Annotated in this window: 60 protein-coding genes (2 of these 60 running past the window's edge); 25 read left to right on the forward strand and 35 right to left on the reverse strand. The window is 70.8% G+C overall.

Annotation, left to right across the window (positions count from 1 at the left end; genetic code table 11):
* Window positions 1-787: the 5' portion of a heat-inducible transcriptional repressor HrcA gene (gene hrcA / locus JOD31_RS14880; RefSeq protein ID WP_204951202.1), read on the reverse strand. Its footprint begins 305 nt before the window's first position; only the first 787 of its 1092 coding nucleotides appear in the window; the start codon lies at window positions 785-787; its stop codon lies off the left edge, out of view.
* 131 nt (window positions 788-918) lie between these two features.
* Here hrcA and rph point away from each other — a divergent pair, with 131 nt between their 5' ends.
* The 3 genes from rph to hemW all read left to right on the forward strand — a co-directional run bounded on the left by rph (window position 919) and on the right by hemW (window position 3589).
* Window positions 919-1638 (forward strand): ribonuclease PH, encoded by a 720-nt coding sequence (gene rph / locus JOD31_RS14885; RefSeq protein ID WP_204951203.1) that lies wholly within the window; start codon window positions 919-921, stop codon window positions 1636-1638.
* Between the two features lie 152 nt (window positions 1639-1790).
* Window positions 1791-2444 (forward strand): non-canonical purine NTP pyrophosphatase, encoded by a 654-nt coding sequence (locus tag JOD31_RS14890; RefSeq protein ID WP_204951204.1) that lies wholly within the window; start codon window positions 1791-1793, stop codon window positions 2442-2444.
* Window positions 2441-3589: a radical SAM family heme chaperone HemW gene (gene hemW / locus JOD31_RS14895; protein WP_204951205.1), complete on the forward strand. Its 1149-nt coding sequence runs from the start codon at window positions 2441-2443 to the stop codon at window positions 3587-3589. The genes JOD31_RS14890 and hemW overlap by 4 nt, the downstream gene beginning before the upstream one ends.
* A gap of 156 nt (window positions 3590-3745) precedes the next feature.
* On the opposite strand, the gene JOD31_RS14900 is transcribed toward hemW, so the two are convergent.
* From JOD31_RS14900 to JOD31_RS14910, 3 genes are read right to left on the reverse strand one after another with little or no spacing between them, the layout of a single operon-like run.
* Window positions 3746-4150, reverse strand: a complete 405-nt coding sequence (locus JOD31_RS14900; RefSeq protein ID WP_204951206.1) for a type II toxin-antitoxin system VapC family toxin — start codon at window positions 4148-4150, stop codon at window positions 3746-3748.
* A complete protein-coding gene (locus JOD31_RS14905) occupies window positions 4147-4380 on the reverse strand; it encodes an antitoxin (RefSeq protein ID WP_204951207.1) in 234 nt (77 codons plus the stop codon). The genes JOD31_RS14900 and JOD31_RS14905 overlap by 4 nt, the downstream gene beginning before the upstream one ends.
* 55 nt (window positions 4381-4435) lie before the next feature.
* Entirely contained in the window at window positions 4436-5665 is a 1230-nt protein-coding gene (locus tag JOD31_RS14910; RefSeq protein WP_204951208.1) for a penicillin-binding protein activator, read from the reverse strand.
* Between the two features lie 151 nt (window positions 5666-5816).
* Here JOD31_RS14910 and rsmI point away from each other — a divergent pair, with 151 nt between their 5' ends.
* From rsmI to JOD31_RS14935, 5 genes are all read left to right on the forward strand, one after another.
* On the forward strand, window positions 5817-6752 hold the full coding sequence (gene rsmI / locus JOD31_RS14915; protein ID WP_204951209.1) for a 16S rRNA (cytidine(1402)-2'-O)-methyltransferase: 936 nt from the start codon (window positions 5817-5819) through the stop codon (window positions 6750-6752).
* A complete protein-coding gene (locus JOD31_RS14920) occupies window positions 6749-7123 on the forward strand; it encodes a YraN family protein (protein ID WP_204951429.1) in 375 nt (124 codons plus the stop codon). Before rsmI ends, JOD31_RS14920 begins: the two co-directional genes overlap by 4 nt.
* A gap of 22 nt (window positions 7124-7145) precedes the next feature.
* Window positions 7146-8102: a glutathione synthase gene (gene gshB / locus JOD31_RS14925; protein WP_204951210.1), complete on the forward strand. Its 957-nt coding sequence runs from the start codon at window positions 7146-7148 to the stop codon at window positions 8100-8102.
* Window positions 8099-9016: a penicillin-insensitive murein endopeptidase gene (gene mepA / locus JOD31_RS14930; protein WP_204951211.1), complete on the forward strand. Its 918-nt coding sequence runs from the start codon at window positions 8099-8101 to the stop codon at window positions 9014-9016. The genes gshB and mepA overlap by 4 nt, the downstream gene beginning before the upstream one ends.
* A gap of 260 nt (window positions 9017-9276) precedes the next feature.
* Window positions 9277-10806, forward strand: coding sequence for a YifB family Mg chelatase-like AAA ATPase (locus tag JOD31_RS14935; RefSeq protein ID WP_204951212.1), 1530 nt, complete (start codon window positions 9277-9279; stop codon window positions 10804-10806).
* Window positions 10807-11127: 321 nt separating this feature from the next.
* On the opposite strand, the gene JOD31_RS14940 is transcribed toward JOD31_RS14935, so the two are convergent.
* From JOD31_RS14940 to JOD31_RS14955, 4 genes are read right to left on the reverse strand one after another with little or no spacing between them, the layout of a single operon-like run.
* Window positions 11128-12000, reverse strand: a complete 873-nt coding sequence (locus JOD31_RS14940; RefSeq protein ID WP_204951213.1) for an efflux RND transporter periplasmic adaptor subunit — start codon at window positions 11998-12000, stop codon at window positions 11128-11130.
* A gap of 13 nt (window positions 12001-12013) precedes the next feature.
* Window positions 12014-12211: a DUF1656 domain-containing protein gene (locus tag JOD31_RS14945; RefSeq protein ID WP_103120251.1), complete on the reverse strand. Its 198-nt coding sequence runs from the start codon at window positions 12209-12211 to the stop codon at window positions 12014-12016.
* Window positions 12208-14241: an FUSC family protein gene (locus tag JOD31_RS14950; RefSeq protein ID WP_204951214.1), complete on the reverse strand. Its 2034-nt coding sequence runs from the start codon at window positions 14239-14241 to the stop codon at window positions 12208-12210. The genes JOD31_RS14945 and JOD31_RS14950 overlap by 4 nt, the downstream gene beginning before the upstream one ends.
* Window positions 14238-14660 carry a MarR family winged helix-turn-helix transcriptional regulator gene (locus JOD31_RS14955; RefSeq protein ID WP_271206191.1) on the reverse strand — a complete coding sequence of 141 codons (423 nt, stop codon included), beginning with the start codon at window positions 14658-14660 and terminating at the stop codon, window positions 14238-14240. The genes JOD31_RS14950 and JOD31_RS14955 overlap by 4 nt, the downstream gene beginning before the upstream one ends.
* Window positions 14661-14874: 214 nt before the next feature.
* Here JOD31_RS14955 and JOD31_RS14960 point away from each other — a divergent pair, with 214 nt between their 5' ends.
* Window positions 14875-16029, forward strand: coding sequence for a mechanosensitive ion channel family protein (locus JOD31_RS14960; protein ID WP_204951216.1), 1155 nt, complete (start codon window positions 14875-14877; stop codon window positions 16027-16029).
* Between the two features lie 51 nt (window positions 16030-16080).
* On the opposite strand, the gene JOD31_RS14965 is transcribed toward JOD31_RS14960, so the two are convergent.
* Together JOD31_RS14965 and JOD31_RS14970 are read right to left on the reverse strand one after the other, a co-directional pair.
* On the reverse strand, window positions 16081-17355 hold the full coding sequence (locus tag JOD31_RS14965) for an alpha-hydroxy acid oxidase (protein WP_204951217.1): 1275 nt from the start codon (window positions 17353-17355) through the stop codon (window positions 16081-16083).
* Between the two features lie 312 nt (window positions 17356-17667).
* Entirely contained in the window at window positions 17668-18174 is a 507-nt protein-coding gene (locus JOD31_RS14970; RefSeq protein ID WP_204951218.1) for a DUF1523 family protein, read from the reverse strand.
* A 128-nt stretch (window positions 18175-18302) separates the two neighbouring features.
* Between JOD31_RS14970 and JOD31_RS14975 the strand changes: the two genes are divergently transcribed.
* Together JOD31_RS14975 and JOD31_RS14980 are read left to right on the forward strand one after the other, a co-directional pair.
* Window positions 18303-18500: a type II toxin-antitoxin system VapB family antitoxin gene (locus tag JOD31_RS14975; protein ID WP_204951219.1), complete on the forward strand. Its 198-nt coding sequence runs from the start codon at window positions 18303-18305 to the stop codon at window positions 18498-18500.
* Window positions 18497-18868: a type II toxin-antitoxin system VapC family toxin gene (locus tag JOD31_RS14980; protein ID WP_204951220.1), complete on the forward strand. Its 372-nt coding sequence runs from the start codon at window positions 18497-18499 to the stop codon at window positions 18866-18868. Before JOD31_RS14975 ends, JOD31_RS14980 begins: the two co-directional genes overlap by 4 nt.
* Window positions 18869-18871: 3 nt before the next feature.
* Here the strand turns inward: JOD31_RS14980 and JOD31_RS14985 are convergent, their stop codons facing one another.
* The 5 genes from JOD31_RS14985 to JOD31_RS15005 form a co-directional block, all read right to left on the reverse strand.
* The gene (locus JOD31_RS14985) at window positions 18872-20305 is read right to left on the reverse strand and encodes a homospermidine synthase (RefSeq protein WP_204951221.1); all 1434 of its coding nucleotides are present in this window, start codon (window positions 20303-20305) and stop codon (window positions 18872-18874) included.
* Window positions 20306-20429: 124 nt separating this feature from the next.
* The gene (locus JOD31_RS14990; protein ID WP_204951222.1) at window positions 20430-20909 is read right to left on the reverse strand and encodes a DoxX family protein; all 480 of its coding nucleotides are present in this window, start codon (window positions 20907-20909) and stop codon (window positions 20430-20432) included.
* Entirely contained in the window at window positions 20906-21688 is a 783-nt protein-coding gene (locus JOD31_RS14995; protein WP_204951223.1) for an HvfC/BufC N-terminal domain-containing protein, read from the reverse strand. The genes JOD31_RS14990 and JOD31_RS14995 overlap by 4 nt, the downstream gene beginning before the upstream one ends.
* The gene (gene bufB / locus JOD31_RS15000; protein WP_204951224.1) at window positions 21685-22575 is read right to left on the reverse strand and encodes an MNIO family bufferin maturase; all 891 of its coding nucleotides are present in this window, start codon (window positions 22573-22575) and stop codon (window positions 21685-21687) included. Before bufB ends, JOD31_RS14995 begins: the two co-directional genes overlap by 4 nt.
* A 76-nt stretch (window positions 22576-22651) precedes the next feature.
* The gene (locus tag JOD31_RS15005; RefSeq protein ID WP_204951225.1) at window positions 22652-22936 is read right to left on the reverse strand and encodes a BufA1 family periplasmic bufferin-type metallophore; all 285 of its coding nucleotides are present in this window, start codon (window positions 22934-22936) and stop codon (window positions 22652-22654) included.
* 175 nt (window positions 22937-23111) lie between these two features.
* Here JOD31_RS15005 and JOD31_RS15010 point away from each other — a divergent pair, with 175 nt between their 5' ends.
* From JOD31_RS15010 to JOD31_RS15020, 3 genes are all read left to right on the forward strand, one after another.
* Window positions 23112-23663 (forward strand): sigma-70 family RNA polymerase sigma factor, encoded by a 552-nt coding sequence (locus tag JOD31_RS15010; RefSeq protein WP_204951226.1) that lies wholly within the window; start codon window positions 23112-23114, stop codon window positions 23661-23663.
* Window positions 23660-24298: an NrsF family protein gene (locus tag JOD31_RS15015; protein WP_204951227.1), complete on the forward strand. Its 639-nt coding sequence runs from the start codon at window positions 23660-23662 to the stop codon at window positions 24296-24298. The genes JOD31_RS15010 and JOD31_RS15015 overlap by 4 nt, the downstream gene beginning before the upstream one ends.
* A gap of 135 nt (window positions 24299-24433) precedes the next feature.
* Entirely contained in the window at window positions 24434-24928 is a 495-nt protein-coding gene (locus tag JOD31_RS15020; protein ID WP_204951228.1) for a hypothetical protein, read from the forward strand.
* A 13-nt stretch (window positions 24929-24941) separates the two neighbouring features.
* Here JOD31_RS15020 and lysM read toward each other — a convergent pair whose 3' ends face one another.
* A complete protein-coding gene (lysM, locus tag JOD31_RS15025; RefSeq protein WP_204951229.1) occupies window positions 24942-25376 on the reverse strand; it encodes a peptidoglycan-binding protein LysM in 435 nt (144 codons plus the stop codon).
* Window positions 25377-25457: 81 nt separating this feature from the next.
* On the reverse strand, window positions 25458-26246 hold the full coding sequence (locus JOD31_RS15030; protein ID WP_204951230.1) for a class II glutamine amidotransferase: 789 nt from the start codon (window positions 26244-26246) through the stop codon (window positions 25458-25460).
* A gap of 170 nt (window positions 26247-26416) precedes the next feature.
* On the opposite strand from JOD31_RS15030, the gene JOD31_RS15035 reads away from it, so the two are divergent.
* On the forward strand, window positions 26417-27877 hold the full coding sequence (locus tag JOD31_RS15035) for a sodium:proton antiporter (RefSeq protein WP_204951231.1): 1461 nt from the start codon (window positions 26417-26419) through the stop codon (window positions 27875-27877).
* 86 nt (window positions 27878-27963) lie between these two features.
* Here the strand turns inward: JOD31_RS15035 and JOD31_RS15040 are convergent, their stop codons facing one another.
* Complete coding sequence (locus JOD31_RS15040) at window positions 27964-28266, reverse strand: EF-hand domain-containing protein (protein WP_204951232.1); 303 nt, start codon at window positions 28264-28266, stop codon at window positions 27964-27966.
* A gap of 275 nt (window positions 28267-28541) precedes the next feature.
* A complete protein-coding gene (locus tag JOD31_RS15045; RefSeq protein ID WP_204951233.1) occupies window positions 28542-29684 on the reverse strand; it encodes a calcium:cation antiporter in 1143 nt (380 codons plus the stop codon).
* Between the two features lie 168 nt (window positions 29685-29852).
* Between JOD31_RS15045 and metW the strand changes: the two genes are divergently transcribed.
* Window positions 29853-30518 (forward strand): methionine biosynthesis protein MetW, encoded by a 666-nt coding sequence (gene metW / locus JOD31_RS15050; protein ID WP_204951234.1) that lies wholly within the window; start codon window positions 29853-29855, stop codon window positions 30516-30518.
* 213 nt (window positions 30519-30731) lie between these two features.
* Here metW and JOD31_RS15055 read toward each other — a convergent pair whose 3' ends face one another.
* From JOD31_RS15055 to JOD31_RS15070, 4 genes are all read right to left on the reverse strand, one after another.
* Window positions 30732-31472 carry a methyltransferase domain-containing protein gene (locus JOD31_RS15055; protein WP_204951235.1) on the reverse strand — a complete coding sequence of 247 codons (741 nt, stop codon included), beginning with the start codon at window positions 31470-31472 and terminating at the stop codon, window positions 30732-30734.
* A 7-nt stretch (window positions 31473-31479) separates the two neighbouring features.
* Complete coding sequence (locus tag JOD31_RS15060; protein WP_271206192.1) at window positions 31480-33906, reverse strand: response regulator; 2427 nt, start codon at window positions 33904-33906, stop codon at window positions 31480-31482.
* 216 nt (window positions 33907-34122) lie between these two features.
* Entirely contained in the window at window positions 34123-36498 is a 2376-nt protein-coding gene (locus JOD31_RS15065) for a mechanosensitive ion channel domain-containing protein (RefSeq protein ID WP_204951237.1), read from the reverse strand.
* A 256-nt stretch (window positions 36499-36754) separates the two neighbouring features.
* Window positions 36755-36973 (reverse strand): hypervirulence associated TUDOR domain-containing protein, encoded by a 219-nt coding sequence (locus JOD31_RS15070; protein ID WP_204951238.1) that lies wholly within the window; start codon window positions 36971-36973, stop codon window positions 36755-36757.
* Window positions 36974-37126: 153 nt separating this feature from the next.
* On the opposite strand from JOD31_RS15070, the gene argE reads away from it, so the two are divergent.
* Window positions 37127-38284, forward strand: a complete 1158-nt coding sequence (gene argE, locus JOD31_RS15075; RefSeq protein ID WP_204951239.1) for an acetylornithine deacetylase — start codon at window positions 37127-37129, stop codon at window positions 38282-38284.
* Between the two features lie 177 nt (window positions 38285-38461).
* Here the strand turns inward: argE and JOD31_RS15080 are convergent, their stop codons facing one another.
* The gene (locus JOD31_RS15080; RefSeq protein ID WP_338100618.1) at window positions 38462-39541 is read right to left on the reverse strand and encodes a MaoC family dehydratase; all 1080 of its coding nucleotides are present in this window, start codon (window positions 39539-39541) and stop codon (window positions 38462-38464) included.
* A gap of 194 nt (window positions 39542-39735) precedes the next feature.
* Between JOD31_RS15080 and JOD31_RS15085 the strand changes: the two genes are divergently transcribed.
* Window positions 39736-40479, forward strand: a complete 744-nt coding sequence (locus JOD31_RS15085) for a hypothetical protein (protein ID WP_204951241.1) — start codon at window positions 39736-39738, stop codon at window positions 40477-40479.
* Here the strand turns inward: JOD31_RS15085 and JOD31_RS15090 are convergent.
* The 4 genes from JOD31_RS15090 to JOD31_RS15100 are packed head-to-tail and all read right to left on the reverse strand — an operon-like array spanning window position 40460 to window position 42128.
* Window positions 40460-40666, reverse strand: coding sequence for a DUF1737 domain-containing protein (locus tag JOD31_RS15090; RefSeq protein WP_204951242.1), 207 nt, complete (start codon window positions 40664-40666; stop codon window positions 40460-40462). The genes JOD31_RS15085 and JOD31_RS15090 overlap by 20 nt on opposite strands.
* A 28-nt stretch (window positions 40667-40694) precedes the next feature.
* Window positions 40695-40820, reverse strand: coding sequence for a hypothetical protein (locus JOD31_RS19660; protein ID WP_271206193.1), 126 nt, complete (start codon window positions 40818-40820; stop codon window positions 40695-40697).
* A gap of 4 nt (window positions 40821-40824) precedes the next feature.
* A complete protein-coding gene (locus JOD31_RS15095) occupies window positions 40825-41061 on the reverse strand; it encodes a hypothetical protein (protein WP_204951243.1) in 237 nt (78 codons plus the stop codon).
* A gap of 35 nt (window positions 41062-41096) precedes the next feature.
* Window positions 41097-42128: an aspartate-semialdehyde dehydrogenase gene (locus JOD31_RS15100; RefSeq protein WP_204951244.1), complete on the reverse strand. Its 1032-nt coding sequence runs from the start codon at window positions 42126-42128 to the stop codon at window positions 41097-41099.
* 194 nt (window positions 42129-42322) lie between these two features.
* On the opposite strand from JOD31_RS15100, the gene JOD31_RS15105 reads away from it, so the two are divergent.
* A complete protein-coding gene (locus JOD31_RS15105) occupies window positions 42323-42610 on the forward strand; it encodes a hypothetical protein (RefSeq protein ID WP_204951245.1) in 288 nt (95 codons plus the stop codon).
* Window positions 42611-42700: 90 nt separating this feature from the next.
* Here the strand turns inward: JOD31_RS15105 and leuB are convergent, their stop codons facing one another.
* The 4 genes from leuB to JOD31_RS15125 form a co-directional block, all read right to left on the reverse strand.
* Window positions 42701-43816, reverse strand: coding sequence for a 3-isopropylmalate dehydrogenase (gene leuB / locus JOD31_RS15110; RefSeq protein WP_204951246.1), 1116 nt, complete (start codon window positions 43814-43816; stop codon window positions 42701-42703).
* Between the two features lie 357 nt (window positions 43817-44173).
* Entirely contained in the window at window positions 44174-44569 is a 396-nt protein-coding gene (locus JOD31_RS15115; RefSeq protein ID WP_204951247.1) for a VOC family protein, read from the reverse strand.
* 136 nt (window positions 44570-44705) lie between these two features.
* Window positions 44706-45485, reverse strand: coding sequence for a Bax inhibitor-1/YccA family protein (locus JOD31_RS15120; RefSeq protein ID WP_204951248.1), 780 nt, complete (start codon window positions 45483-45485; stop codon window positions 44706-44708).
* Between the two features lie 130 nt (window positions 45486-45615).
* Entirely contained in the window at window positions 45616-46113 is a 498-nt protein-coding gene (locus JOD31_RS15125) for a L,D-transpeptidase family protein (protein WP_204951249.1), read from the reverse strand.
* Between the two features lie 179 nt (window positions 46114-46292).
* On the opposite strand from JOD31_RS15125, the gene JOD31_RS15130 reads away from it, so the two are divergent.
* Window positions 46293-46979: a response regulator transcription factor gene (locus JOD31_RS15130; RefSeq protein WP_204951250.1), complete on the forward strand. Its 687-nt coding sequence runs from the start codon at window positions 46293-46295 to the stop codon at window positions 46977-46979.
* A gap of 49 nt (window positions 46980-47028) precedes the next feature.
* Window positions 47029-47448: a cyclic nucleotide-binding domain-containing protein gene (locus tag JOD31_RS15135; protein WP_246482513.1), complete on the forward strand. Its 420-nt coding sequence runs from the start codon at window positions 47029-47031 to the stop codon at window positions 47446-47448.
* 9 nt (window positions 47449-47457) lie between these two features.
* On the opposite strand, the gene JOD31_RS15140 is transcribed toward JOD31_RS15135, so the two are convergent.
* The 3 genes from JOD31_RS15140 to JOD31_RS15150 all read right to left on the reverse strand — a co-directional run bounded on the left by JOD31_RS15140 (window position 47458) and on the right by JOD31_RS15150 (window position 50897).
* A complete protein-coding gene (locus JOD31_RS15140; protein ID WP_204951252.1) occupies window positions 47458-47895 on the reverse strand; it encodes a response regulator in 438 nt (145 codons plus the stop codon).
* Between the two features lie 5 nt (window positions 47896-47900).
* Window positions 47901-49058 (reverse strand): histidine kinase dimerization/phosphoacceptor domain -containing protein, encoded by a 1158-nt coding sequence (locus tag JOD31_RS15145; protein ID WP_204951253.1) that lies wholly within the window; start codon window positions 49056-49058, stop codon window positions 47901-47903.
* Window positions 49059-49178: 120 nt separating this feature from the next.
* The gene (locus tag JOD31_RS15150) at window positions 49179-50897 is read right to left on the reverse strand and encodes a bifunctional diguanylate cyclase/phosphodiesterase (RefSeq protein ID WP_204951254.1); all 1719 of its coding nucleotides are present in this window, start codon (window positions 50895-50897) and stop codon (window positions 49179-49181) included.
* Window positions 50898-51115: 218 nt separating this feature from the next.
* Here JOD31_RS15150 and JOD31_RS15155 point away from each other — a divergent pair, with 218 nt between their 5' ends.
* The 4 genes from JOD31_RS15155 to JOD31_RS15165 all read left to right on the forward strand — a co-directional run.
* Window positions 51116-51469, forward strand: a complete 354-nt coding sequence (locus tag JOD31_RS15155) for a hypothetical protein (protein WP_204951255.1) — start codon at window positions 51116-51118, stop codon at window positions 51467-51469.
* A 78-nt stretch (window positions 51470-51547) separates the two neighbouring features.
* Entirely contained in the window at window positions 51548-51676 is a 129-nt protein-coding gene (locus JOD31_RS19665; protein WP_020186671.1) for a hypothetical protein, read from the forward strand.
* 71 nt (window positions 51677-51747) lie between these two features.
* Window positions 51748-53157: a 3-isopropylmalate dehydratase large subunit gene (gene leuC, locus JOD31_RS15160; RefSeq protein WP_204951256.1), complete on the forward strand. Its 1410-nt coding sequence runs from the start codon at window positions 51748-51750 to the stop codon at window positions 53155-53157.
* Window positions 53158-53356: 199 nt separating this feature from the next.
* Window positions 53357-53512: the 5' portion of a GNAT family N-acetyltransferase gene (locus tag JOD31_RS15165; protein WP_204951257.1), read on the forward strand. It continues 303 nt past the right edge of the window; the window shows 156 of its 459 coding nt (coding positions 1-156); its start codon is at window positions 53357-53359; its stop codon lies beyond the right edge, outside the window.

Below are 53512 nucleotides of genomic sequence, written 5' to 3' on the forward strand. Positions count from 1 at the left end.
GGTCTTCCAGCAGGTTGGCCTGGCCGCGCACGATCAGCTGGCGCGGCTCGCCGGCGGACACGCCCGCCCAGTCCGCGAGCCCGGCGGCGACCACATCCGCGGTGATGGCGTCGAGTTCGCCCTTGGCGGCGCCGACCGCTTCCTCGACCGCCGCCCGGGCCTCGCCCAGCGTGCGTCCGCGCATCCGGGCGTTGAGGAAGTTGGAGGCCTCCACCAGCGCCGAGGGCGGCAGGCCCTTGGGCAGTTGCACGATGCGGTTCTCGACCCCGCCGTCCTCGCCGACGAGGACCACGAGCGCGCGGGTCGGCTCCAGCGGCACGAACTCGATGTGCTTGATCGCCGGATCCTGCTTGGTCGCCACCACGACGCCGGCGCCGCGCGACAGGCCCGACAGCAGGGCGGAGGCGTCGGTCAGCACGTCCTCGACCGAGCGCGAGGCGCTGAGCGCCCGCACCTGCCGCTCGATGGCGTGCCGGTCCTCGACGTTGAGGTCGCCGATCTCCAGCATCGCGTCGACGAAGAAGCGCAGGCCGAGTTCGGTCGGCAGGCGGCCGGCGCTGGTGTGCGGCGCATAGATCAGGCCGAGCGTCTCCAGGTCCGCCATGACGTTGCGGACGGAAGCCGGCGACAGCGAGACCGAGAGCAACCGGGAGATATTGCGGGAGCCGAGCGGCTCTCCCGTCGACAGATAGCTGTCGACGATCCGGCGGAAGATCTCGCGCGAACGGGCGTCGAGCTGCGCGAGCCCGGCGGCGGCTTCGGGGAGAATGGGACGGTCGATCGACATGGTCTTAAAACCTCGCGTCCCCAACATTCGCTTTCGCGAGCCGCCGATCAAGCGCGCCGGCTTGCGGGCGGACGCGCGCAGGGGCAGAAAGACGCCGATTTCTCAACTCCCCGTGCGAAAGCGAAGCCTCCATGTCCGTCCGTCCCTCCAAGCGCGCCCCCGACGCGATGCGCGCCGTCTCGATCGAGCGGGGCGTCGCGCGCTACGCGGAAGGCTCCTGCCTCGTGAAGTTCGGCGAGACCCATGTGCTGTGCTGCGCCTCGCTGGAGGAGAAGGCCCCCGGCTGGCTGCGCGGCCAGGGCAAGGGCTGGGTGACGGCCGAATACGCCATGCTGCCGCGCGCGACCCACGAGCGCACCCGCCGCGAGGTGACGAGCGGCAAACCCTCCGGCCGCACGCAGGAGATCCAGCGCCTGATCGGCCGGTCGCTTCGCGCCGTCGTCGACCTCAAGATGATCGGCGAGCGCCAGATCACGGTGGACTGCGACGTGCTGCAGGCCGACGGCGGCACCCGCACCGCCTCCATCACCGGCGCCTGGGTCGCGCTGCACGACTGCCTCGCCTGGATGAAGGCGCGCGACATGCTGAAGGGTCCGGCGCTGAAGGACCACGTCGCCGCGGTCTCCTGCGGGATCTACAAGGGCGCGCCGGTGCTCGACCTCGACTACGCCGAGGACAGCTCGGCGGAGACCGACGCCAACTTCGTGCTGACGGGCTCAGGCGGCATCGTCGAGATCCAGGGCACGGCCGAGGGGACGCCGTTTTCGGAAGAGGAGCTGCTGGAGCTGCTGCGCCTCGCCAAGGCCGGCTGCGCCTCGCTCGTCGACCTGCAGAAGCTGGCGGTGGCGTGACGCCCGAACCGGCCTTCACCTGCGTCGTAGCGCCCGCGTCATCCCGGCCGAAGCCAAAGGCGGCGAGCCGGGATCATGCGCCGAACAACGATGTCTGGAGGACGATCCCGGCTCTCGCTGCGCTCGGCCGGGATGACGTGTAAGGACTGACGATGACCGCCCTCCCCCCGCTCGGCCCAAAGCTGGTGATCGCCACCCACAACGTCGGCAAGCTCGCTGAATTCCGCGAGCTGCTGGCGCCGTTCCCGCTGGAGCTGACCTCGGCCGGCGAGCTCGGCCTGCCCGAGCCCGACGAGACCGGCACGACCTACGCCGAGAACGCCGCGATCAAGGCGGACGCGGCGGCGCAGGCCTCCGGCCTTCCCGCGCTCGCCGACGACAGCGGGCTGTCGGTCGCGGCGCTCTGGGGCGCGCCGGGGCTGTTCTCCGCGCGCTGGGCGGGACCCTCGAAGGACTTTTCCGCCGCCATGGCGCGGGTCGAGGCGGACCTTCAGGCCCGCGACGCCAAGGACCGCTCCGCCGCCTTCGTGGCGGCCCTCTGCCTGAGCTGGCCCACCGGCGAGCGGCTCGAGGTCGAGGGATCGGTTCCGGGCGAAATCGTCTGGCCCCCGCGGGGAAACCTCGGCTTCGGCTACGATCCGATCTTCCTGCCCGGTGGCCACGCCCGCACCTTCGGGGAGATGTCCTCGGACGACAAGCACGGCGTCGTGTGGGGCGCGGACGGACGCGCCACCGGCCTCTCCCACCGCGCCCGCGCCTTCGGCGCGCTGATGGCGTCGCTCTATCCCGCAGGTCCGCCGAAATGAGCGAGCCCGGCTTCGGCGTCTACGTGCACTGGCCGTTCTGCGCGGCGAAGTGCCCCTACTGCGACTTCAACAGCCACGTGCGCCACAAGGGCGTCGATCAGGGCCGCTACCTCGCCGCCTTCCGCCGCGAGATCGCGCACATGGCGGCGCTTGCGCCGGGACGGAAGGTGGCGTCCGTGTTCTTCGGCGGCGGGACGCCCTCGCTGATGACGCCGGAGACCGTCGGCGGCATTCTCGACGCCATCGGCGCGGCCTGGGAGGTCGAGCCGAACGCGGAGATCACGCTGGAGGCGAACCCGACCAGCGTCGAAGCCGAGCGCTTCCGCGGCTACCGCGCCGCGGGCGTGAACCGCGTTTCGCTCGGCGTGCAGGCGCTGAACGCCGCGGATCTCGCAAACCTCGGCCGGATGCACACGGTGGAGGAGGCGCTGGCCGCGGTCGAACTCGCCATGTCGATCTTCCCGCGCGCGTCGTTCGACCTGATCTACGCCCGCCCCGGCCAGTCGCCGGCCGCCTGGCGCAAGGAGCTCTCGCAGGCGATCGAGCGCGCGCCGGAGCACCTCTCGCTCTACCAGCTGACCATCGAGGAGGGCACGCCGTTCCACGCGCTCTACCGCGCCGGCAAGCTGAAGACGCCGGACGAGGAGACCTCGCGCGCGCTCTGGGACGTGACGCAGGAGACCACCGAGCGCGCCGGCATGCCGGCCTACGAGATCTCGAACCACGCCCGCCCCGGCGCGGAAAGCCGCCACAACCTGGTCTACTGGCGCTACGGCGAATATGCCGGCGTCGGGCCCGGCGCGCACGGCCGGCTGCTGGTCGACGACCTGCGCCGCGAGCTCTCGACCGAACGAAACCCCGAGCTCTGGGCCGCCGCGGTCGAGGCCGACGGCCATGGGCTCGTGATCGACGAGCCGCTGAGCGTCGAAGCCCAGGCCGACGAGTTCCTGCTGATGGGCCTCCGGCTCGCCGAGGGCATCGACCTCGCCCGCTTCCACCGCCTCTCCGGCCGCAGGCTCGACCCGCGCCGGATCGACGACCTCACCATGGATGGCATGGTCGAACGCGTCGGCCGCGACCGCCTCCGCGTCACCCGCGAGGGTTTTCCGGTGCTCGACGCGGTGGTGGCGGACCTGGCGGGGTAGTCCGCCGCGCGGCGGACTACCCGGACGCTCGTCGTCATTCCCCGGTTTATCCGGGGAATCCAGGCCGGCTCTTGGACCAGAGAGCCTCCGAAATGTCTGGATGCCCCGGATAAACCGGGGCATGACGCGCGAACTTTCAGACTTCGAAACAGGCTCTCAGCGCAGCCAGTTCTCCACGCGCAGATCCGGCACGCGCTCGAACTCCCGCACGTTGTCGGTCACCAGAACGCAGTCGAGAGCCAGCGCGTGGGCTGCGATGAAAAGGTCGTTGCCGCCGATCCGCCGACCGCGCCTCTCGAGGTCCGCCCGAATGGACGCGTAGACGCGGTCCGCTGGCGCCTCGAACGGCTCTACGGCGATCCTGTCAAGCAGGCCTTCGACGAGCGCGGCAAGCCTCACGCTTTGCGCCTTCGCGACCCCAAACCGGAGTTCTGCAGCCACGATGATGCTCGTGCAGACGAACTCCGCGCCGCCCCTCGCGTCGATCCTTTCCCTGACGCTTCCCTTGGGACGCCTCAGCAGGTCCGAGAGGATGTTCGTGTCGAGCAGATAGCGGGTCACAGAGCGAACGGCTCTGGCGGCGGGTCATCGATCTCGGGAAAGTCTTCGTCCAGCGGCTCTATGCCGTCGAGGAACTCGGACAGCCGGTTTCGATGCTTGGGCTCGATGACGACTGTGTTCCCGACCGACCGCAGAGTCACGACGTCGCCGAAGCGGTCCCAGTCCGCGGGGATGCGAACCGCGCGGCTGCGACCGTTCTTGAAAACCTTGGCGTCACGGACGTCCGACATCGGCGCACCTGTCATAGGCCAGCGGCCTATGACATAGGATCTCGCGCGGCGGCCGTCAATTCGCCTGGGCGGTCTGGCCGTCGAAGCTGCGGGGGGCGGGGCTGATGACCTTCGCGCCGCCGGGCTGCACCTGGTAGACGGCGAGCGCGCGGTCGTTGCCGCCGTCGGCGCGGAAGCGGAAGGTGCCGTCGACGCCGGCGAAGCCCGAGGGATTCGCGAAGGTCTGTTCGGTCAGCGCGTCGGCCCCTTGCGTCTTCACCAAAGCCGCCACCAGCGAGGTCGCGTCGTAGGCGAGCGAGGCGGTGCGGGTCGGCTCCGAACCGAACTTCGCCTTGTAGCGCTGGGCGAAGGAGCGGAAGCCGGAGCTGTCCGGCGCGGCGTACCAGGCCCCGGCGAGGCTCGCGTCGCGTCCCATCTGCGGGTCGTCCCACAGCCCGGTGCCGAGCAGCTGCACGCGCTTCAGGTTGACGCCGTTGGCCGCCAGCAGGCCCACCACCGTCGGCACGCTGTCGGCCGTGTCCGGAATGAACAGCGCGTCGGCCTGGCCGAGCGCGTTCGCGACGCGGGCGATCGGCTCCGCCATCCTGGCCTTGTCGGTGGGGTAGCGCTCGAGCGCGACGACCCGGCCGCCGGCCTTCGCCACCGCTTGCTGGAAGGCGCCCTCCACCACCGTGCCGTAGCCGTTTTCCGGCAGCAGCGCGGCGAAGGAGCGTTTGCCCTGGCTCACCGCGTAGCGAACGATGCGGTCGACGTCGGACTCGGGAAGGAAGCTCAGGAGATAGACGCCGCGCGAGGCGACGTTGGCGTCGGTCGAGAAGGCGACGACCGGCACGCCCTTCTGGCGCGCGGCCTGGCCTGCGCCCTGCACGGAATGGGCGAACAGCGGCCCGATCACCATGCGCGCGCCCTCGTCGGTCGCGCTGTTCACGGCCGCCTGCGCGCCCTGCGCCGTGCCGCCGTCGTCCTTCACCACCAGCTGGATGTCGGGGCTGTTGAACTCCGACAGCGCGAGCTCGGCGGCGTTCTTCATGGACTGCGCGGCCGCGCCGGCGTTTCCGCTGGCCGACAGCGGCAACACGAGCGCCACCTTGGTGGAGCCCTGCCCGATCGCCTGCCCCAGCGGCTGGGCCTCGACCTGCGGGGTCGGATTGCCGGGGAGCGGATTGAGCCGCTCGTCCGTCCCGCCGAGGTCGCTGCCGCCGCCGCAGGCGGCGAGCGCAAGCGTCGCGCTTCCGACGAGCAGCGCGCGCCACCCCTTCGCGAGGGACCTTCGATCGACCGTCATTGCGCCACCGTCTCTCGGCCGGACCCCCACGAACTCGTCCGACGCGCCGAATGCCCCGATGGTCCACGGCTCAAGGAGCGTCGCCCCACCGCTTCCCGCGGCCGCGCCCCACCGATAGACTTACCTTCTGAAGTAACCGACGAGCGTTCCCATGCCAAGGCCCGAGCCGACCGACCCCGACCTCACGGCCGGCCCCGACCACCCCACCCGCAGCTACCTCGTGGCCGGCGTGCGGCTGACCGCGCCGTCGCTGCCGCCGGGCCTTCACGTGGTCGCGACCCCAATCGGCACGCTCGCCGACATCACCCTGCGCGCGCTGGAGACGCTGGCCGCCGCCGACGCGGTGCTGTGCGAGGACACCCGCGTCACCGCCAAACTGATGAACCACTACGGCATCGCGACCCGGCTGACGCCCTACCACGACCACAACGCCGCCGAGATGCGCCCCAAGGTGCTGGCGCGGCTCGCCGAGGGCCAGAAGCTCGCGCTCGTCAGCGACGCCGGCACGCCGCTGGTCTCCGACCCCGGCTTCAAGCTGGTGCGCGACGCGGTCGCGGCCGGCGCGCACGTCACGCATCTGCCGGGCGCCTCCGCCGTGCTCACCGCGCTGGTGCTGGCGGGCCTGCCGACCGACCGCTTCTTCTTCGAAGGCTTCCTGCCGGCGAAGCAGCAGGGGCGGCGCGAGCGCATCGCCGAGATCGCCCGCGTGCCCGGCACCCTGGTGCTGTTCGAGACCGGTCCGAGGGTCGCCGAAGCGCTCGCGGACCTGGCCGACGGTCTTGGGGACCGGCCGGCGGCGCTTGCCCGCGAGCTCACCAAGCGCTTCGAGCAGGTGCGGCGCGGCACGCTTTCCGAACTCGCGGCCGCGCTGGGCGCGGAGGCGCCGCCGAAGGGCGAGATCGTGCTGGTGATCGGCCCGCCGGCCGAGGAGGCGCCGCCGAGTGAGGGCGACGTTGACGCGCTGCTCGGAGCGGCGCTCGCCCGCGCCTCGGTGAAGGACGCGGTCGCCGAGGTCGCGAGCGCGACCGGACTGAAGCGCCGCGAGGTCTACGCCCGGGCGCTCGAGCTGACCAAGGCCGGCGGCTGAGCCCGGCGCCCCCCGCCCCGAAGCGGCTCGCAGCGTTCCGGCTCGGGCTCGACGCCGAAACGCGCGCGGCCTGGCTGCTGCGGCTCACGGGCTGGCGCATCGTGAAACGACGTTACGCGCAAGGCGGCGGCGAGATCGACCTGATCGCCGTCCGCGGGCGCACGCTCGCCTTCGTCGAGGTGAAGGCCCGCGCGACGCTGGAGGCCGCGGCCGAGGCCGTGACGCCGCGCCAGCAGGCCCGCATCCGCCGCGGGGCTGAGGCCTTTCTTGCGCGCGAGCCGGCTTATGCGGGATATGTCATGACCTTCGACGTCGTCCTCGTCGCGCCCCGCCGCCTGCCGCGCCGTCTCCCGAACGCCTTCGGCCAGTAAAACACCCAAGCGGATCAGCCCCATGTCGCTTCGCGTCGCCGTGCAGATGGACCCCATCGAGCGCATCAACATCGCGGGCGATTCGACCTTCGCCCTGATGCTGGAAGCCCAGGCGCGCGGCCATTCCCTGCTCGTCTACGGCCCCGAGCGCCTGACCCAGACCGCGCAGGGCGTGTTCGCGGCCATGCGGCCGGCGGAGGTGCGCGACGTCGCGGGCGACCACGTCACGCTCGGCGAGGAGCGCCGCGTCTCGCTGGGCGAGGAGACCGACGTGGTGCTGCTCCGGCAGGACCCGCCGTTCGACATGGCCTACGTCACCACCACTCACATGCTGGAGCGGGTGCACCCGCGCACGCTTGTCGTGAATGACCCGGCGGAGGTGCGCAACGCGCCGGAGAAGATCTTCGTGCTCGATTTTCCCGAGCTGATGCCGCCCACCATCGTGACCCGCGACAAGGCCGAGATCGCGGCCTTCCGCGCCGAGCACGGCGACATCGTGGTGAAGCCGCTCTACGGCAACGGCGGCGCGGCGGTGTTCCGGGTGACCGCCGACGACCTGAACTACGGCTCGCTGATCGACATGTTCTCGACCACCTTCCGCGAGCCGTGGATGGTGCAGAAGTTCCTGCCGAAGGTCGCCGAGGGCGACAAGCGGATCCTGCTGGTGGACGGCGTGTTCGCGGGCGCGGTGAACCGCGTGCCGGCGGCGGGCGACCTGCGCGCCAACATGGTGCGCGGCGGCGCGGCGCAGACGACCGAGATCACCCCGCGCGAGCAGGAGATCTGCGCCCGCATCGGCCCGGAGCTGTCGCGGCGCGGGCTGCTGTTCGTCGGCATCGACGTGATCGACGGCAACCTCACCGAGATCAACGTGACCTCCCCCACCGGCATCCGCGCCATCAAGCGGCTGGGCGGCCCCGACGTGGCGGCGATCACCTGGGACGCCATCGAAGCCAAGCGGAGCCGCGCAGCCGCATGACGCTGAAGACCCTTCTCGCCGCAGCCGCGCTCGTCGCCTGCGCCGCCGGCGCGGCCCAGGCGCAGGACGTGACGCCGCCCGGCTTCCGCCTGCCGCCGATGCCGCCGATCACCGCGACGACGCCCGCGAAGGAGCTGTTCGGCCGGGTGACGCGCCCGAGCACGGGGCGCGAGCGGTCGATCGGCTTCTACTCCAAGGGCTGTCTCGCCAGCGCCTCCATGTTGCCGCTGAGCGGCCCGACCTGGCAGGTGATGCGCCCCTCGCGCGACCGGTTCTATGGCCGGCTGACGCTCGTGAGCTTCATCCAGCGGTTCTCGAAGCGGGTCGCCTCGAACACCTCCTGGCCGGGGGTGCTGGTCGGCGACATGTCGCAGCCGCGCGGCGGGCCCATGATCAAGGGGCACGCCTCGCATCAGATCGGCCTCGACGTGGACATCTGGCTGCGGCCGATGCCGAACCAGGAACTGACCATGGCGCAGCGCGAGACGCTGATGTCGACCAACGTCGTCGCCGAGAACCGGATCGACCTGAACCGCTTCTGGTCCGCCAACCACATGCAGGTGCTGAAGGACGCGGCGCTCGACCCGCAGGTGGAGCGCATTCTGGTCAACCCCGCGATCAAGCGCGCGGTGTGCCGGGACGCGCGGGGCGACCGCGGCTGGCTGCAGAAGGTGCGCCCGCAGTGGGGCCACGACTACCACTTTCACGTGCGGCTCGGCTGCCCCGCGGGCGAGGCCTCCTGCAAGCCGCAGGCGGACGTCGTGCCGGGCGACGGCTGCGGCAAGGCGCTGGACTGGTGGTTCACGCCCGGCCGGCTGTTCCCGAGGCCGCCGAAGATCCCGCCGAAGCCGCGGCCTCCGATGACGCTGAAGGACCTGCCGGCGGACTGCGCGGCCGTCATCCGCGAGCCGTGAAGGGCGGCCTAGGACTACGAAGCCAAGGGCGGAGTTCTTCGTCATTCCCCGGTTTATCCGGGGAATCCAGGCAAGACCGGCGGGCCGGGTGGGGCTGGCCTGGATGCCCCGGATAAACCGGGGCATGACGCGCGAAATCTGACGCTTGATCCGCCGTCTGGCGTCCTCCGGGGGAGCCGACCGGATAGATGTTCGCTTATTGTTCTTGACGGCGGTTTGCGCTCCGCTACCATCGCGTGCGTCAGGGCGGGGGCGGCGGCATGGTCGTGTGGGTCTCAACGGTGGCGTTCGAGGGCATCGAGGCGCGGGCCGTCGACGTGCAGGTGCAGGTCGCGCCGGGCCTGCCGGCCTTCAACGTGGTGGGGCTGCCGGACAAGGCGGTGACCGAGGCGCGCGAGCGGGTGCGCTCCGCGCTGATCGCCTCCGGCCTCGCGCTGCCGCCACGGCGCATCACGGTCAACCTCGCCCCCGCGGACCTCCCCAAGGAAGGCAGCCATTTCGACCTGCCGATCGCGCTCGGCCTGATGGCGGCGATCGGCGCCGTGCCGCAGGAGGCGCTCGCAGGCGTGACCGTGCTCGGCGAACTCGCGCTCGACGGCACGATCGCGAGCGTCGCGGGCTGTCTCCCGGCGGCGGTGGCCGCCGTCGCCCGCGGCCACGCGCTGATCTGCCCGGAGGCCTGCGGGCCCGAGGCCGCCTGGGCGAGCGCCGACCTCGCGATCGTCGCGCCGCGCTCGCTGCTCCAGATCGCGAACCACCTCAAGGGCGTGCAGGTTCTCGCCCGCCCCCGCCCCGGCCTGCCCGACGCCGTCGGCGCGCAGCCCGACCTCAGGGACGTGCGCGGCCAGGAGACGGCGAAACGGGCGCTCGAGATCGCCGCGGCCGGCGGGCACAACATCTTGCTCAACGGGCCGCCGGGCGCCGGCAAGTCGATGCTCGCGAGCCGCCTGCCCTCGCTGCTGCCGCCGCTGGGCGCCCGCGAGTTGCTCGAGGTCGCGATGATCCGCTCGATCGCGGGCGAGCTCGCCGGTGGGCGGCTGTCGAACCGCCGGCCGTTCCGCGCGCCGCACCACTCCGCCTCGATGGCCGCACTGGTCGGCGGCGGCGCGCGGCCCCGCCCAGGCGAGATCGCGCTCGCCCACAACGGCGTGCTGTTCCTCGACGAGCTTCCGGAGTTTTCGGCCCAGGCGCTCGACGCGCTGCGCCAGCCGCTCGAGACCGGTGAGGCGGTGATCGCCCGCGCCAACCACCGCATCGCCTATCCCGCCCGCTTCCAGTTGGTCGCCGCCATGAACCCCTGCCGCTGCGGCGGGGGCGAAGCCGGCCACGCCTGCCGCCGCGGCCCGCGCTGCGCCGCGGACTACCAGGCGCGCATCTCCGGCCCGCTGCTCGACCGCATCGACCTGCGCCTCGACGTGCCTGCGGTCAGCGCCGCGGACCTGATGGCGCCGCCCGCGCTCGAGGACAGCGCGACGGTCGCCGCCCGCGTCGCCGAGGCCCGCCGCCGGCAGGCGAGCCGCTTCGCGGCGCTTGGTCTGGAGGGCGTCGCCGTGAACGCCCATGCGCCGGTCGCGCTGCTGGAGGAGATCGCCCGTCCCGACGCCGCGGGCCTGAAGCTGCTGCGCGACGCCGCCGACGCGCTCAAGCTCTCCGCCCGCGGATATCACCGCGTGCTGAAGGTCGCCCGCACCATCGCCGACCTCGACGGCGCAGAGACCCTCGGCCGCATCCATCTCGCCGAAGCGCTGGCCTACCGCGCGGCGCCCGCCTCCGCCGCGCAGGCCGCGTGATCTTCCCGTTGCGATTCTCCATCCCCGCAGAACCGGACGCGGGCCACCCTCCTCGCGCCGAAGGCGTGGGGAGGGCGGCCTCGGCCGCAGGCCGAGGTCTGGTGGGGCCGTGGACGTCGAGCGCGACGCAGGGCGTGAATGGGAGCGCGGCGGGGACGTCAGAGCCTCATCCGGCGCCCGCCCCACCCGGCCGGGCTTCGCCCGTCCACCCTCCCCTCTATCGAGGGAGGGATCGCCCGCGCCTCATCCTCGAACCGAGGAGGGATCGAAGGCGCGGGATCCCTTCCGGCCTCGTCCTGAAACGTAAGCGAACCCTCGCGCTCACCGCGCCTTGGGATGCACCACCACCGTCGCGGTCATGCCGGCGGCGAGCGTCACGCCGGCCGGCAGCGGGTCGAGCCTGATGCGGACCGGGATGCGCTGGGCCAGCCGCACCCAGGTGAAGCTCGGGTTGACGTTCGCGATCAGGTCCGCGCTCGTGACGTTGTCGCGGTCGACGATCGCGCGCGCCACGCTCTCGACGTGGCCCGTGAGGTCGCCGTCGTGGCCCATCAGGCGCGCCGTCGCCGGGTCGCCCTCGCGGATGGCGCGGAGCTTCGTCTCCTCGAAGTAGCCGGCGACGTAGAACGAGTCGCTGTCGACCACGGCGACCGCCGCCTTGCCGGCCGTCGCGTAGTCGCCCTCGTTCAGCAGCAGGTTGGTGACGTAACCGTTGACGGGCGAGCGCACCACGGTGCGGTCGAAGTTGAGCTTCGCCACGTCGCGCTCGACGATCGCCTGCCGCCACGCGGCTTCGGCGGTGACGACCGCGGTGCGGGCCTGCTCGCGCGCTTCGTCGGCGACGGCGGCGGAGGTCAACTTGTCCCGGCGCTCCGCCTCCTTGCGCCGCTGCTGAAGTTCGCCGAAGCGCCCGTCGACGGTCGCCTCGGCCTGGTCGAGCGCGAGCTTGTAGCGCGCCTGGTCGATGACGAAGAGCACGTCGCCCTTCTTCACCGTCTGGTTGTCCTGCACGTTGAGATCGGTCGCCGCGCCGGAGACGTCGGGCGTCACCTGGATGACGTTGGCGCGCACGCGGCCGTCCCGCGTCCAGGGCGTGTCGGCGTAGGCGCGCCAGACGTACCAGCCGCCGGCGAGGGCGGCGGCGAAGACGACGAGGGTGAGGAGGACCCGAAAACTCCTCGCGGCGATCGACATGATTTGCAAAGCCTCACATCAGGACGGCGACGACCGCCGCCAGCGTCAGCACGTAGGCCGACACGTTGAACAGCGCGGGGTGCCAGACGAGCCGGTAGAAACCGGTCCGCTCCAGCAGGATGCGGAGCGGCTGCCAGATCAGGCCCGCCAGCGCCGCATAGAGCAGCAGCGGCGGCACGAACACGCCGAAGAGGTCGACCTCCTTGATCACGCCGCGGCCTCCCCGACGCCTCGCGCCGCGCCGAACAGCGCGGGATGCTGCGCGAGGCTCGACCGCAGCGCCGCGATCCAGACCGCGAGCTCCGCGGCTTCCGCCTCGTCGGCGGGGCCCTGCGCCAGCGCCGCGCCGAGCGCCGCGTCCAGCCGGTCGAGCGGCGGGGCGGAGGGCTCCTGGCGGGCGAGCCGGCGGAAATGGCGTGCGAGTTCGGCGAGAGCGCCGGCGAGCGGCGCGCCGACGGCCGGCGGCAGGCCCCGCACCACGCGGCGCAGCGCCAGGGTGTTGAGGCCGACGCGCAGCGCCGCCAGCGCGCCCTGCTCCAGCGCGAGCTGGCGCGGGTCGGCGAGGTCGAGGCGGGCCATGAGCCCGTTGATGCGGTCGAACATCCGGCTTTCGAATCCGATGCGCGTCGGCGCTTCGCGGCTCGCCGCCGCCTCCGCGAGGTCGCGCCGCAGCCCCGCGACCAGCCGCGCCACCGGCCAGGTCGTCCCGATCGGCCGCAACACCCGGAGCAGCGCGGTCGCCAGGCCGAGGCCGAACAGGCTCGCGACCGTCGTGTTGGCGTAAGCCGCGAAATCGTAGGTCATCACGTTGCTCAGCGACATGATGTTGATCGCCCCGAGGCCGAGCGCGAGCGCGCGGAGCGTGTAGGCGGGGATCGCCATGGCGTAGGCGGTGGCGAACACCAGCGGGGCGAGCGCGAGACCGAGCGCCTCGAAGCCTTCGAGCCGGGGAAGCACGCCGAACAGGTAGACCCCCGCCACCAGAGCCCCCACGGCCGTCATCACGGTGAAGCCGCCGGCCGCCGCGGCGGGGTCGTCCGCCTGGGCGAACAGGCTCGCCATGACAGCGACGAAGATCACCGCGCCCGCGCCGCTCGCCCAGCCGGACAGGATCCAGAACGCGAAGGTGCCGGCGAGCGCGACGAAGGCGGCGGCGGCCGCGGCGGCGGCAAGTTGGTAGTCGCGGTAGCGCTCCAGCGTCGCGGGGGCTTCGCCCGATCCGCGGTCCGCGTCCGGCGCATCGAGCGCCGAGAGCGTGTCGAGCTCGCCGCGCAGGGCGAGGAGATCGGCGACGCGCACAAGGATCGTGCGCTCCAGCACCGCGTCGCCGCTCGCCTGCATCGCGGCGAGATCGGGCGCGGCGGCGAGCACGGCCCTGGCCGCCGCGCCGCGTTCGTCCGAGGAGACGCCGCGGGCCATCGCGTTCGCGGCGCCGGCGAGCGCGGGCGCCAGCGCCTCGAAGCGGTCCGGGCGCTCGGCGCGCAGGATCTCCATGCGGTCATGGATCGCGACGACCAGCGCGAGGAACGAGATCAGCCGCCCGTGCAGCAGCCTGATGCGACGGTTGGAGAGCCGCACCGTGGCGCTGTCGAACGAGGCGTGGATCCGCAGACCGTCGAGCGTCGCGACGTTCGCGACCAGCGCGCGCCGGTCGCGCAGCACCCGCGCCGGGTCGGGTCGGCCGCGCAGCGTGTCGGCCGCCCAGCGCGACGCCGAGTCCAGCGCGGTGTCCGCGGAGCCCCGCAGAGCGCGCCCGGCGCTGCGCGGGAAGAACACCTGGCTCAGGATGGTCGCGGACGCGAGGCCGACGAAGATTTCGGCGACGCGGTCGAGCGCGGCCAGAAACACCGTGTCCGGCGCGTCCACCACCGGAAAGGCGATGATCGCGACGGTGTAGCCGGACAGAAGCGCGCCATAGGAGGCCGGCGCGTCGCGCAGATAGATCGACACGAAGACGCAGCCGGCGATCCAGAGCGAGACCGCCACCACGAACAGCTCGCGGGCGTCGTAGAGCGTCGCCGTCGCCGCGACGGCGACCACTCCGCCGATGCAGGTCCCGACGACCCGGTACAGCGCCTTGGACAGCACCATGCCGGTCAGCGGCTGGGAGACGATGAAGACCGTCATGATGGAGCTCGACGCCTGCGGCAGCTCGACCACGAAGGCGACGAAGGCCGCGAGGCCGGCCGCCAGCGTCGTGCGCGTCGCGAAGATCAGGCGGTCGCGGACGACGGGGCTCACGAGCGCGCGCTCCGGTCGAGCGCGAGCCGCGCGAGCAGCCGGGTCGCCGCGGCGATCTCCTCGATGGGGGCGCCCTCCAGCATCTCCGCGCAGACCTCCGCCACCACCTGCTTGAGCCGCGCCGTCTCGTCGCGGCCCCGCGCGGTGAAATGGAGCGTCTTGGCGCGGCGGTCAGTGGGGTCTTCACGGCGCTCGATCAGTTCGGCCTCGGCCAGCCGATCGAGCAGGCGGACGAGAGACGGCCCCTCGATCCCGAGCGAGTACGCGAGGTCGTGCTGGCGCGCGCCCTCCCCCAGCCGGTCGAGGTGCAGCAGCGGGCGCCAGCTCGCGTCGCTCAGGCCATAGCGTGCGAGAGCCTCATCGATCGCCCGGCGCCAGCGGCGCGCGGCGAGCGTCAGGCCGAAGCCAAAATCGGTCACGGAGGAGGGCGACGGGCGAGGCGACATCCGAACTAATTAGGAAACTATCTAATAGTCCGCTAGCGATATCGTGCATGGCTGGAGCGCGCGCGGCACGGCCCGCATCGACCCCGACCCTCTTGCTCGCACGTGCGAAGGCGTCATCCTGCGCTGCGGGAACCCTATGGCCGCGCTCGCGTTCCCTGTTCTTACGTCGCATTGATCAGGGGGTCGCATGAACGAAGCGGTGACGCTCGTGGAGGGGGCGGCCGAGCGGCTGTCCTGGCTTCCCGACTGGGGCGCCAGCCTCATCCTGCTCGCGCTCGGCGCGGCGGTCGCGATCGCGGCGCACCGCCTCGCGTTTCGCATGCTGACGACCTTCGTGGCCGAGCGCAGCCTGTTCTGGCGCTCGCTCGTGTCCCGCACGCGCGGCCCGACGCGGCTTGCGGTGCTGATCTTCGTGTTCTCGATCGTCGCCTCGGCGGCGCCGCTGACGACGGGCCAGGCCGACGGGATCCGGCACGGCCTGCTGGTCGCGTTCATGATCCTGATCGGCTGGGCGGCGACGACGGCGCTGCACATCTGGACGGTGATCTACCTCCGGAAGTTCAGGCTCGACTCCGAAGACAATCTACTCGCCCGCAAGCATCTGACGCAGATGAAGATCTTCGAGCGGGCCGGCGTCACTCTGCTGTTCGTGATCACCATCGGCGCCGCGCTGATGACCTTCGACGGCGTGCGGCAGTACGGCGTGTCGCTGCTCGCCTCGGCCGGCGCAGCGGGCCTCATCCTCGGCCTCGCGATGCAGCCGGTGCTCGCAAACCTCGTGGCCGGCATCCAGCTCGCCATCACCCAGCCGATCCGGCTCGACGACGCGATCGTGGTGGAGAACGAATGGGGCTGGGTCGAGGAGATCACTGCGACCTACGTCGTGGTCCGCCTCTGGGACTGGCGGCGCCTGGTGCTGCCGCTGAAATACTTCATCGAGAAGCCGTTTCAGAACTGGACCCGCGAGGGCGCGTCCATCATCGGAACGGTGATGCTCTATGTCGACCATACGGCGCCGGTGGCGCTGATGCGGGCGAAGCTGGACGAGCTCGTGAGGGCCTCGCCGCTCTGGGACGGGCAGGTCGTCAACCTGCAGGTGTCCGACGCCAAGGAGCACGTGATCGAGGTGAGGCTGCTGGTCTCGTCGAGCAGTTCGCCGCGCGCCTGGGACCTGCGCTGCGAGATGCGCGAGAAGATGATCGTGTGGCTGGCGGCCGAGCATCCCTACGCTCTGCCGCGGCTGCGGACCGACATGGGCCGTCAGCCAGCGCCGGATCCTCGTCGGCATCAGGAGCGCGAGGAGCGCCGCGCTCAGCCGGCGCTGAGGGCCGCCGGAGCGTAAGGGCGCGATCGGCGTCTCGCCCGGCCCGGGCCGGACGCCGATCGCGACGGGTCAGCCGACGCTGACCATGTCCGGGGTGATGTCCGCGATCCGAAGCGCGCCAACCTGCTTCATGATGGTGTCGAACTCGCGCTGCATGATCGCCAGCACGGCCGCCACGCCGGGCTCGCCGAAGGCGGCGAGGCCCCAGCAGTAGGGCCGGCCGATGCAGACGGCGGTCGCGCCCATCGCCAGCGCCTTGATGACGTCGGTGCCGCGGCGGAAGCCGCCGTCGACCAGCACCGGGATCTTGCCGTTCACGGCCTTCACGACCTCGGGCAGCGCCTCGATGGTCGGGTAGAGGCTCTCCTCGGCGCGGCCGCCGTGGTTCGACACGATGATCGCGTCCACGCCGTGCTTCAGCGCCTCTTCCGCGTCCTCATGGGTGACGATGCCCTTCAGCACCAGCTTGCCCTTCACGATCTTGCGCAGGCGATCGACGTAGTCCCAGGTCATGCCGGTGCCGTAGAGGTTCGTGACCTTCGACACGTCGAGGTCGTCGAACATCGGCTTGCGGCTGACTTCGTTCGCGAAGCCGCCGGCGTGGCAGTCCTTGCAGTTCCGGGTGTCGTCGCGGCGCAGGCGGAACAGCGTCTCGGTGTTGCGGCCGCCCTGGCGGTCGACGGTCAGCACGATCGCGGGCGCGCCGGCCGCCTCCGCGCGCTTCACCAGCGCCTCGGTGACCGTCCAGTCGTCGGTCGGGTAGAGCATGTACCAGACGGGCGCGCCGCGGGCCTCGGTGACGTCCTCGATCGAGGTGGAGCCCACCGTCGAGAGGATCATGCCGTTGCCCTTGACCTTGGCGGCCTTGGCGACCGCGGTCTCGGCCTCGGGGTGAAAGGCGCCCTGGCTGCTGACCGGCGCCAGCATGATCGGCGTGGCGTAGGTCTGGCCGAAGATCGTGACGCTGGTGTCGATCTTGCGCACGTCGATCAGGCGGCGCGTGCGGATGCGGATCTTGGAGAAAGCCTCGTGGTTGGCCCGCAGCGTCTCGTCGCCATCGACGCCGCTCGCGAGGTAGCCGTAATGGGCGGGCGGCAGCGCCTTCTTGGCCGCCGGCTCGAAGTCCATCACGTTGAGCGCCTGCTCCGGAGCCGCGATGACGTCGCCGACCGCCTGCGCCGGAGCGCGGAGGACATCGTAGCTCTGGGCGAGCGCGCTGGTGGAGCCGAGCGTGAGCGAACCGACGAGGGTCCGCACGGCGGTCGGCGTCATCACGGGACTTGCGGCGAGGAAGCGGATGAAATTGCGGCGGTCCGTCAGGCGGGCGTCGGAAGCGTCGGACATGTCGTCTCCTGATAAACGTCGGGGACCAAGACGCGGGCTCATGCTCGCAGGCGACGGCGAGAGCTGCGCTCCTACGCCGCACCCTTCAAGCTGCGCCCAAGTCGGGGGAGCGGAAAGGCGTTTTTTCATTGGACTAAAGTAGCACTAGCGCCGTAGCCCGCGCCCGCCGCCCTGTCCACCGAATAATGCCGCACCGCACAAAAAGCCGGGAGCCGCTCGCCCCGCTTCGCCCGAGCGCCGCCGTCCGGGCCGACGGCCCGCCGGCAGCCCGGACGGCTCACATAACCGGCGATGATGACGCCGGCGCTACGATCAGCGCGTCGCCCGGCGCCAGATCCAGACGGCGAACGCGCCGAAGGCGGCGAAGAAGATGATGTTGAACCACGGGATGATCGTCGGGTTCGGTTCGGACCGCCGGATGTTGACGGCGTTCGGGAACCACGACAGCAGGTTCAGCCGCCAGCCGTACTTGGTGACGACGGCGATCCCCTTCTCCGAGGCGATGGAGGCCGCCACCGCCTGCTCGTCCGCGCTGTCGAACTTCAGGTAGAACGGAAAGCCCCAGCCGGTGTCCTCGTTGCGGTAGACGTGCGGAGCCTTGGTCTCCACGTCCTCGGCGAAGATGTAGTAGACGTCGCGCCCCTGGGTCGGGCGGTCGCCGTTCTGCAGCGGCTTGCCCGTCATGTCGACGCGGCGGTTCTCGACGCCGATGATCCGCACGACATCGTGCCGCGGCAGGTAGAAGTGCAGGAACGCCGCCCCCGGCAGCACCGCGAGCAGGGCCACGACGGCGACGATCACACGGGTGCGGTTGAACATTCCTGAAATCTCCGGCGGCGGGCCTTTATCCGTAGGATGTGGGTCTCGGCGAGACCAGAGGCAATCAGCGCGCGGCATTGATTTTGGCATCGCTGGATGCCACTTTTCGTGCCTGAAGGAGACGATCCATGCGCACCACTGTCGCCATCGATGACGAGTTGATCGCGAAGGCCCAGGAGTACACAGGGGTCAAGGAAAAGGCGACGCTCGTCCGGATGGGCCTCGAGGCGCTCGTCCATCGTGAAGCCTCGCGCCGCGCCGCAAGGCTCGGAGGCATCGCTCCTGGGTTCAAGGCGCCGCCGCGCCGCAGGCTGCCGCCCGAGTGATACTGGTCGACACCTCGGTCTGGGCCGACCACCTCGGCAAGCCCGATAGTGCGCTCAGGCAGTTGCTCGACGACGGCCAGGTTCTGATGCACCCCTTCGTCCTGGGCGAAATCGCTCTTGGAAGCCTGCCAAAGCGCGCCAGCGTGCTTGCGACGCTCGGGGCCATCGACCAATGCGAGGTCGCATCAATCCCGGAGATCGAACATCTCATCGAGACTCTCGACCTTTGGGGGACGGGCGTCGGCTATGTCGATGTCCATCTGATCGCGTCGACGATCATGATGCTCGACGGCGCCCTCTGGACCCGGGACAAGCGCCTCAGAGCCGCCGCCGAACGCCTGGGCGTCGCGGCGGCGGGTCTCGCCTGACCCTCACCGCACCAGGAAATTCCGGAACTGCCAGGGGTCGCTCTCGTCGAGGTCCTCCGGGAACAGGCCCGGGCGGTTCTGCAGCGGCGTCCAGTCGGTGTAGTAGCCCTTCACCGGACCGAGGTAGGGCTTCTGGATCTCCAGGCAGCGCTTGAAGTCCATCTCGTCGGTCTCGACGATGCCCTCGTTCGGGTTCTCGATCGCCCAGACCATGCCGGCGAGGATCGCGGAGGTCACCTGCAGGCCGGTCGCGTTCTGGTAGGGCGCGAGTTCGCGGGTCTCCTCGAGCGAGAGCTGCGAGCCGTACCAGTAGGCGCCCTTGCCGTGCCCGTAGAGCAGCACGCCGAGTTCGTCGATCCCGTCGACCAGTTCGTCCTCGTCCAGCACGTGCAGCGTGTCCTGCACCTTGCCTTCCGCGCCGAACAGCTCGTGCCACGACAGCACGGCGTCGTCGGCGGGATGGTAGGCGTAGTGGCAGGTCGGACGGTAGACCGCCTTGCCGTCCTCCCGGACCGTGAAGTAGTCGGCGATCGAGATCGACTCGTTGTGGGTGACAAGGAAGCCGTACTGCGGACCCGGCGTCGGGCACCAGGTGCGCACCTTGGTCGCCGCGCCCGGCTGCATCAGGTAGATCGCCGCCGCCTTCGGGTCGTCGTGGGTGCGGGCGTTCTCCGGCATCCAGGTCTCGTGCGTGCCCCAGCCGAGCTCGGCCGGCTGCAGGCCTTCCGAGATGAAGCCCTCCACCGACCAGGTGTTGAGGAACACGTTCCGCGGCTTCGGGTCGGTGGTGCGCTGGGTGTCGCGCTCGGCGATGTGCACGCCCTTCACCCCGATCTGGCGCAGCAGCGCCGCCCACTCCTCGCGGGTCGACGGCTCCGGCGTGTTCAGGTTCATGTCGGCCGCGATGTTCAGCGCCGCCTGCTTCACGAAGAACGAGACCATGCCGGGGTTCGCGCCGCAGGTGGAGACGGCGGTCGGCAGGCCCTTCGGCGAGCGACGGCGCAGGTCGAGCGTGATCTCGCGCAGCGCGTAGTTCGAGCGCTCCGAGGGACCCTTGGTCTTGTCGAAGTAGAACCCGAGCCACGGCTCGTTGACGGTGTCGATGTAGAGAACGCCGAGCTCCTGGCAAAGCGCGATCAGGTCGGCCGAGCCGGTGTCGACGGAGAGGTTCACGCAGAAGCCGCGGCCCTCGCCCTTGGTCAGCAGCGGCGTCAGGAACGCGCGGTAGTTCTCCTTCGTGACGTGCTGCTGGATCAGCTCGTAGCCGTGCTTCTCGGCGATGTGCTTGTTGAGGTCGCTCGGGTCGATGATCGACACCCGGCTCTTGTCGAACTCGAAGTGGCGTTCCAGCAGAGGCAGCGTCGCCCGTCCGATGGAGCCGAAACCGATCATCACAATGGGACCGTCGATCTTGGCGTACACCGGGTGGTCCGTCATTCTTTCGCGCTCCTGGGCTGGTCTGACGCGGCGGACGCCGCGCGGCCCGATAAAGGCCGAACGGCGTCGTAGAATCAACAGCCTGGGGGTGACACGGGGATGACGTCGCCCGGCCCGGCCGGCGTCAGACGTTCCAGCGGCGGGCGATCAACCGGTCGAGCGACAGCGCGCCGGGGCCCCGCGCGACGATCAGCAGAAAGCACGCCGCCCAGACGCCGTGGGTCGGCCAGGCGTCGGGATAGACGAAGATCTCGATCACCAGCGTCATGCCGAGCAGCGCCAGCGCGGCGAAGCGGCTTGCGAGGCCCAGCACGAGGAGGATCGGAAACACGTGCTCGGCGAACGCCGCGCCGTAGGCGGCGACCGTCGGGTCAACCAGCGGCAGCCGGTACTCCTCCTGGAACAGGTAGACCGCGCTGTCGGACAGGCCGAAGCCGTCCACCTTGGTCTGGCCGGACTGCCAGAACACCGCCGCGGGGAACACGCGCGCGGCGAGCGCCAGCGCCGAATAGGGGATCGCTTCGAACAGGCCGACGATCCGCCGAACGCCGGCGGCGAGAGGCCCGCGGGGCGGGACGCGGGCGGCGAGAGGGACGGCGGTCATGGCTGGAGCTCCGGGTTCGGGGGCGGGTCGATCGTCGCGACGAGACCGGCCGCGATCAGGCCGGACAGATTGAGGGTCAGGTCGAAGTCGGGCGCGACGCGGCGAGCAATCGCGCAGGCGCGCCCCAGCGCGCGTCCGCTTCCAAGCGCCGCGAGAAAGGCCGCGCCGCCTCGGGGCAGCCGCCGCACATGGACCTCGAGCTCCGGCCGCGTCACGAGCCCGTCTTCGGCGAGAAGCCCGGCGATCGGGCCGAGCTCCGCCTCGTCGGCGTTCATCGCCCAGATCGATACGACCGGATGCGGCGACCGTACGACGCCGACCGATGGATGGAGCCGAAGCCCCAGCTCCGGCAGCGTCTCGGGCGGAACCGCGGCGAAGGCGTCCGCTACGAGCGGCACGGCGTCGGCCGCGTGGTAGGCGCGGGTGCGGGCGGCCTCGAGCCGGGCGACGTCGCCGAGGTAGGGAAGCTCCGCGAGATCAGGCGCCGCTGCGATGAATTCGGGAAAGGCCTCGCCATAGACCATCATCAGGGTGGAACGCGGAGGGTGCGCGTGGATGAACCCGCGCGCGAGCTCCGCGAAGAAGGCGTCGCCGACGATCCGCCGCACGGCGGGGAAGCGCGCGGCGAGCGCGCCTCCGAGACCGACCGCGACGTTGTTGCGGTAGACCGCGAAGCGTCGCTCCGGCCGGAGGCCGCCCGCCGCGGCGAGATCGGGGGGCGGGGCCGCGTGCGGATCCAGCGCCGCCGCGGCGAAGCGCGCCTGGGCGGCCGCGCTCACGCCGCGATCTCACTGCGCTTGGCGTCAGCGCCGCCACGCGGCGCGCTTCGGGCGGCGCGGTCGAGCCACGCCTGCGCGACCATCGCCTCCGCGCGCAGCTCGGACCAGGCCGGCACGTCGTTGTCGCGCTCGATCAGCGTCGGCAGCGGGCCGGTCCGTTCGAGCGTCCGCGCGTAAAGCGCCCAGACCGGATCGGCCACCGGCGCGCCGTGGGCGTCGATCAGCAGCGGCGCGCCGCCGTCGTCCTCGGCCAGATCATGACCAGCGAGATGGATCTCGCCCACCGCTCCTAAGGGGAAGGCGTCGAGATAGGCCTCCGGCGACGTCCCGTGATTGGTGGCGGAGACCAGCACGTTGTTGATGTCCAGCAGCAGCCCGCAGCCGGTGCGGCGGGCGACTTCAGCGAGAAACGCGGCTTCGGGAATCTCGCTTTTCACGAACAGCACGTAAGTCGCGGGGTTCTCGAGCAGCAGGCGCCGGCCGAGCGCGCTCTGCGTCTCGTCGACGTGGGCCACCACCCGGGCGAGCGTCGCGGCGGTGTAGGGCAGCGGCAGCAGGTCGTTCAGAAACACGCCGTCGTGCGTCGACCAGGCGAGATGCTCGGAAAAGCTCTCGGGCCGGTAGCGGTCGCACACCAGCTTCAGCCGCGAGAGATGCTCGCGATCGAGCGGCCCGGCGCCGCCGATCGACAGGCCCACGCCGTGGATCGAAAGGGCGTGGTCCAATCTCAGCCGGCCCAGTTGCGCGTGCGGCGGCCCGCCGGCGCCCATGTAGTTTTCGGCGTGGACCTCGAAGAAGCCGGCGAAGTCGGCGTCGGCGAGCGCATCGGTGAAGTGTTCGGGCTTGAAGCCCACGCCCGCGGTCGCGGGCAAGGTGGTCGGGATCATGGCGTGCGCTCCGGGAGTTGGAGACGCGCGCCGGACGCCGCGGCGGCCGAGCCGGCGCCGCGTCCGGCGGCGATCGTCACATCTTGATCGGGGTGAGCGATCCCATGCCCTTCGGCGTCTTCATCGTCACGCAGGAGCCCGCCGGGACCGCTTTCCAGGCGTTGCCCTGGTAATCGACCTTGGCGGTGCCGGCGCAGGTGGTTCCCGCGCCCGCGGCGCAGTCGTTCTGGCCCTTCATGGCGACGCCGTAGCACTTCTCCTTGCCGGCCATTTTGTCCTCGGCGGACGCGGGCGCGGCGACGGAGGCCAGCGCGGCGGCGAACGAACCCGCGAGGGCGACGGCGGCGATTCGACGATTCATGACTGTTCTCCTGAAGTAGATCCGGGCTCTCATCGGCCCGTGCCATGGTCTTCGTCAGGAGACGGACGTTCGTTACAGCGACCCGCTTGAATTTTGAAAGGCGGCGTCCGGCTTGACCGGGGAGCGCCTGTAACGCTTCCTGCGTCTCGCGCGTAAGTCGGATCGAGGATGCTTCGTGAACGAGCGTGAACGGGACTGGGCGGCCTGGATGGCGGAGGCGGAAGCGGGCGACACGTCCGTCTATCGTCGCCTGCTCGCCGAGCTCGCCGTGTTCCTCCGAAAGGTGGTCCGGCGCCGCGCCGGGAGCTTCGGCGTGGACGACGCGGAGCTGGAGGACGTGGTCCAGGAGGCGCTGCTCGCGATCCATCTGAAGCGCGGCACCTGGGATCCGGCGCAACCCGTTGGTCCGTGGGTGGCGACGATCGCGCGCAACAAGCTGACCGACGCGCTGCGGCGCCGCGGCCGGCGGATCGTCGTGCCGATCGAGGACGTCGAGGAGGTCCTCGCCGCGCCGCAGGAGGACGAGGGCCTGTCGGCTCGCGAGACCGACCGGCTGCTCTCCGTGCTCAAGGGACGGCAGCACGACGTCGTGCGGTCGATCTCGCTGGAGGGCGCGGACATCCGCGCGACGGCGGAGAAGTTCGGCATGAGCGAGGGCGCCGTGAGGGTCGCGCTGCACAGAGGGTTGAGCGCGTTGTCCGCCGCCTACAGGAGCTTCCGGGAATGAGGACGAGCGATCTGATCGAGGCCCTGGCCGCCGACGCCGCCACGCCGCCCGCGCGGCTCGGCCGTACGTTCGCCTTCGCTTTCGCGCTCGCGGTCGCCGGCGCCGCGCTCGTCTTTGCCGTGAAGCTCGGACCGCGGCCCGACTTCGTCGACGCGCTCGGGACCGTGCGGTTCCCGTTCAAGTTCGTGGTGACCGGCGCGTTTGGAGCCGCCGCCGCGCTGCTCGCGCTGCGGCTCGCGCGGCCGGGCGCCTCGGTGCGCAGCGGCGTTCTCGCGCTCGGCCTAGCCGTCGCGGTGCTCGGGGCAGGCGTGCTGGCCGAGCTGGCGGTGACGCCCGAGGCGACTTGGGCGGCCCGGCTCGTGGGCCACAACTGGCTGGTCTGCCTGATCAACGTGCCCGTGCTGTCGGCCATCCCGCTGTCCGCGCTGCTGATCGCGCTCCGTCGGGGCGCGCCGGCGTCGCCGTCGCTCGCCGGCGCTGTCGCGGGCGTGGTCGCCGGCGCGATCGGCGCGACGTTCTACGCCGCTCAGTGCCCGGACGACTCGCCGCTGTTCGTGGCCGTTTGGTACACGTTGGCGATCGCCATCGTGGCGACGGTCGGGGCCGTCGTCGGGTCGCGTCTGCTGCGGTGGTGAGGCCACGCCACCCAACGTCGCGCCGGCCCTCGCACATTTGTGGCGATGGCGCGACTTTTCCGTGAACGATCGTCCACTGGGCGCGTTCTAGGCCTGCTGGCGTCGGGGGCGGCGCCGGGGAGGACGTCCTGAGCTATGAAATTTCGCACCTTGGCGACTGCGGTCGTCGTGGCGAGCCTCGCCGCGCCAACGGCGCAGGCGGGCTTCCTGGACTTCCTGTTCGGACGCCGGGCGCCAGCTCCCGTCGAGGAGTACCGCGATCCGCCCATGGCGCCGGCCCCGCCGAGGGTCGATCGCGCGCCTGTCCGGGCGCCGCAGCTCTCGCCGAGGGAGCAGCTCGCGCGCACGATTGATCCGGTCGTGAATCCCGACTGGCATCTGGTGGATCCCACCCTGCGGCGGGGCGACGTGCTGTTCCTGGCGGACCGCGTGGTCGTCTTCACCGGCGGGCGGATCGGCGACGCCAGCAGCTACGCGCCGCTCGAGAGCAGCCGCACCGTCAGCCCGACCGAACGCCGCGCGCTGCGCAAGATGGCGGGCCGGGCGGCGCAGGACGAGCCCACCGAGCCGAAGGAGCGGCGCCGCCGGACCGTGAAGCCCGCCGGCGCCCGTCTCGCGACCTCGTTCTGAGGCCGCCCGCAATTCAGGCCGGGATGCGCAGGACCTGGCCCGGATAGATCTTGTCCGGGTGCTTGAGCATCGGCTTGTTGGCTTCGAAGATGTCGTTGTAGCGGCTGGCCTTGCCGTACTGGGCCTCGGCGATCTTCGAGAGGTTGTCGCCCTTCTTGACGGTGTAGAACTTGGCGTCCGCGCCCGGCGCGTCGACCTTGAGCTGGTCGTCGACCTTGGCGACGCCGAGCGTGTTGCCGGCGGCGAGGATGATCTTTTCGCGGATCTCGTTCGACGGCGCGGCGCCGGTGATCTTCACCGTATCGCCCTCCACGGACACGTTCAGGTCCTTCGCGTCCAGCCCGTGCTTCTCGATCTCGGCCTTGATCTTGTCGGCCGGCGCGGCCTCGGCTTCGCTCGCGCCGAACAGCTTCTCGCCCACGTCCTTGATGAAGTCGAACACGCCCATGAACCGTCTCCTGTCGTCGATTGTCGTTAGGAGGGCTCATATAGCGCCGGCGCGGCGGACCGACAGGCCGGGGCCTCGCGCTTAGGCCGCCCGGTTCTCGCGCAGCGTCATGGGCTGGAGGCGCGGCGCGGCGCCGGCCGGGGCCACGAGCGCGTGGTCCGGCGGCACCAGCGCCCACCGCTCGCGCGAGCCGTCGAGCGGCTCGGAGGCGACGAGCAGGCGGTCTTCGCTCTCGCTCCAGTAGAGCGTCGGCGGACGGTCGTCGGAGGACCAGCGGAAGGCGTAGAGGTCGCGGCCGTCGGTGAGCGCGGCGGCGAAGCGCAGCGGCTCGGTCACGCCTTTCGCCCGCATCTTGCGGGCGACCGTCTCGAGCGTCGCGGTCACGGCGCGGACGGGATCGTCCTCCGCGCCGGCGGCGATGGCCGCCAGGAACAGCGCCTCGGAATCCGTGCCGCCCATCCGGGCCGCGTAGAGCGCGTCGGGGATCATGCCCTCGACCGTCCGGCGCATCTGCGGCCAGCCGCCGATCTGGCCGTTGTGCATGAACAGCCAGCGGCCGTAGGCGAAGGGGTGGCAGTTGGCGCGGCTGGTCGCGGGGCCCGTGGAGGCCCGCACGTGGGCGAAGAACAGCCGGGCGCGGATCTGCCGGCAGAGGTGGCGGAGGTTTTCGTCGGACCAGGCCGGGAGGGTTTCGCGGTAGAGCCCGGGCTCGTCGCGGTCGGCGTACCAGCCGACGCCGAAGCCGTCGCCGTTGGTTCCCGTCACCGCCTCGGCGGCGTGCAGGCTCTGGTGGATGAGCGAATGCGCGGGCGCCGCGACGAAGGTCTCGAGGTAGGTGGGGGCGCCTCGGTAGGCGATCCAGCGGCACATGGGCGGGCGCAACAGGGTGAACGACGGGTTAACGCTCGCCGGCCCGCGGTAAACATCGGGTTAACCGCCGGTTACGGCGCCCGGTTTCGGTTGGCCTGCGACGCCGCGGACGGTACGTCTGGGGTCACCGGCCGCCACGCCCGGCCTCGAACCCAAGGTCGACCGCCTCCATGACAGTCCGCCCCCGGCGTCCGCTTCCTCCGCTCGCGGGCCTCCTCGCCCTGGTCCTCGCCGTTGGTCTGGCGCTCTGGGCGCTCAGCCCCTGGCTCGCGACCGTCATCCACGGCCATGTGGACGGCAAGGCGCTGTCGCTCGTCTGGACGCTGCCGCTGGTCGGGCTGCTGCTGTCGATCGCGGTGATGCCGCTCGCGGCGCCCCATGTCTGGCACCACCACTACGGCAAGATCGCCGCAGGCTGGGCGCTCGCGCTGCTGGTCCCGTTCGCGGCAGTCTACGGCGTGGGGCCGGTGGCGAGCGAGACGATCCACGCCGCGCTCGGCGAGTACCTGCCCTTCGTGGTGCTGCTGTTCTCGCTGTTCACCATCTCCGGCGGCATCCTGGTCAAAGGCAACCTGCACGGCACGCCGGCGCTCAACACCGCGCTGCTCGCGATCGGCACGCTGCTCGCCAGCGTCATCGGCACCACCGGCGCCTCGATGGTGCTGATCCGCCCGCTGCTGCGCGCCAACGACCAGCGCCGGCGCAACGCCCATGTGGTGATCTTCTTCATCTTCCTGGTGTCGAACATCGGAGGCTCGCTGACGCCGCTCGGCGACCCGCCGCTGTTCCTCGGCTTCCTGCAGGGCGTCGACTTCTTCTGGACGACGACCAACGTCGCCAAGGAGACCGCGGTGCTGGTGGCGATCCTGCTGCCGGCGTTCTACCTGCTGGACCGCTGGTTCGTCTCCCGCGAGCCCTTCATCCCGAAGCCCGACCCCACGCCCGACAGCCGGATCGGCGTCGCGGGACTGCAGAACCTGCCGCTGCTCGCCGGCGTCGTCGCCGCCATCCTGATGAGCGGACTGTGGGACAGCGGCGTCGAATTCGACGTGTTCGGAACCCACGTCACGCTGCAGGCGCTGCTGCGCGACCTCATCCTCGTGGGCCTCGCGCTGGCCTCCCTCGCCATCACCCCGCGCGACTTGAGGGAGAGCAACGGCTTCGACTGGGAGCCGATCCGCGAGGTCGCCAAGATCTTCGCCGCGATCTTCGCGACGCTGATCCCGGCCCTGCTGATCCTGAAAGCCGGGACGGAGGGGGCGGCCGCGCCGCTGGTCGCGCTGGTCTCGCGGCCGGACGGAAGCCCCAGCGACGCCACCTACTTCTGGCTCACGGGCATCCTGTCGAGCGTGCTCGACAACGCCCCGACCTACCTCGTGTTCTTCAACCTCGCCGGCGGCGACGCGCAGCAGCTGATGGGGCCGCTCGCCTCGACGCTCGCGGCGATCTCGGGCGGCGCGGTGTTCATGGGCGCCCTCACCTACATCGGCAACGCCCCGAACTTCATGGTGCTCGCCATCGCCAGGAACCGCGGCGTCGCGATGCCGAGCTTCTTCGGCTACATGGCCTGGTCCTGGGGCGTCCTCGGCCCCTGCTTCGTGCTGCTGACGCTGCTGTTCTTCGAGTGGTGAGACGGAGCGTCAGGCCCGCCTCCGCCCGGCGCCCGAGACCATCAGGTTCGGCCTGAGGTCTCGGGCGCTCGTCGGAGCTGTGTCTCTTACTTGGCGTCCTTGCACCACGACGACGACGCCTCGCGGCACCGGGCGGCGTAGCTCTGCGACAGCTTCTCGGCCGCGGCCCACTCGTCCTCGTCGACGGAGTTCGTGCTGTTGGCGTCCATCGCCTCGAACGTCGGCACCTGCTCGATCTTCAGGTTGGCCGAGTTCTTCCTCCACTCGACGCTGTCGATCTGACCGTTGCCGTCGGTGTCGATCGACTTGAAGCTCGGCCACTCGGCTGCGATGGCGGGAGCCGCCGAAAGCAGAAGGACCGCAGCGAAAGCGACCAGTTTCTTGGTCATTTGCGTATTCTCCCTAGTGTCGTTAGTGACCCCCGCAACTGTGGGCGCGGGCCCTGCCGCCTGTTTTCGGCCGCTTTCCAACGGGCAGATACTCGCCAAGCTTTATCAATGGCACTTCTTCCCGATTTTGGCCGGGACATAGTCGTAGGCGCTGCGATACGTCGCCTATACGCCAAGCGACCGCGCCGGGACGACGTCAACGCCACGTCAAGACATCGCCTTTGGCCTCGGCCTGCGACCTGGCCCGCGGCGACGTCGGGCGACCGCGCTCCCCCTTACGGCTGCACCACCAGGAAGCAGAACGTCGCGAACAGCACGAGGTGGATCAGACCGTAGAGGATGTTGGTCCGGCCCGTGCCGAAGGTGAGCAGCGCGACGGCGAAGGTGACGAGCAGGAGCACCGTGTCCTTGGAGTCGAGGCCGAGCTCCAGCGGGGCGCCGTAGAGCAGCGACAGCGCCGCGATCGCGGGGATGGTGAGGCCGATGGTGGCGCAGGCGGAGCCGAGCGCGAGGTTGACGCTCTTCTGCAGCTTGTCGGCGCGGGCGGCGCGCACCGCGGCGCTGAACTCCGGCAGCAGGATCAGGAAGGCGACGATGACGCCGGCGACCGCCGCCGGCGCGCCCGCCGCCCGCAGGCCGACGTCGACGGTGGCGGTGAAGGTCTTGGACAGCAGGATCACCACCAGCAGCGCGGCGACGAGGAAGCCGAAGGAGATCAGCGTGGCGCGGTTGCTCGGCTTGTGCGCCTTGTCCGCCACCTCGTCGTCCTTGATGACGACGGCGAAATACTCCCGGTTGCGCACCGTCTGGGTGTAGAGGAACGCGAGATAGATCGCGAAGGTCGCGACGCCCGCGAAGGCGAGCTGGCTGGAGGAATAGGCGCCGCCGGGCGCCGCCACCGTGTGGTTCGGCAGCACCAGCGACAGGGCGCAGAGCGGGATCAGGACCGCGAGATAGGCGTTCGCGCCAGTGACGCGGAAGCTCTGCTCCTTGTGGCGCAGTCCGCCCATCAGGATGCAGACGCCGACCAGCCCGTTGCCCACGATCATCACCACGGCGAGGATGGTGTCGCGGGTCAGCGTCGGGTTCGGGTCGTCGCCGAGCAATGCGGAGGCGAGCAGCGCCACCTCCATCACCGTGACGGACATGGCGAGCACCAGCGTGCCGAAGGGTTCGCCGGTGCGGTGGGCGATCAGCTCCGCGTGGTAGACCGCCGCGAACACCGCGCCGAACAGCACGGGGATAAGCGCGACCGCAACCACGAGGCTGAGCGTCGAGCCGTCGTAGCCGCCGTCAAGGCCGAGAACCTTGAGCGCAGCGACGAAGGCGAGCCCGACGAGCGGCGGCGCCCACGCGGAGACGGGCGTCCTCGGCTCGACGTGGGACTGACGTTCGGCGGCGGCGGCGACGGATGTCATGACGTGCGGTGGTCTCCGGCAGGCGCGCTCGCCGAGGGACGACGAACGCATCGGCGCGCTTTGCGGCGTGAGCAGGATGGATTATCCGATCCCGGGTGTAGGACAGTGACGCCCGGTGTCCACCCTTCCCTCCGCTTCCGGCCCTACCCTGCGTCGAACAAGAGCGTGATGACCACCCCACCAACCGAGCCGCTGACCGATCCCCTCGTGGCCCCCGAGACGCTCGCCGCCGCCCCGCGGCCCGACCATCTGCTGGTGACGGAGATGGTGCAGCCGGGCTCGCGCGTGCTCGACGTCGGCTGCGGCGACGGCGCGCTGCTCAATCTGCTGATCGCGCGTCGCGGCGTGGACGGGCGCGGGATCGAGCTGTCCCAGTCGGGCGTGAACGCCTGCGTGGCGCACGGCCTGTCGGTGATCCAGGGGGACGCCGACGCCGACCTCGGGGCCTATCCCGACGACGCCTTCGACTACGTGATCCTGTCGCAGACGCTGCAGGCGACGCGCCGCCCGAAAGAGGTGATCGAGGACCTCCTGCGCATCGGCCGTCGGGCGGTGGTGTCGTTCCCGAACTTCGGCCACTGGCGCACCCGCATGCAGTTCCTCACCGAAGGCCGCATGCCGGTGAACGCCAATCTGCCGGAGGCCTGGTACGAGACGCCGAACATCCACCTCTGCACCATCCGCGACTTCGTGGACCTGGTGGAGATGCTGGGCGCCCACATGGAGCGCGCGGTCGCGCTCGACGCCACGGGACGCCCCGTGCGGGTGAACGCGCCGTGGTGGTTCTGGAACCTGTTCGGCGCGCAAGGGGTGTTCCTGCTCAGCCGGGACTGAGCGGGCGGGTGATTCAGCCGCCTTCGCCCCCGCTCGGTGGTCCCCCTCCCCCTTGCGGGGAGGGGTCAGGGGTGGGGGTGGCGCAGAAAAAAGCTCGTCGGGAGAGCCGCGCGGGCTCGCCGGGCGTACGTCGGCGTCAGAGGCTTATCCGGGGCCACCCCCACCCCCCGGCCCCTCCCCGCAAGGGGGAGGGGAGAAGATGCGCGGCGGCCTCTACGGCGCAGGCGCCGGCACGCCCACGGGCGCCGGCGACAGCGCGGGCGCCATCTTGACCCGACGCGTCGAGCGCGCGGGAAGCGGGCGCATCACCTGCTTGGTCGCCTCCACCAGATGCACGCCCGCGAACGGCGCCCACAGCCGCGCGCCGAAGCGTTCGAAAGCGAAGGCGCTGCGCAGCATCAGGCCGCGCTCGACCGGCGGCATGAACAACGCCTCGTCCCAGCCTTCGGGGGTGAACAGCGCCTCGCGCAGCAGGTCGGTCAGCTGGCTGCGGCTGAAGGGCCGGCCGTGGCCGAAGGGGGTGGCGTCACTCTGCGCCCAGGCGCCGCGGCGGTTGGGCGCGACCACGATCAGCCGGCCGCCGGGCGCCAGGCAGCGCCAGGCCTCGCGCAGCACGTCCGCCGCGCTGTCACTGGTCTCGAGCACGTGGATCGCGAGCACCCGGTCGACGGCCGCGTCGGGCAGCGGCCACATGTCGGCCTCCACCAGGGCCGCGGCGTGGGGCGGCTCCGGCGGCCAGGCGATGACGCCCTGCTGCGCGGGGCAGAGCGCCAGCAGCCGCTCCGCCTCCCCCCGGAACACGCCGAGATAGGGGCTCGCGAAGCCGACCCCGAGCACGCGCAGGCCGGAGGTGGCGGGCCAGCGCGCGCGCAGCTTGCCGCGCAGGATGCGCCGGGCGATCTCGCCGAGCGGCCGGGCGTAGAAGTCGCGGAGATCGACGACGTCGAGCGGCATCCGCGCGTCAGGCCAGACAGGCGTCGAGGGCGGCGCGCAGCGTCAGGCCGTCGAAGGGCTTGGTGACGACCTGCGTCGGCCCGTCGTCGAAGGCGGCGCCGAGCTCGAAGTCCGCCCGGCCGGTGGCGAAGACGACGGGAAGGTTCGGGCGCTCGTCGCGGCACCAGCGGGCCAGCGCGTCGCCGTCCATGTCGGGAAGGCCGAGGTCCGCCAGCACGAGATCGACCGGCTTGCCCTCGCGAATGACCGCCTGGGCGTCGGCGGCGGTCCGCGCCTCGATCACCTGATGGCCGAAGCTCGCGAGCAGGTCCGCGACCCCCATGGCGATCAGCGCGTCGTCCTCCACCAGCAGCACCGTGACGGGCCCCGCCCGGACGGCGCGCGGCTCCGGCGGGGGCGCGGACGCGTCCAGCAGGCGGCGCAGGCGCACGGCAAGCTCGTCCTGTCGGTAGGGCTTCTGGATGAGGTGGATGTCGGCGTCGATGCGGCCGTGGTGGACGACGACGTCCTCGGCGTAGCCCGACATGAACAGCACCTTGAGCTCCGGCCGCGTGGCCTGCGCCTCGCGCGCCAGTTCGGGCGGGTTCGGCTGCCCCGGCATCACAACGTCGGACAGCAGCAGATCGAACCGCTCGCCGCGCTCGAGCAGCGCCGCCGCCTCGCGGGTGGAGCCCGCCGCGGTGACGGCGTAGCCGAGGGCGGCCAGCAGATCGGCGACCGCCCGGCGCACCGCGTCATCGTCCTCGACCACCAGAATGCTCTCGCCGCGGCCGCGCATGTCCTCGATACCCGGGGCCTCCTCCGCCGCGGCCGGCGCGGCGTGGGTGCGCGGCAGGCTGAGGCGCACCGTGGTGCCGGCGCCGGGCAGGCTCTCGATCTCGATGCGGCCGTTCGACTGCTCGATGAAGCCCTGCACCTGCGGCAGGCCGAGGCCGGTGCCCTTGCCCTCCGGCTTGGTGGAGAAGAACGGCTCGAACACGCGCGACAGCGTGCGGGCGTCCATGCCCGTGCCGCTGTCGGCGACGCGGATCTCCAGCCGGTCGCCGTCGACCGGGTCCACCAGGTTCCGCACCGCGATGTCGAGCGTTCCGCCGCCGGGCATGGCGTCGCGCGCGTTGATCGCGAGGTTGAGCACCGCGTTCTCGAGCTGGGCCGGATCGACCAGCGCCGTCCAGTGCGGCGGGGCGACGTCGATGCGCACGATGACGGTCTCACCGAGCGTCCGCTGCAGCAGGTCCAGCATCGAGGCGACGAGCTCGGCGACCGCCACGGCCTTGGGCGCGAGCGGCTGGCGGCGGGAGAAGGCGAGCAGCTGGCGCGTCAGCTTCGCGCCGCGGGCGGCGCCCGCCATCGCGTCCCGCAGCCGCCGCTCGATCTGCGGCGTGCGCAGTGCGGCCGCCGGCCCGGCGAGGTCCAGCGCCAGCAGGTCGAGGTTGCCCTTCACCACCTGCAGCAGGTTGTTGAAGTCGTGGGCGATGCCGCCGGTGAGCTGACCGACCGCCTCCATCTTCTGCGCCTGACGGAGCTGCTGCTCGGCGCGGCGGCGCTCCGTCAGGTCGCGCGCGGAGCCGACGATGCGCGTCGAGCGCGCCGGGCCGATCGTGACGGGCGCCAGCGTGACCTCGAACACCCGCTCGCCGCCGTCGCGCTCGACCGTCTCCTCGTAGCGCACCGGCTTTTTGGTGCGCAGGCACTCCGCGAGGTTCGCCGCCAGCCGGTCGGCGGCGGCGGCGCCCAGCATCAGGCGCAGCGACAGCCCGCGCACCTCGTCGCGCCGGATCGCGAAGGCGCGCTCGATCACGCGGTTGACGGTCTCCACCACCACCCGGCCGTCGGGCGCGGCCTCGATCACGAAGACGCCATCGGTGGTGTTGTCGATGTAGGCGGCGTAGAGCGCGTCGACCTCGGCGCGCTCGGTCTCGATCGAGCGCCGGCCCGCGATCTCGACCTCGAGCCGGCGCTCGGCGTCGACCAGGTCGGCGGCGCGGTCGGCGGCGATGCGCTCGAGCTCGCGCCGGCGGCCGGCGAGCTCCTCGCGGGCGCGCACCACATCGTCGATGTCGGTGGAGGCGCCGAACCAGCGCACGATCTCGCCCTCGGCGTCGCGCACCGCGCGCGCGCGGGCGAGGAACCAGCGCCAGGCGCCGTCGCCCGCGCGCCGCAGCCGGTACTCGGTGGAATAGGGCTCGCCGCTCGCGAGGCTTCGGCGCCAGGCGTCTTCAGCCGGCTCAACGTCGTCCGGGTGGACGTAGTCGGTCCAGACGTTGCGGCCGTCGCGGTGGACGGGCATGCCGGTGTAGTCGTGCCAGCAGGAGTTGTAGTAGTCGGCGACGCCCTCCGCGTCCGTCGACCACACCATGTGCGGCATGGCCTCCGCGAGGGCTGCAAAGCGCGCCTCGCTCTCGGCGAGCTTGCGGCGCAGCTCCGTCTCCACGCTCCCGTCCGCCGCGGACTCGGCGTCTCGCGACGCAGGAACGTGCGGCAGTATCAGAGGGCTTACGACGGTCATCGAACGGCATCCGCGCTGTGCGACGCTGACTGGAGGGTCCACCGAAATCCCCGAGCGGACCGGCCCCGCCAAAACGCTAGCACGAAAGCCGGGCGGCGTGTCGACACCCCCGTGACGCGTCGGCGAACGGACGGCTATCGGTCAGGCGAAGGGCGCGTCGGCGCCGTCCTCCGGCGGCCCGTCCTGGGCGCGGGGCTGCTCCGGGCGGCGCTCCGCGACGCGGCGCGGGGGCGTCCGCCGCTGCGCGATCTCGCCCGCGAGCCGGAGCGGAGGGGCCTCGCCGTCCTTGTCCTCGCCCATGTAGAGCGTCATGTGCGGGAACGGCATCTCGATGCCGCGCGCGTCGAAGATCTCCTTCAGGATCTCGTTGTAGGCGCGGCCCGCGGCCCACTGCTTGCCGGGCTGGGTCTTGATGCGGGCCCGCACGGTGATCGCGCTGTCGCCGAACACGGTGAGTCCGTGCATCTCGAACGGCCCGATGATGGCCGGGCCGTGCTCGGTCTCCTTCAGCCGGTCGAAGGCCTCCTGCATCGCCTCCTTCACCTCGGGGATGCTCTCGCGGTAGGCCACCCCGATCTGGGCCATGTGGTAGCTGAAGATCTTCGTCGCGTTCGAGACGCTGTCGACCGACGAGAACGGGATCAGGTGGTAGACGCCGTCGATGGAGCGGACGCCGACCGAGCGGATCGTCAGGTGCTCGACCGTTCCGGTTATGCCCGCGATCTTGACGTTGTCGCCGGTGTTCATGGCGTTCTCGAACTGGATGAACGCGCCGGTGATGATGTCCTGCACCAGCTTCTGGGCGCCGAAGCCGATGGCCAGGCCGAGCACGCCGGCGCCGGCCAGCAGCGGCGCGATGTTCACGCCGATCTCCGACAGCGCCAGCATGGCGACCAGCACCACCAGCACGATGGTGAAGGCGTTGCGGAACAGCGCGAGCAGCGTCTTCTCGCGCGCGGTCGGGACGGCGCCGTAGTTCGGGTTCAGCCGGTACTCGACCCAGGACGACATCGCGAGATAGGCGGCGAGGCCGACCAGCAGGATCAGGCCGGCGGAGATGACGGAGGCCGCGACCCGCGCGCCGGCCTGGCTGGAGATCCAGCCGGCGAAGTCGAGCAGCGCCCAGCTCTGCGCGATCGCGAGCAGCACGGCCAGCAGCACCACGACGCGCACGACTTTCAGGATCGCCGGCACGAAGGCGTTGAGCCGCGTCTCGAGCAGCGGCAGCCGGTTCCGCACGTCCTCCGGCAGGCGCATGCCGCCGGAGATCACCCGCGAGATGAAGGCCGATACGAGCGCGCCGATCGCGACCGCGGCCAGCGTCTGCAGCGTCGCCGTCGCCATGAAGGGCAGCGCCTCCTGCGGGTTCACCAGCCAGACCACGAACAGCGCCAGCAGCCAGCCGATCGCCGCGACGTGCCAGTAGCGCGCGAGAAAGCCGTAGAGCGCCGAAAGCGCGTCGCTCGACGTCGCCTCGGCGCCGCCCGCGAGCGCGAGCCGCACCCGCTCCCGGTTCTGCAGCACGATCGCGAGCGACATCATCAGCGCGGTGAAGGCGACGACGACGCGCACCGCCTGCGCCGCTCCGGGCGAGACCGCGGCGGTGAGGATGGGCGCCACGAACAGGAACGCGTAGCCCAGCAGGCTGACGAGGCGGCTGCCCCAGAAGTACCAGTAGGCGGCCGCCTCGTCCGACAGCGGCAGCGCGCGCAACGACCCGTAGTTCGGCGACAGGGCGGCGCGCATCAGGACCTTGGCGAGTTCGATGAACAGGAAGGCGTTGAGGTAGAGCGCCTCCTGGATGTGCATCACGCCGGTGACGCCGAACTGGATGGCGAAGACGTAGCCGCCGGCCCAGGCGACCGCGACCATCAGCGCGTCGACCACCAGGCTGGCGAGGACAAGCGGAACGTGGACGGCGAGCCGCCCGCTGGCGGCTTTGCGTCCGATCCAGCGGTAGAACGGAATGCCGGCCGCGCGGATCGCGAGGAAGCCGCCGAAGGTGACGCCGATGGTGGCGGCGACCGCGATCAGGCGGCCCCAGTTGGCCTCGATCCCGGCGCCGCCGGCGGTCACGATCGACGACAGGTCGCCGACGAGGCGCGCGCTGGCGGCGACGAGGTTCGCGCCCTGCTCCGCGACGCTGCGGGTGTACTCCGCGACGCGCCGCGCGAAGGTGGGCTCCGGCGTGCCCTCGGCGGATTTCGCGGCGTCGACGGCCGCGGCCTCGGTCGCCGGCGCGCTGGGCGTGTCGCCGCCGGAGGCCTTGGTCTCGGCGGTCGGCCCCGCCGGCTGCCGCGGCGTCGCCGCGGCCTTCAGCCGGCCGATCAGCTCTCTGCGGGCCGTGTCGTCTTCGAGAACGCGGATGAGGGCGTCGACGTCGGGCGCAGCAGGCGCCTTCGCCTCGGACGCCTCGGACGCCGCGGCGTCCGGCGTCTGGGCGAAGACCGGCGACGGCGCAAGCGCGAACGCCGACGCGAGCACGGCGATGGCGAGGACGAGACGGCGGAGGATCATGAAGGGGGCTTCGCTCAGCGCACGGTCGACGGGACAGGCGGATGTAGGCCGCGACGCCCCGCCGCACAGTCGCCGATGGTCGGTCGAGCCTGATGGGAGATTGGATCCGGCGTGAAGCGCGCCGCGTCATGCCCCGATTTATCCGGGGCATCCAGGCATTCAGGGCAAGGCGCTCGACGGGCGCCTCTGGATTCCCCGGATAAGCCGGGGAATGACGCGTGTCGCGGCCTTCGCCTCTGCCTTTCCCGATGGGCCCTCAGTCCTTTTCCAGCTCCGAATGCGACTTGAGGGCCTTCCCGCCGTCCTCCTGCTCCACGAGGTAGGCCGGATTGTCGGCGGTGGCGCGGCGAACGATCTTCGCGCCCTTGATCGTGCGCTGGACCCGCTTCTGGAAGACGTCCGCCACCTTCCCGCTCGCCCGCCCCTGCCCCCAGCTCCACGACACCTTCGCGCCCACGCCGTAAGCCTTCGTCATCCCTCACCTCGTCCTGCCTCGATGTCGCCAGCGGGGAAACGCCGGCTCGGGACGGCCCGTTCCGGGGCGGACCTTCCGATCGACGGGGCCTTCTGATCGTCGTGCAAAGGCCGTAAGGTCCGACCGCCTCTCCCTGACCCCCGACGGAGACCCATGGCCTCGGACGCAACCCGCGACCTGCTCGCCCGGCTTGTCGCCTTCGACACCACGAGCCGCAATTCGAACCTCGCGCTGATCGAGCACGTGGAGGCCTATCTCGACGGCCTCGGGATCACTCATGAGCGCGTGACGGACCCGCACGGCGGCAAGGCCAACCTGTTCGCGACCATCGGGCCCGCCGACCGCCCCGGAATCGTGCTGTCGGGGCACACCGACGTGGTGCCGGTGGACGGCCAGGTCTGGGCGTCCGATCCCTTCGCGCTGGCCCGCCGCGACGGCAAGCTCTACGGCCGCGGCGCCTGCGACATGAAGGGCTTCCTCGCGGTCTGTCTCGCGCTCGCGCCGGAGATGAAGGCGATCGCGCTGAAGACGCCGATCCATTTCGCCTTCTCCTACGACGAGGAGGTCGGCTGCCTCGGCGTGCGCGGCCTGCTGGACGTGCTGGCGGCCCGCCCGGTGAAGCCGCTCGGCTGCATCGTCGGCGAGCCGACCGACATGCAGGTCGTCATCGGCCACAAGGCCAAGCGCTCGCTGATCGCGACGGCGAAGGGCACGGGCGGCCACTCCTCCCGCGCGCCGGAGTTCGTCAACGCGGTGGAGCACCTCGCGGAGCTGGTGACGGCGACGACCGCGATCGGCAAGCGCCTCGCCGCGTCAGGCGCGCGGGACGAGCTCTACGACGTGCCGCACACCACCGCCCATGTCGGCGTCTTCAACGGCGGCACGGCGCTCAACATCGTGCCGGACGAGGCGACGACGGAGTTCGAGTTCCGGGTGCTGCCGACCGAAGACCCCGACGCGCTGGTGGCCGAGATCCGCGGCGTCGCGGAGGAGATCGAGGCCGAGATGAAGGCCCGCGACCCCCGCGCCTCGCTGGACCTGCGGATCAAGTCGGAGTTTCCCGGCCTGTCGACCGCGCCGGAGGCCGAGATCGTCACGCTGGCGAAGCGCCTCGCCGGCCGCAACGACCACGCCAAGGTCGCCTATGGCACGGAGGCGGGGCTGTTCGTGGAAATGGCCGGCATCCCGACCGTCATCTGCGGCCCCGGCTCGATCGGCGAGGCGCACAAGGCCGACGAGTTCGTGACCGAGGCGCAGCTTGGCGCCTGCGAGGACTTCGTCCGCAAGCTGATCGCGCACTGCGCGGCGTGAGACGACCGCGGCTTCGCTGGGGGGCGCAGAACGAATGCCGCGGAGACACGCGCTCCGTCGTCCTCCGGCTCGACCGGAGGACCCACCGCCGACGTCGCGCTCGACCTCGGACATGGATGGTCCGGTCAAGCCGGACCATGACGGCCGCGGGGGAATGTCCCTCAGTTCTGAGGAGACTCAGCGCGGCAGCAGCACCCAAAGGTCGAGGTCGAGCACCACCGAAGGGTGGTCCTTGCCGTCCTCGGTCTTCAGCGGGAAGGCGCCCGGCGCGTCGTTCTTGAGGCCGACGAGGCGGACGCGCAGGGCGCCGACGTCGTCGCGGCCGGGCAGCGTCTGCTTGTCGAGGATTTCCGACCAGGCGTAGAGCGTGTCGCCCGCGAAGATCGGCGCGACATGCCGGCCGCCGTTGATGGCGGCGACGTGGAAGGCGTTCTCCAGCCCGTTGTACATCAGCCCGCGGGCGAGGCTGATGACGTGGCCGCCATAGACCAGCCGCCGGCCGATCTTGCTCGACTTCTGCGCGTGGTTGTCGAAGTGCACCCGGGCGGTGTTCTGCCAGAGGCGGGTGGCGAGCTGGTGCTCGGCCTCCTCCACCGTCATGCCGTCGACGTGGTCGATCCGCTCGCCGACCGCATAGTCGTCGAAGCGGCGGGGGCTGCCCGAGAGCGCGTCGTCCCAGGCCGAGAGATCGATGCGCGGGCAGGCGCCGCCGATCTCGGCGGGGTCCACCACCGCGGGAAGGTCGGGCACGACGGTGTCCTGGATCGGGCGGCCGCCCTGGACCCGCACCAGCACCCAGCGCACGTACTCCAGCACCAGCTCGCCGTCGGCCCGGGTCCCCCGCGTGCGCACCCACACCACGCCGGCGTCGCCCTTCGAGGTCGGGCGCACGCCGATGACCTCCGAGGTCGAGGACAGCGTGTCGCCGGGATAGACCGGCGTCAGGAAGCGACCGGCGGCGTAGCCGAGGTTGGCGAAGGCGTTGAGCGAGACGTCCGGCACGGTCTTGCCGAACACCACATGGAAGGTGACGAGATCGTCCACGGGGGAGCGTGGGTAGCCCAGCCCTTGGGCGAAGGCGTCGGACGACTGGACGACGTAGCGGTTGCCGTAGAGCGCCTGGTTGAGCGCGAGGTCGCCGAGCGTGACGGTGCGGGGAGTGGCGTGGCGGATGACGTCGCCGACGATGAAGTCTTCGAAGAACCGTCCCGCTCCGGCCATGCCGCGTCGCTCCGTCTTGGTTTTATCGCAGCGCACATCTGCCACGTTGCGGCGCGGCGGGCGACATCGACGTTCGTCTTCTGCGTGCGTTTCCGGAGAGTGAACGCGATTGCGCGATTCCAACCATGCCGCTTCACCCCGCCTTCAAGCCCGGCGTGCCACCTTCCGGCCATGGCCACTGGACGTCGGCGACGACGTCTTCCGGTCGATGGATTTCCCAGGAGGGGCTGATGTCGCTGAGCGATGCTCGGGAACAGATCGCGGTCGCCGCGACGTATGACGTCGCCGCCAGGGCGCGCCGCGCGCTGACCTTCGAGCGGGCCGGCCGCTTCGGCGACGCCTGGCGCGAATGGGAGGCGCTGCGCGCGACCGAGGGCCGCCGGGCCGACTGGAACGCGCCGCTCGCGGCGAGCTACCTGCGCTTCGCCTTCGACTGGACGGCGGACGGCTCGCCCGAGCCGCTGCACGAGGCCGAGGAGGCGCTGGTGCGCGGCGTCGCGATCCTCAGCATCGATCTCGCCGAACAGCCCGACGACGTGGCGCGGCTGCTGCTCATCGCCCGCGCCTGCGAACAGCGCTGCCTGCTGCGCGCCTACGGCGAAGGCTGGACTCGCGCGGCGCGCTCAGCCCTCGAGGCCGGCGAGGCGCCGGAGGTGACGGGCGATCCGCGCCAGATCGCGGCGGCGGGGGCGGCGGCGACGGCCGCGCTCGACCTCGTGGCGATCCACGCGCCGTCGCTCGCGACGCTTGCGACCGAACTCGCCCAGAGCTGCCTCCGTCTCGCCGCCACGCTGGAGGCGAGCGGGGCCGGAGACGAGGCCGCCGGCCTGATGCTGCGCGCGGAGACCGTGTTGAGGGGGCCGACGGCGCCTCAGCGCCGCCCTGCGCTGATCGCGATCGAGGGTGGAGCCCCCGAGGAGCGCACGCCGCCGCGGCGGCCCGCGCTCACCCTCGTCACCAGTCGGACAGCTTGATCTCGTCCGACCACTCGACGTCCGGAACCTCCTTCACGATCGCCTGGCCGCAGATCACGGTCGCCTTGACCGGATCGTAGGTCAGCGACGGATCGCCCTGCAGCGCCCAGCCCTGGTTGAGCGCCGCGGAGACGCGCCGGCAGAAGGCCGCGTCGTCGGGGCCGGTGAGGAAGCGGTAGAGTTTCATGGGAGCCTGACAGGAGACGTTGAGCGCGTCAGCCGCGCTTGCCGTAGCGGCGGTCGAACTTGGCGACCTCGTAGCGAGCCCAGACGAGGGCCATGACGCCAAGCGCAAACGCGCCGGCCGGAACGCCCCACTGGAACCAGAACGGGATTTCCATCGCCTCAATCCTCGCTGCGCAGCCAGCTGAGAAGAACCTGCGCAACCGAATGTAGGCCGACCGCGAGCAGAATCCAAACAAGAGCCGCCGGCGTGAACGTGCCGCCGATGAACGGAACCAGCACGGCTGCGCCGAGCACCGTCAGCCCGACCGTGTTCACAGAGCCCGCGAGCAGCTTCAGACGCTCGTTGATCCGTTTCGCGCGGATGCGGCGCTCGGCGTCCTCCGGGGCGATGGCCATGTCGGAGATCCGTCGAGCGCCGCCTCGCTTGAGCCTTAGGCCGCCTTCTTCAGCAGCCCGCGGTTGGCGAGGCTTTCCGCGATCTGCACCGCGTTCAGCGCCGCGCCCTTGCGGAGGTTGTCGGAGACGATCCACATCGCGAGGCCGTTGTCGACGGTCGGGTCCACGCGGATCCGGCTGACGAAGGTCGCGAAGTCGCCGACGCACTCGACCGGCGTCACGTAGCCGCCGGGCTCACGCTTGTCGACGACCAGGATCCCCGGCGCCTCGCGCAGGATGTCGCGCGCCTCCTCGGCCGAGATCGGCTTCTCGAACTCGATGTTGACCGCCTCCGAGTGGCCGACGAAGACCGGCACGCGGACGGCGGTCGCCGTCAGCTTGATCTTCGGGTCGAGGATCTTCTTGGTCTCCGCGACCATCTTCCATTCCTCCTTCGTGAAACCGTCCTCCATGAAGACGTCGATGTGAGGAATGACGTTGAAGGCGATCTGCTTCGGGAACTTGCCGACGCCCGGCTCCGGCGCCTGGTTCACATAGATGCCCTTGGTCTGGTTCCAGAGCTCGTCCATGGCGTCCTTGCCGGCACCGGAGACGGACTGGTAGGTCGACACCACCACGCGCGTGATCGTCGCCGCGTCGTGCAGCGGCTTCAGCGCCACGACGAGCTGCGCGGTCGAGCAGTTCGGGTTCGCGATGATGCCCTTCTTGGTGTAGCCGGCGACCGCGTCGGCGTTCACCTCCGGCACCACCAGCGGCACGTCGGGGTCCATGCGCCACACCGACGAGTTGTCGATGACGATGGCGCCCTGCTTGGCGATCTTGGGCGACCACTCGCGCGAGACCTCACCGCCGGCCGACATCAGGCAGATGTCGATCCCGGTGAAGTCGAACTGCGCGAGGTCCTTGCATTTCAGAGTTCGATCGCCGAACGACACTTCGGTCCCGAGGCTCCGGCGCGAGGCCAGCGCGACGATCTCGTCGACCGGGAACTCCCGCTCTTCGAGGATGTTCAGCATCTCGCGGCCCACGTTGCCCGTGGCGCCCACGACGGCGATCCGATAACCCATCTCCAACTCCATCGGCCCGGTTTCGACCGCGGCCGTCTTGCTCTCGTTCGCGGCGCGACGCCGCGCGATGTGAATGGCCCCGTTGGGCCGAGATTGCAAGAAATTCACGGAACGAGAGCCGGCGAAACGACGTTGCTTCCATGACCGACGCGGCTCAGTCCCGGGACGCGGCGTTTCGTCCAGAGGAGGCTGCAATGCGCCGCATTGCGTATGGAACGACCGCGTTCTTGCTCGCGGCGGGCGTCGCGCTCGCCCCGCTCGCCGCATCCGCGCAGACCCGCGACCGCGCCTCGCCCGACCGGGGCGTGGCGATCACGATCCGGAAGGCGCCGAGCTACCTCAACACCCGCACCGTCGCCCGCCCGATGACCGGCGCCGACTACCAGACCTCGGCGCTCTACCAGTCGTCGACGCCGACACGCGGCCCGGGCGGCTTCGAGCGCTGGCCGCTGCCGTCGACCTTCGACGTTCCCGGCTACTGAAGCGGCCCGGCTCAAGGCCGGGACACGAGCGCGGCGTTTCCGTCGTCTTGACCGTACGGCGGCGGGGACGACCCGCCGCCGTACGGCGCCTTACGCCGCGAGCAGGGTCTCGAACTTCGCGACCACCGCCTGGCCCATCTCCGCGGTCCCGACGCGGGTCGCGCCGTCCGTGTAGATGTCGCCGGTGCGCAGGCCGTCGGCCAGCACCTCGGAGATCGCCTTGTCCAGCGTGTCGGCGAGATCGGGGCGGCCGAGCGAGTACTTCAGCGCCATGGCGACGCTCGCGAGCATGGCGAGCGGGTTCGCGACGCCCTTGCCCGCGATGTCGGGCGCGGAGCCGTGCACGGGCTCGTACATGGCGGCGCGCTTGCCCGTCACCGGGTCCTCGGCGCCCAGCGAGGCGGAGGGCAGCATGCCGAGCGAGCCGGTCAGCATCGAGGCGACGTCGGAGAGCAGATCGCCGAACAGGTTGTCGGTGACGATGACGTCGAACTGCTTCGGTGCGCGCACCAGCTGCATGCCGAGCGCATCGGCCAGCATGTGGTCGAGCGTCACGTCCTCGAAGCCGTCCTTGTGGGTCGCGGTGACGACCTCGTTCCACAGCAGGCCGGACTTCATGACGTTGCGCTTCTCGGCCGAGGTCACGCGGTTGCGGCGGACACGGGCGAGGTCGAAGGCGACGCGGGCGATGCGGTCGATCTCGTAGGTGTCGTAGACCTGCGTGTCGATCGCGCGCTTCTGGCCGTTGCCGAGATCGGTGATGGTCTTGGGCTCCCCGAAGTAGACGCCGCCGGTGAGCTCGCGGACGATCATGATGTCGAGGCCTTCGACCAGCTCGGGCTTGAGCGAGGAGGACGCCGCAAGCGCGGGGTAGCAGATCGCCGGGCGCAGGTTAGCGAACAGCATCAGCTCCTTGCGCAGCCGCAGCAGTCCGGCCTCGGGGCGCGCGTCATAAGGCACGCCGTCCCACTGCGGGCCGCCGACCGCGCCGAACAGGATCGCGTCGGCCGCGTGCGCCTTGGCCATCGCGCCGTCGGAGATCGCGACCTTGTGCACGTCGTAGGCCGCGCCGCCGACGAGGTCTTCCTCGATCTCGAAGGACAGCAGGCCCTTCTGCTCGATGAAGGCGAGCAGCCGGCGAACCTCGCCCATGACCTCGGGGCCGATGCCGTCGCCGGGGAGCAGCAGGAGCTTGTGGGCGGCCATGGGTCGTTCCTCGCGTGGCGTTGCTTTTGCGGGGTCTTTAGGCGGCCTAACGGGGCCTTGGCAAGGGAGCTTGCGCGCTCAGGCATGCCAGACCGCGAAATGGCGTGCAGCCGTCGTGCAGGGGCAGAACAGGACGCGGGCGTCCCTCCCCCGGAAGGGGAGGGTGGACGGGCGAAGCCCGGCCGGGTGGGGTGGGTTTGAGATCGAGCGCGTCGGTCGCGGGACGCTCTACGCCCGAAGACCCCACCCGACCTCGGCTCCGCCGAGGCCACCCTCCCCAAGCTCCGCTTGAGGAGGAATCCCTGCGCTTGTCCCGGCGAGAGCTGACGGCGGCTGAGGTCCGCCAGGAGACCGGCCTCACAGAAACCGCCCGCCCCGCTCCAGCACCTCGATCTTGTAGCCGTCCGGATCGCTCACAAAGAAGAACCGCGCAAAGGGCTTTCCCTCGCGGTCGAACTGCTTGAGCGCTCCGGGGTTCAGCCCGGCGGCCTCGAACCGGGCGTGCTCGGCGGCGAGATCGTCCACGGAGACGGCGAGGTGGCCGTAGCCGTCGCCGAGATCGTAGGGCGCGGCGCGGTCGCCGTTGACGGTCAGCTCCAGCTCGAAGCCGGTCTCGGAGTTCGACAGGTAGATCAGCGTGAAGCCGTCGAAGGGGTAGCGATCCGCCACCTTCAGGCCGAAAGCCGCGTCGTAGAACGCGACCGAGCGCTCCTCTTCGAGCACCCGGATCATGGAGTGGATCGCCTTGGCCATTCTGGTCTCCTCGCGCTGGATAAGGGCGGCGACACCAGAACGCGACGGGTCGGCGCAGGTCAAAAGAAAGGGCCCCGGCGTCGCCGCCGGGGCCTTCGTTTCTTCCGTGCCTCCAGCCGTGGCCGGAAGCGTCAGGTCACTCGCGGTTGCCGAACAGCGACAGCAGCATCGTGAACAGGTTGATGAAGTTCAGGTACAGCGACAGGGCGCCCATGATGGCCTTGCGGCCCATGACCGCGCCGTCGTCGCCGGCGTAGTACTCTTCCTTCAGGCGCTGCGTGTCGTAGGCCGTGAGGCCCGAGAAAATCAGCACGCCGAGCACCGACACGACGAACTGCACCATCGACGAGCCGAGGAAGATGTTGACCACGCTCGCGATGACGATGCCGATGAGGCCCATCATCAGGAAGGTGCCCATCCCCGAGAGGTTGCGCTTGGTGGTGTAGCCCCAGAGGCTGAGTGCGCCGAAGGCGGCCGCCGTGATGAAGAACACCCGGCCGATCGAGGCGCCGGTGTAGACGAGGAAGATCGACGACAGCGACAGGCCCATCAGGCCCGCGAAGACGTAGAACGCGATCTGCGCCGTCGACACGCTCATGGTGTGCAGGCGGGCCGACAGGAAGAACACCATGCCGAGCGGGGCGAGCATCACCACCCACTTGAGCGGGCTGGTGAAGAGCATGTAGCCGAACGAGGTCAGGTACATGCCGCCGCGCAGGGCGTATTCGGTCGGGGTCGAGCTCACCGCCATCATGAAGGCGCCGATGGCGACGAAGCCGGTGATGGCCAAGCCGAGCGACATGTAGTTGTAGACGCTCAGCATGTAGGACCGCAGGCCCTGATCGACCGACGCCGCCGGAACGGAGGCGCCGCCGAAGCCGGTGCGGCCATAAACGTTGCGTTGGGAGTCGGGCATAGAGTGCGGTCCCCTCAAGAACAGCTGAAATCGGGCCACCGAAAATCGGCGCCACGTATTGCCGTCGATGATATGGGGATGGGCCCTAGGCGCACAAGTTCGAGAGCGCCTTTGGATTCTGACATCTTCGTCAGATGGCGCGCCGTCGGGGCCGCGGAACCGGGCGACCGATCTCGATCACGGTGCGGGGACCGATGCGGCCGGCGAGCCGCTTCAGCACGGCGGGCGCCAGCGCGACGCAGCCGGCGGTCGGCGTGAAGCCGGCACGCGCGGCGTGCAGGAAGATCGCGCTGCCGCGCCCGGCGCGCACCGGACGGTCGTTCCAGCCGAGCTCGAACACCAGGTCGTAGAGCCTGTCGTCGCGCCACATCCTTTCGTGCGAGGCTGGAAACGGCAGCTTTACCCGTCGGTTGTAGCGGCGATGCCCGACGGCGTCGCACCAGCCGTCGTCGGGCCGGGTCGCGCGTACGGGAAGGCCGGTGGGCGGCCGCGGCGTGCGGTCGGCGCGGCGCCACAGCCGCCGGATGGCGAAGGTCCCGCGCGGCGTGACGCCGTCGCCTTCCCGCTTCGCCAAAGCGATCCCGGCCGGGCCGAGCGCGCAGGGAAAACGGGCCTGTCCGGCGATCACACATCCGCGCGCGGGGTGTCCTGGCGCCGCTCGAACCTTGAGAACCGGGAGGAAACTCTGCATTCCTAGCCGCAACGCCTCCTGAAGACGCGTCCCGGCGCCTTGTCGAGGACGGGGGGCGCGCACTAGGTGGGACGACGAACGACGCGGCGCCCGCCGCAGCCGGAGAAGACGTCCGAATGGCCACGAAGCGCAAGATCCTTGTCGTCGACGACGACGCCGACCTCCGCGGGGAGATCGTCGAGCAGCTCAACCTGCTGGACGAATTCGACGCGGATTCCGCAGCCGTCGCGACCGAGGGCGTCGCCAAGATCCGCGGGGACCACGTCGACCTCGTGCTGATGGACGTCGGCCTGCCGGACATGGACGGCCGCGAGGCGGTCAAGATGATGCGCCGCGACGGCTACCGCGGCCCGGTCATCATGCTGACGGGACAGGACTCCGACGCCGACACGATTCTCGGGCTCGAGGCCGGCGCCAACGACTACGTGGCGAAGCCGGTGCGGTTCGCGGTGCTGCTCGCCCGCATCCGCGCGCAGCTCCGCAGCCACGAGGCGAGCGAGGACGCGATCTTCACGATCGGACCCTACACGTTCAAGCCCGGCGCCAAGATGCTGATGACGGAGAAGAACGCCAAGATCCGCCTGACCGAGAAGGAAACGGCGATCCTGCGCTTTCTCTACCGCTCCGGCGCCTCCGTCGTCGGGCGCGAGACGCTGCTGCAGGAGGTCTGGGGCTACAACTCCGGCGTGACCACGCACACGCTCGAGACCCACGTCTATCGCCTGCGCCAAAAGATCGAGGCCGATCCTTCGAACGCACGTCTGCTGGTCACGGAAGCCGGAGGCTATAAGCTGGTTCCTTAAACAGGGAATCAGCGGGGGCGGCTTGTCGCTTGAGGACGACATTCGGACGTTGAGCCGCACGCCGCTGCTCGACGAACTGGGCGTGGACGCGCTGCGGCTGATTGCGTTCTCGGCCGACCGGCTGAGCCTCGGCGAGGGCGACATCCTGTTCCGGCAGGGCGAGGAGGCGGACACGGGCTTCGTGGTCGTCTCCGGCGCGATCACGCTCACGCGGCGCGGCGGGCAGACCTACCTCGCGGGGCCTGGCGCGCTCGTCGGCGAGCTGGCGCTGCTGTGCGACACCCGCCGCCCCGCCACCGCCGAGGCCGCCGAGCGGAGCGAGGTCTACCGCATCGCGCGGAGCCTGTTCGGCCGCCTGCTGAACGAATACCCCGCCGTCACCGCCAAGCTGCGCGCCCGTCTGGCCGCGCGCATGACCCAAAACGCCACCGACCTGCGCGCGATCGAATCGACGCTCCGCGGGCGCTGAGGCCTCCGCCTACTCCGCCGCCACGGACCAGCGCTGCGCCCAGTCCGGCGCGAGCTCCAGGCTCGCCGGAGCCGGTCCCGGCGCCCTGCCCTCCCGGACGCAGCCCGCGATGAACCGCAGCGCCGCGGTCATGCCCCAGGAGGTGTAGGGCTTCGAGATCGCCCCGCAGGCGCCGGCGAAATCCTCGGGGATGCGCTTGCGGTTGGCGGTCATGAACACCGCGACGACGCCATGGGTCAGCGCCGCCTCGCGGGCGACATCGACGCCGGTCGGCCCGTCGAGCAGGTGGACGTCCACGAGCGCCATGTCAGGCGGCGAGGCTTCCAGCAGCGCGCGGGCCTCCGCGCTGTCGAGCGCGAAGCCGCTCGGCGTCAGGCCCGCGTCCTCGATCATGAACTCGAGCTCGGCCGCGAGCAGGGCTTCGTCCTCGACGACCAGAATGCGCAAGGGCCTTATCCTTCTGCGCCCTCGACCGCCCGGTGCGGATGGATGGGGATGGTGACCCGGGCGGCGAGGCCGGGATCGCCGTCGCGCCGTTCGACCGTGGCGGACAACTGCCGGCTGAGCAAGTCGACGAGGCTCTGGCCGAAACCGATCTTTTCGTCCTCGAACGCCCCTGCGCCGCCGACGCCGTCGTCCTCCACCTCGATGACGAAGTTCTGGCCGTCCGGCTTGGCGGCGACCCGTATCCGGCCCGGGCGTCCATCGGGGAAGGCGTGCTTGAGGGCGTTGGTCAAAAGCTCGTTCACGACGAGCGCCACCGGCGCGGCGCGGTTGGCCTTGATGACGACGGTCTCGAGGTCGAGGTCGAGCGCAAGGTCGTCGCGCCCGGTCGAGCCGACGAGCTCCGTCGCGATGTCGCGGATGAAGGCCGCGACGTCGAACACGCCAACGTCGTCGGACTGGTAGAGCTTGCGGTGCACCGTCGCGAGCGCGCTCACGCGGTCGAGCATGGAGCGCAGCGTGCGCCGGACGTCGGGGTCCGGGATGCGCCGGGTCTGCAGCAGGATCAGCGAGGCGATCAGCTGCAGGTTGTTCTTCACCCGGTGGTCGACCTCGTGCAGCAGCAGCGTCTTCTGCTCCAGCGCATAGCGCAGGTCGCGGGTGCGCTCCTCCACGAGCTTCTCGGCCATGGCCTTGGCCTGGCTGAGCGCGGTGTTGGCGTCGCGCAGATCGGACGCGGACTGGATCTTCTGGGTGACGTCGAGCTGCGACGCGAAGAAATGCGTGATCTCGCCCGCCGGGCTGAACACGGGGCTGACGTAGAGCGCGTTCCAGAACGGCTCGCCGGTCTTCCGGTAGTTCTTGATCTCGGCCACCACCGCCTCACCGGCGTCGATCGCGTCGCCGATGCGCCGGACTTCGCCACGGTCGGTCTCCGGTCCCTGCAGGAACCGACAGTTCCTGCCGATCACCTCGTGGCGGGGATAGCCCGTCAGCTGCAGAAACGCGTCGTTTGCGAAGACGATGGGGTTGTCCGGCTGCAGCGCGTCGGTGATCACGATCGGCATGCGGGTCGCGCGGATCGCGGCCCCGTAGGGATCGCTCGAATCGTGCTGGTCCTCGAGGCGCTGCGCCTCCCGCAGCGATGCATTGCGATCGTCGGTCATGCAAACTCGCGAAGCGTCGGTGCGCTGAACCGGGCGTCCAGCGGATCGAAATCGGAAGCGCGACGGGAGCGCCGCGGGGAGAAGACGTCCGGAAACGCTTAACCCATACGATTGGTTCGCCTATTTGGATGGCGACCCGTCGTCCGAGCCGTCGGCCGGCGGCTCCAGAGCGGGCCGCGCAAGCAGGTCGCCCTGCAGATAGGTGGCGCCCCAGGCGGTCAGCAGCTCCGCCACCTCCTCGGTTTCGACCTGCTCCGCGACGGTCTCCAGCCCAAGCTCCCGGGCGAGCGCCAGCAGGGCGCGGACGAAGGCGGCGCTGTCCGCCGAGGTCCCGAGATCCCGCACGAAGGACCCGTCGATCTTGACGAGATCGACGCCCAGCTCGCGCAACGCCTTGAACGAGGTGTGCCCGGTGCCGAAGTCGTCGATCGCGACGCGGACGCCGAACGCCCGGAGCTGCGCGACGAAGCGCCCCGTGACGGCGAGGTCGGCGATGGCGGCCGTCTCGGTGATCTCGACCATCAGCCGCGACGCGAGGTCCGGGCGCAGGGTGAACCACGAGGTCAGCGCCGCCAGCCAGCTCTCGTCGTTGGTGGTCGAGGCCGAGATGTTCACCGCGAGGTGGATCTGCGGCTTTTCGGCGAGCCGCCGGACCGCGAGGTCCAGCACCCGGTGATCGAGCATGTGCACGATCTTCAGCTCTTCCGCCGCCTGCACGTAGGCGCCGCCGGAGACGACCTCGCCGGTCTCGGTGGTGATCCGCAGCAGCGCCTCGCTCCACACCGGGTCGCGCGCGCCCGCGCGGAACACCGGCTGGTAGGCCAGCGCCACCCGGCGGCTGCTCATCGCGGCGACCAGCTCGTCGGCGAGGCGCAGATCGGCCCGGCGCCGCGCTTCCCGCTCGGGATCCGGCGCGTAGATCTGGAATCCGGTCGCGGACCCGCTCGCGCGGGCGAGCGCCGTGCGTGCGCGGGCGATGAACTCGGCGCCGTCCCGGGCGTGACGCGGCGCGACCACCCCGCCGATCGCGACGCGCACGGCGATGGCGCCCGCGCTGGAATCGATCGGCTCGTCGTGCACCGCCGCGATCAGCCGTCGTCCCACGACCTGCAGGTCCGCGGCGTCGCACTCCTGCAGCACGAGGCCGAAGGTCGAAGTGGAGAACCGGCCCAGGCTGTCGCCGCCGCGCATGGCGCCCCGAAGCCGGCGGGCGACGGCGACCAGCACGCGGTCGCCCACGTCGAAGCCATAAGCGTCGTTGACGCCGCCGAGGTTCACCACGGAGACCAGGACGAAGGAGGTCGAGGTCTGCATCCGCGCGCCCGCCGCAAGGGCGCTGGCGGCGATCTCCATGAGACGCGGCCGCGCGAGCAGACCTGTGAGCGGGTCGAAGCGGGCGAGCGAGGCGGCCTGCTCGGCGCGCTCGTGATGGGCGCCGAGACGGCGGATGACGCCGACGACTTCCGCCGGCCGGCCGTCGGCTCCCGCGCGCCAGCGGCCCCGGTCCTGGATCCAGAGGCGCTGCGCGCGCCCGCCGCGGAGCAGCGGATAGTCCACCTCGAACGGCACGCCCTGGCCGCTGTCCGTGGTCGCGGAGCCGAACACGGCCTCGCGACGGGTGGTCAGCGCCTCGGGATCGAACAGGGATGAGAAGGCGGTCTCGCTGTCGAGGAGCGTCGCGGCCGGGAGTTCGAGCAGACCGTGCGGATCGCCGATCCACTGCAGCCGGTCGGATTGCACGTCCCACACATAGACGGCCTCGCCCACGGCCACGAGAATGTCGTCGACCGCGAGGCGGCCAAAGCTGGTCGCGCCTCCCGCGCCGATGTGCGTCGTCATGGTCGCCCCCGGGCGCAGGAACTGGAATCGCCGGCTTGGAATTTACCAGCTTCGCTCTTAACTTATCCGTCGCCGATTGCCGACGGCGCCTGTGGTTAACATTAAGTTAAATTTTAGGTTGCGGAGCGCAAAAAACGATGGGCTCCATGCTTTGAGGCATGGTCGGGCGTTGGCTTGAGGGAGCGAACGCGCCATTTCGGCGCAGGGAGGCGACGCGGATGCTGATGATCGCCGGACCAGGCCGAGCCGACCGGGCCGCCCGCGTCGCGCGAAAGCGCGGGGTCGATCCGGTCTCGCCTTCGCCGCGCGTCGAGCCGGCGGCCGACGCCGCGCCCCCGACCGACCGCCCCGACGCGGACCTCGCCGCCCAGGCCGCCGCGGACCGGGAACGGGCGGGACCGGCGCCGCTCGGCCGGCCCTTCGCGCCGCTGGTCGCCCAGCTCATCGCCGGCGTCCTCGGCCTGCCGCAGACCCGCGCCCGCCGCCGGGCCGAGCCGTCCCACGCGACGCGGGCCTATGGCCGGCGGCCTGCCGAGACGCCGAGCGGCGCGCTTTACGAAGCGACGGCCTGAGGCGCGGCGTTTCGCTGGGGACGGAGCCGCCTCCAGCGCATTTGCAACTCGTTCAAGACTTCACCTATATGACGTGCCATGAGCAGGCACGGATCCAGCATCGCCGCGCGTTCGACCGAGACCTTCGCGGGCCTCGCCGACCACGTGCGGCTGCCGTCGCGGTTCCACGCGCGCCTGTCGGCGATCAGCACGCGACTCCGCGGCTGACCCCGACTCCGGCGCGCCCGACGGCGCGACGCCACCTCCGTTCCGCATTCCAGAAGGCTTAGAGGCGCACCATGTCCGCCGCTCCCAAGACCCTGTACGACAAGATCTTCGACGACCACGTCGTCGACCGCCAGCCCGACGGCTCCGTGCTGCTCTACATCGACCGCCACCTCGTCCACGAGGTGACGAGCCCGCAGGCCTTCGAGGGGCTGCGCATGACGGGCCGCAAGGTGCGCGCGCCGGAGAAGACGCTCGCCGTCGTCGACCACAACGTGCCGACCACCAGCCGGCTGCTGCCGAACCCCGATCCGGAAAGCGTCGCCCAGATCGCGGCGCTGGCCGAGAACACGCGCGAGTTCGGCATCGAGTACTATGACGAGTTCGACAAGCGGCAGGGTGTCGTCCACATCGTGGGCCCCGAGCAGGGCTTCACCCTGCCCGGCACGACCATCGTCTGCGGCGACAGCCACACCTCGACGCACGGCGCCTTCGGGGCGCTGGCGCACGGCATCGGCACCTCCGAGGTCGAGCACGTGCTGGCGACCCAGACGCTGATCCAGACCAAAGCCAAGAACATGCGCATCACGGTCGACGGCAAGCTGCCGGAGGGCGTGGGCGCCAAGGACGTGATCCTCGCGATCATCGGCGAGATCGGCACCGCGGGCGGCACCGGCTACGTGATGGAGTACGCCGGCGAGGCGATCCGCGCGCTGTCGATGGAAGGCCGGATGACGGTCTGCAACATGTCGATCGAGGGCGGCGCCCGCGCCGGCATGATCGCGCCGGACGAGACCACCTACGCCTATGTCCAGGGCCGCAAGCGCGCACCCAAGGGCGAGGCCTGGGACGCCGCGCGCCGCTACTGGGAGACGCTCGTCTCCGACGAGGGCGCGCATTTCGACCGCGAGATCCGGCTCGACGGCGCCAACCTGCCGCCGATCGTGTCCTGGGGCACGAGCCCGCAGGACGTGGTGTCGATCACCGGCGTCGTGCCCGATCCGGACGCCGCGTCCGACGAGGGCAAGCGGGCCGCGATCAAGCGGGCGCTCGCCTACATGGGCCTGACCGCCGGCTCCAAGATCACCGACATCGCGCTCGACCGCGTGTTCATCGGCTCCTGCACCAACGGCCGGATCGAAGACCTGCGGCAGGCCGCCAAGATGGTCGCCGGCAAGACCGTCAACGCCAACGTCGCCGCCATGGTGGTTCCGGGCTCCGGCCTGGTGAAGGAGCAGGCCGAGGCCGAGGGCCTCGACAAGATCTTCACCTCCGCCGGCTTCGAATGGCGCGAGCCGGGCTGCTCCATGTGCCTCGCGATGAACCCCGACAAGCTGCGGCCGGAGGAGCGCTGCGCCTCCACCTCGAACCGCAACTTCGAGGGCCGTCAGGGCTTCAAGGGCCGCACCCATCTGGTGTCGCCCGCGATGGCGGCGGCGGCGGCGATCGCCGGCCGCTTCGTCGACATCCGCGACTGGCGCTGAGCGAGCTCCAGGCACGATCGGGGCGTCCGCCAAGCAACGTCGTTCCGGGCGAAGTCCCGGAACCCATACCCATGCCGGTCCAGATATTTCTGCGCCGTTCGGGGTGATGGGCCCCGGCACTTCGGCCGGGGCGACTGCAGAGCGCGGAACTTCGGTCGCGCCGCCCCACGCGAACGGCTCTCATCACCGGAGCGCATCTGTGAGTCTTCGCATCCTCCCGCGCCTCGGCGTCGACGACGTGGCCCGGCTCGCGCCGCTGCTCGCGGCCTACTCCGCCGCGTTGCTGCACGAGGAGCCGGGGGCGCCGGACGAGGCCTACGCCCGCGCCCTGATCGACGACCATGTGGCGGAGATC

Source organism: Methylopila capsulata, assembly GCF_016907975.1.
GTDB classification, from domain to species: domain Bacteria; phylum Pseudomonadota; class Alphaproteobacteria; order Rhizobiales; family Methylopilaceae; genus Methylopila; species Methylopila capsulata.

What these genes read in the sequence shown, in the direction of transcription:
- JOD31_RS15120 (WP_204951248.1), bottom strand. Translation starts at nt 45,485, where the DNA reads ATGCCCGACTCCCAACGCAACGTTTATGGCCGCACCGGCTTCGGCGGC.
- JOD31_RS15130 (WP_204951250.1), top strand. Translation starts at nt 46,293, where the DNA reads ATGGCCACGAAGCGCAAGATCCTTGTCGTCGACGACGACGCCGACCTC.
- JOD31_RS14910 (WP_204951208.1), bottom strand. Translation starts at nt 5,665, where the DNA reads ATGACGGTCGATCGAAGGTCCCTCGCGAAGGGGTGGCGCGCGCTGCTC.
- JOD31_RS15040 (WP_204951232.1), bottom strand. Translation starts at nt 28,266, where the DNA reads ATGACCAAGAAACTGGTCGCTTTCGCTGCGGTCCTTCTGCTTTCGGCG.
- bufB (WP_204951224.1), bottom strand. Translation starts at nt 22,575, where the DNA reads ATGATCCCGACCACCTTGCCCGCGACCGCGGGCGTGGGCTTCAAGCCC.
- gshB (WP_204951210.1), top strand. Translation starts at nt 7,146, where the DNA reads ATGTCGCTTCGCGTCGCCGTGCAGATGGACCCCATCGAGCGCATCAAC.
- JOD31_RS15105 (WP_204951245.1), top strand. Translation starts at nt 42,323, where the DNA reads ATGCGCCGCATTGCGTATGGAACGACCGCGTTCTTGCTCGCGGCGGGC.
- mepA (WP_204951211.1), top strand. Translation starts at nt 8,099, where the DNA reads ATGACGCTGAAGACCCTTCTCGCCGCAGCCGCGCTCGTCGCCTGCGCC.
- JOD31_RS15150 (WP_204951254.1), bottom strand. Translation starts at nt 50,897, where the DNA reads ATGACGACGCACATCGGCGCGGGAGGCGCGACCAGCTTTGGCCGCCTC.
- leuC (WP_204951256.1), top strand. Translation starts at nt 51,748, where the DNA reads ATGTCCGCCGCTCCCAAGACCCTGTACGACAAGATCTTCGACGACCAC.
- rsmI (WP_204951209.1), top strand. Translation starts at nt 5,817, where the DNA reads ATGCCAAGGCCCGAGCCGACCGACCCCGACCTCACGGCCGGCCCCGAC.
- JOD31_RS14935 (WP_204951212.1), top strand. Translation starts at nt 9,277, where the DNA reads ATGGTCGTGTGGGTCTCAACGGTGGCGTTCGAGGGCATCGAGGCGCGG.
- JOD31_RS19660 (WP_271206193.1), bottom strand. Translation starts at nt 40,820, where the DNA reads ATGGAAATCCCGTTCTGGTTCCAGTGGGGCGTTCCGGCCGGCGCGTTT.
- JOD31_RS14970 (WP_204951218.1), bottom strand. Translation starts at nt 18,174, where the DNA reads ATGTTCAACCGCACCCGTGTGATCGTCGCCGTCGTGGCCCTGCTCGCG.
- JOD31_RS14985 (WP_204951221.1), bottom strand. Translation starts at nt 20,305, where the DNA reads ATGACGGACCACCCGGTGTACGCCAAGATCGACGGTCCCATTGTGATG.
- metW (WP_204951234.1), top strand. Translation starts at nt 29,853, where the DNA reads ATGACCACCCCACCAACCGAGCCGCTGACCGATCCCCTCGTGGCCCCC.
- JOD31_RS14965 (WP_204951217.1), bottom strand. Translation starts at nt 17,355, where the DNA reads ATGTCCGACGCTTCCGACGCCCGCCTGACGGACCGCCGCAATTTCATC.
- JOD31_RS15005 (WP_204951225.1), bottom strand. Translation starts at nt 22,936, where the DNA reads ATGAATCGTCGAATCGCCGCCGTCGCCCTCGCGGGTTCGTTCGCCGCC.
- JOD31_RS15030 (WP_204951230.1), bottom strand. Translation starts at nt 26,246, where the DNA reads ATGTGCCGCTGGATCGCCTACCGAGGCGCCCCCACCTACCTCGAGACC.
- JOD31_RS15070 (WP_204951238.1), bottom strand. Translation starts at nt 36,973, where the DNA reads ATGACGAAGGCTTACGGCGTGGGCGCGAAGGTGTCGTGGAGCTGGGGG.
- JOD31_RS14975 (WP_204951219.1), top strand. Translation starts at nt 18,303, where the DNA reads ATGCGCACCACTGTCGCCATCGATGACGAGTTGATCGCGAAGGCCCAG.
- lysM (WP_204951229.1), bottom strand. Translation starts at nt 25,376, where the DNA reads ATGGGCGTGTTCGACTTCATCAAGGACGTGGGCGAGAAGCTGTTCGGC.
- JOD31_RS15085 (WP_204951241.1), top strand. Translation starts at nt 39,736, where the DNA reads ATGTCGCTGAGCGATGCTCGGGAACAGATCGCGGTCGCCGCGACGTAT.
- argE (WP_204951239.1), top strand. Translation starts at nt 37,127, where the DNA reads ATGGCCTCGGACGCAACCCGCGACCTGCTCGCCCGGCTTGTCGCCTTC.
- JOD31_RS15065 (WP_204951237.1), bottom strand. Translation starts at nt 36,498, where the DNA reads ATGATCCTCCGCCGTCTCGTCCTCGCCATCGCCGTGCTCGCGTCGGCG.
- JOD31_RS15155 (WP_204951255.1), top strand. Translation starts at nt 51,116, where the DNA reads ATGCTGATGATCGCCGGACCAGGCCGAGCCGACCGGGCCGCCCGCGTC.
- JOD31_RS15020 (WP_204951228.1), top strand. Translation starts at nt 24,434, where the DNA reads ATGAAATTTCGCACCTTGGCGACTGCGGTCGTCGTGGCGAGCCTCGCC.
- JOD31_RS15115 (WP_204951247.1), bottom strand. Translation starts at nt 44,569, where the DNA reads ATGGCCAAGGCGATCCACTCCATGATCCGGGTGCTCGAAGAGGAGCGC.
- JOD31_RS15055 (WP_204951235.1), bottom strand. Translation starts at nt 31,472, where the DNA reads ATGCCGCTCGACGTCGTCGATCTCCGCGACTTCTACGCCCGGCCGCTC.
- leuB (WP_204951246.1), bottom strand. Translation starts at nt 43,816, where the DNA reads ATGGCCGCCCACAAGCTCCTGCTGCTCCCCGGCGACGGCATCGGCCCC.
- JOD31_RS14890 (WP_204951204.1), top strand. Translation starts at nt 1,791, where the DNA reads ATGACCGCCCTCCCCCCGCTCGGCCCAAAGCTGGTGATCGCCACCCAC.
- JOD31_RS19665 (WP_020186671.1), top strand. Translation starts at nt 51,548, where the DNA reads ATGAGCAGGCACGGATCCAGCATCGCCGCGCGTTCGACCGAGACCTTC.
- JOD31_RS14990 (WP_204951222.1), bottom strand. Translation starts at nt 20,909, where the DNA reads ATGACCGCCGTCCCTCTCGCCGCCCGCGTCCCGCCCCGCGGGCCTCTC.
- hemW (WP_204951205.1), top strand. Translation starts at nt 2,441, where the DNA reads ATGAGCGAGCCCGGCTTCGGCGTCTACGTGCACTGGCCGTTCTGCGCG.
- JOD31_RS14960 (WP_204951216.1), top strand. Translation starts at nt 14,875, where the DNA reads ATGAACGAAGCGGTGACGCTCGTGGAGGGGGCGGCCGAGCGGCTGTCC.
- JOD31_RS15015 (WP_204951227.1), top strand. Translation starts at nt 23,660, where the DNA reads ATGAGGACGAGCGATCTGATCGAGGCCCTGGCCGCCGACGCCGCCACG.
- rph (WP_204951203.1), top strand. Translation starts at nt 919, where the DNA reads ATGTCCGTCCGTCCCTCCAAGCGCGCCCCCGACGCGATGCGCGCCGTC.
- JOD31_RS14940 (WP_204951213.1), bottom strand. Translation starts at nt 12,000, where the DNA reads ATGTCGATCGCCGCGAGGAGTTTTCGGGTCCTCCTCACCCTCGTCGTC.
- JOD31_RS15100 (WP_204951244.1), bottom strand. Translation starts at nt 42,128, where the DNA reads ATGGGTTATCGGATCGCCGTCGTGGGCGCCACGGGCAACGTGGGCCGC.
- JOD31_RS15095 (WP_204951243.1), bottom strand. Translation starts at nt 41,061, where the DNA reads ATGGCCATCGCCCCGGAGGACGCCGAGCGCCGCATCCGCGCGAAACGG.
- JOD31_RS14905 (WP_204951207.1), bottom strand. Translation starts at nt 4,380, where the DNA reads ATGTCGGACGTCCGTGACGCCAAGGTTTTCAAGAACGGTCGCAGCCGC.
- JOD31_RS15045 (WP_204951233.1), bottom strand. Translation starts at nt 29,684, where the DNA reads ATGACATCCGTCGCCGCCGCCGCCGAACGTCAGTCCCACGTCGAGCCG.
- JOD31_RS15145 (WP_204951253.1), bottom strand. Translation starts at nt 49,058, where the DNA reads ATGACCGACGATCGCAATGCATCGCTGCGGGAGGCGCAGCGCCTCGAG.
- JOD31_RS15090 (WP_204951242.1), bottom strand. Translation starts at nt 40,666, where the DNA reads ATGAAACTCTACCGCTTCCTCACCGGCCCCGACGACGCGGCCTTCTGC.
- JOD31_RS15035 (WP_204951231.1), top strand. Translation starts at nt 26,417, where the DNA reads ATGACAGTCCGCCCCCGGCGTCCGCTTCCTCCGCTCGCGGGCCTCCTC.